This window comes from Moorella naiadis (nom. illeg.), assembly GCF_051020825.1.
Classification (GTDB): Bacteria; Bacillota; DSM-521; order Neomoorellales; family Neomoorellaceae; genus Neomoorella; species Neomoorella naiadis.
Genome location: NZ_JAXGFQ010000001.1, coordinates 113334 through 171004, shown reverse-complemented (window position 1 = coordinate 171004; position 57671 = coordinate 113334). Strand labels below are relative to the sequence as shown.

Annotated in this window: 49 protein-coding genes and 1 tRNA gene; 45 read left to right on the top strand and 5 right to left on the bottom strand. The window is 58.3% G+C overall.

Features of this window, described 5'->3' with window-relative positions:
* Positions 1 to 3: 3 nt before the first annotated feature.
* The 5 genes from SDD30_RS00845 to SDD30_RS00825 all read left to right on the top strand — a co-directional run bounded on the left by SDD30_RS00845 (position 4) and on the right by SDD30_RS00825 (position 5467).
* Positions 4 to 501 carry a DivIVA domain-containing protein gene (locus tag SDD30_RS00845; RefSeq protein ID WP_434073025.1) on the top strand — a complete coding sequence of 166 codons (498 nt, stop codon included), beginning with the start codon at positions 4 to 6 and terminating at the stop codon, positions 499 to 501.
* A gap of 72 nt (positions 502 to 573) precedes the next feature.
* Positions 574 to 3366, top strand: a complete 2793-nt coding sequence (ileS, locus tag SDD30_RS00840; RefSeq protein ID WP_434073024.1) for an isoleucine--tRNA ligase — start codon at positions 574 to 576, stop codon at positions 3364 to 3366.
* A gap of 273 nt (positions 3367 to 3639) precedes the next feature.
* The gene (gene pduL, locus SDD30_RS00835; RefSeq protein WP_434073023.1) at positions 3640 to 4242 is read left to right on the top strand and encodes a phosphate propanoyltransferase; all 603 of its coding nucleotides are present in this window, start codon (positions 3640 to 3642) and stop codon (positions 4240 to 4242) included.
* A 154-nt stretch (positions 4243 to 4396) separates the two neighbouring features.
* The gene (locus SDD30_RS00830; RefSeq protein ID WP_434073127.1) at positions 4397 to 4705 is read left to right on the top strand and encodes a DUF5665 domain-containing protein; all 309 of its coding nucleotides are present in this window, start codon (positions 4397 to 4399) and stop codon (positions 4703 to 4705) included.
* The gene (locus SDD30_RS00825; RefSeq protein WP_434073022.1) at positions 4706 to 5467 is read left to right on the top strand and encodes a TraR/DksA C4-type zinc finger protein; all 762 of its coding nucleotides are present in this window, start codon (positions 4706 to 4708) and stop codon (positions 5465 to 5467) included.
* Here SDD30_RS00825 and SDD30_RS00820 read toward each other — a convergent pair.
* Positions 5458 to 5661: a DUF1540 domain-containing protein gene (locus SDD30_RS00820; RefSeq protein ID WP_434073021.1), complete on the bottom strand. Its 204-nt coding sequence runs from the start codon at positions 5659 to 5661 to the stop codon at positions 5458 to 5460. The genes SDD30_RS00825 and SDD30_RS00820 overlap by 10 nt on opposite strands.
* 94 nt (positions 5662 to 5755) lie before the next feature.
* Between SDD30_RS00820 and thiD the strand changes: the two genes are divergently transcribed.
* The 18 genes from thiD to SDD30_RS00730 all read left to right on the top strand — a co-directional run bounded on the left by thiD (position 5756) and on the right by SDD30_RS00730 (position 24214).
* On the top strand, positions 5756 to 6550 hold the full coding sequence (gene thiD / locus SDD30_RS00815) for a bifunctional hydroxymethylpyrimidine kinase/phosphomethylpyrimidine kinase (RefSeq protein WP_434073020.1): 795 nt from the start codon (positions 5756 to 5758) through the stop codon (positions 6548 to 6550).
* A 1-nt stretch (position 6551) separates the two neighbouring features.
* Positions 6552 to 7004, top strand: coding sequence for a signal peptidase II (lspA, locus tag SDD30_RS00810; protein WP_434073019.1), 453 nt, complete (start codon positions 6552 to 6554; stop codon positions 7002 to 7004).
* Positions 7001 to 7936 (top strand): RluA family pseudouridine synthase, encoded by a 936-nt coding sequence (locus tag SDD30_RS00805; protein ID WP_434073126.1) that lies wholly within the window; start codon positions 7001 to 7003, stop codon positions 7934 to 7936. Before lspA ends, SDD30_RS00805 begins: the two co-directional genes overlap by 4 nt.
* Before the next feature lie 6 nt (positions 7937 to 7942).
* Positions 7943 to 8197, top strand: coding sequence for a hypothetical protein (locus SDD30_RS00800; RefSeq protein WP_434073018.1), 255 nt, complete (start codon positions 7943 to 7945; stop codon positions 8195 to 8197).
* Positions 8187 to 9158 (top strand): DNA methyltransferase, encoded by a 972-nt coding sequence (locus tag SDD30_RS00795; RefSeq protein WP_434073017.1) that lies wholly within the window; start codon positions 8187 to 8189, stop codon positions 9156 to 9158. The genes SDD30_RS00800 and SDD30_RS00795 overlap by 11 nt, the downstream gene beginning before the upstream one ends.
* 2 nt (positions 9159 to 9160) lie before the next feature.
* Positions 9161 to 10102 (top strand): AEC family transporter, encoded by a 942-nt coding sequence (locus SDD30_RS00790; protein ID WP_434073016.1) that lies wholly within the window; start codon positions 9161 to 9163, stop codon positions 10100 to 10102.
* A 94-nt stretch (positions 10103 to 10196) separates the two neighbouring features.
* A complete protein-coding gene (locus SDD30_RS00785) occupies positions 10197 to 11837 on the top strand; it encodes a hypothetical protein (RefSeq protein ID WP_434073015.1) in 1641 nt (546 codons plus the stop codon).
* Positions 11838 to 11988: 151 nt separating this feature from the next.
* Entirely contained in the window at positions 11989 to 12879 is an 891-nt protein-coding gene (locus SDD30_RS00780) for an ABC transporter ATP-binding protein (protein WP_434073125.1), read from the top strand.
* Positions 12880 to 13004: 125 nt separating this feature from the next.
* Positions 13005 to 13772: an ABC transporter permease gene (locus SDD30_RS00775; RefSeq protein ID WP_434073014.1), complete on the top strand. Its 768-nt coding sequence runs from the start codon at positions 13005 to 13007 to the stop codon at positions 13770 to 13772.
* A 193-nt stretch (positions 13773 to 13965) separates the two neighbouring features.
* The gene (locus SDD30_RS00770; protein ID WP_434073124.1) at positions 13966 to 14130 is read left to right on the top strand and encodes a twin-arginine translocase TatA/TatE family subunit; all 165 of its coding nucleotides are present in this window, start codon (positions 13966 to 13968) and stop codon (positions 14128 to 14130) included.
* Positions 14131 to 14390: 260 nt separating this feature from the next.
* Positions 14391 to 15434 carry a DUF1786 domain-containing protein gene (locus SDD30_RS00765; RefSeq protein ID WP_434073013.1) on the top strand — a complete coding sequence of 348 codons (1044 nt, stop codon included), beginning with the start codon at positions 14391 to 14393 and terminating at the stop codon, positions 15432 to 15434.
* A 154-nt stretch (positions 15435 to 15588) separates the two neighbouring features.
* A complete protein-coding gene (gene pyrR, locus SDD30_RS00760; protein WP_434073012.1) occupies positions 15589 to 16155 on the top strand; it encodes a bifunctional pyr operon transcriptional regulator/uracil phosphoribosyltransferase PyrR in 567 nt (188 codons plus the stop codon).
* A gap of 101 nt (positions 16156 to 16256) precedes the next feature.
* The gene (locus SDD30_RS00755; protein WP_434073011.1) at positions 16257 to 17180 is read left to right on the top strand and encodes an aspartate carbamoyltransferase catalytic subunit; all 924 of its coding nucleotides are present in this window, start codon (positions 16257 to 16259) and stop codon (positions 17178 to 17180) included.
* Entirely contained in the window at positions 17180 to 18472 is a 1293-nt protein-coding gene (locus SDD30_RS00750) for a dihydroorotase (protein WP_434073010.1), read from the top strand. Before SDD30_RS00755 ends, SDD30_RS00750 begins: the two co-directional genes overlap by 1 nt.
* A 10-nt stretch (positions 18473 to 18482) precedes the next feature.
* A complete protein-coding gene (carA, locus tag SDD30_RS00745) occupies positions 18483 to 19568 on the top strand; it encodes a glutamine-hydrolyzing carbamoyl-phosphate synthase small subunit (RefSeq protein WP_434073009.1) in 1086 nt (361 codons plus the stop codon).
* 64 nt (positions 19569 to 19632) lie between these two features.
* Entirely contained in the window at positions 19633 to 22854 is a 3222-nt protein-coding gene (gene carB, locus SDD30_RS00740; protein ID WP_434073008.1) for a carbamoyl-phosphate synthase large subunit, read from the top strand.
* A gap of 281 nt (positions 22855 to 23135) precedes the next feature.
* Positions 23136 to 23861, top strand: a complete 726-nt coding sequence (gene pyrF / locus SDD30_RS00735) for an orotidine-5'-phosphate decarboxylase (protein ID WP_434073007.1) — start codon at positions 23136 to 23138, stop codon at positions 23859 to 23861.
* Positions 23862 to 23983: 122 nt separating this feature from the next.
* On the top strand, positions 23984 to 24214 hold the full coding sequence (locus tag SDD30_RS00730; protein WP_434073006.1) for a hypothetical protein: 231 nt from the start codon (positions 23984 to 23986) through the stop codon (positions 24212 to 24214).
* Positions 24215 to 24264: 50 nt separating this feature from the next.
* On the opposite strand, the gene SDD30_RS00725 is transcribed toward SDD30_RS00730, so the two are convergent.
* On the bottom strand, positions 24265 to 26022 hold the full coding sequence (locus SDD30_RS00725) for an Rqc2 family fibronectin-binding protein (protein WP_434073005.1): 1758 nt from the start codon (positions 26020 to 26022) through the stop codon (positions 24265 to 24267).
* 251 nt (positions 26023 to 26273) lie between these two features.
* Between SDD30_RS00725 and SDD30_RS00720 the strand changes: the two genes are divergently transcribed.
* From SDD30_RS00720 to SDD30_RS00670, 11 genes are all read left to right on the top strand, one after another.
* Positions 26274 to 29072, top strand: a complete 2799-nt coding sequence (locus SDD30_RS00720; protein ID WP_434073004.1) for a cation-translocating P-type ATPase — start codon at positions 26274 to 26276, stop codon at positions 29070 to 29072.
* Positions 29073 to 29235: 163 nt separating this feature from the next.
* Entirely contained in the window at positions 29236 to 30081 is an 846-nt protein-coding gene (gene dapF, locus SDD30_RS00715; protein WP_434073003.1) for a diaminopimelate epimerase, read from the top strand.
* A 19-nt stretch (positions 30082 to 30100) separates the two neighbouring features.
* A complete protein-coding gene (locus tag SDD30_RS00710; protein ID WP_434073002.1) occupies positions 30101 to 31273 on the top strand; it encodes an LL-diaminopimelate aminotransferase in 1173 nt (390 codons plus the stop codon).
* A 98-nt stretch (positions 31274 to 31371) separates the two neighbouring features.
* Positions 31372 to 32250: a YicC/YloC family endoribonuclease gene (locus tag SDD30_RS00705; protein ID WP_434073001.1), complete on the top strand. Its 879-nt coding sequence runs from the start codon at positions 31372 to 31374 to the stop codon at positions 32248 to 32250.
* A gap of 15 nt (positions 32251 to 32265) precedes the next feature.
* Positions 32266 to 32541: an extracellular matrix/biofilm regulator RemA gene (remA, locus tag SDD30_RS00700; RefSeq protein ID WP_434073000.1), complete on the top strand. Its 276-nt coding sequence runs from the start codon at positions 32266 to 32268 to the stop codon at positions 32539 to 32541.
* A gap of 44 nt (positions 32542 to 32585) precedes the next feature.
* Positions 32586 to 32789 (top strand): DNA-directed RNA polymerase subunit omega, encoded by a 204-nt coding sequence (gene rpoZ / locus SDD30_RS00695; protein ID WP_434072999.1) that lies wholly within the window; start codon positions 32586 to 32588, stop codon positions 32787 to 32789.
* Positions 32768 to 34018, top strand: a complete 1251-nt coding sequence (coaBC, locus tag SDD30_RS00690) for a bifunctional phosphopantothenoylcysteine decarboxylase/phosphopantothenate--cysteine ligase CoaBC (RefSeq protein ID WP_434072998.1) — start codon at positions 32768 to 32770, stop codon at positions 34016 to 34018. Before rpoZ ends, coaBC begins: the two co-directional genes overlap by 22 nt.
* Positions 34019 to 34021: 3 nt before the next feature.
* A complete protein-coding gene (gene metK / locus SDD30_RS00685) occupies positions 34022 to 35209 on the top strand; it encodes a methionine adenosyltransferase (protein WP_434072997.1) in 1188 nt (395 codons plus the stop codon).
* A gap of 285 nt (positions 35210 to 35494) precedes the next feature.
* Entirely contained in the window at positions 35495 to 35977 is a 483-nt protein-coding gene (gene brxF / locus SDD30_RS00680; RefSeq protein WP_434072996.1) for a BREX-3 system P-loop-containing protein BrxF, read from the top strand.
* Positions 35978 to 36009: 32 nt separating this feature from the next.
* Positions 36010 to 39738 (top strand): DUF6079 family protein, encoded by a 3729-nt coding sequence (locus SDD30_RS00675; protein ID WP_434072995.1) that lies wholly within the window; start codon positions 36010 to 36012, stop codon positions 39736 to 39738.
* 92 nt (positions 39739 to 39830) lie between these two features.
* On the top strand, positions 39831 to 42758 hold the full coding sequence (locus SDD30_RS00670) for a DNA methyltransferase (protein ID WP_434073123.1): 2928 nt from the start codon (positions 39831 to 39833) through the stop codon (positions 42756 to 42758).
* Here SDD30_RS00670 and SDD30_RS00665 read toward each other — a convergent pair.
* On the bottom strand, positions 42755 to 42970 hold the full coding sequence (locus SDD30_RS00665) for a hypothetical protein (protein ID WP_434072994.1): 216 nt from the start codon (positions 42968 to 42970) through the stop codon (positions 42755 to 42757). The two genes, SDD30_RS00670 and SDD30_RS00665, sit on opposite strands and share 4 nt — an antisense overlap.
* Before the next feature lie 86 nt (positions 42971 to 43056).
* On the opposite strand from SDD30_RS00665, the gene pglZ reads away from it, so the two are divergent.
* The 3 genes from pglZ to SDD30_RS00650 all read left to right on the top strand — a co-directional run bounded on the left by pglZ (position 43057) and on the right by SDD30_RS00650 (position 47236).
* Entirely contained in the window at positions 43057 to 45087 is a 2031-nt protein-coding gene (pglZ, locus tag SDD30_RS00660; RefSeq protein WP_434072993.1) for a BREX-3 system phosphatase PglZ, read from the top strand.
* Positions 45084 to 45848, top strand: coding sequence for a hypothetical protein (locus SDD30_RS00655; RefSeq protein WP_434072992.1), 765 nt, complete (start codon positions 45084 to 45086; stop codon positions 45846 to 45848). The genes pglZ and SDD30_RS00655 overlap by 4 nt, the downstream gene beginning before the upstream one ends.
* A gap of 110 nt (positions 45849 to 45958) precedes the next feature.
* On the top strand, positions 45959 to 47236 hold the full coding sequence (locus SDD30_RS00650) for a purine/pyrimidine permease (RefSeq protein ID WP_434072991.1): 1278 nt from the start codon (positions 45959 to 45961) through the stop codon (positions 47234 to 47236).
* Between the two features lie 243 nt (positions 47237 to 47479).
* On the opposite strand, the gene SDD30_RS00645 is transcribed toward SDD30_RS00650, so the two are convergent.
* Both SDD30_RS00645 and SDD30_RS00640 read right to left on the bottom strand, forming a co-directional pair.
* Positions 47480 to 47554, bottom strand: a tRNA-Thr gene (locus SDD30_RS00645).
* 214 nt (positions 47555 to 47768) lie between these two features.
* Positions 47769 to 48443, bottom strand: coding sequence for a TerC family protein (locus SDD30_RS00640; protein WP_434072990.1), 675 nt, complete (start codon positions 48441 to 48443; stop codon positions 47769 to 47771).
* 674 nt (positions 48444 to 49117) lie between these two features.
* Between SDD30_RS00640 and priA the strand changes: the two genes are divergently transcribed.
* The 8 genes from priA (at position 49118) to SDD30_RS00600 (ending at position 57623) form a co-directional block, all read left to right on the top strand.
* Positions 49118 to 51571, top strand: a complete 2454-nt coding sequence (gene priA / locus SDD30_RS00635) for a replication restart helicase PriA (protein WP_434072989.1) — start codon at positions 49118 to 49120, stop codon at positions 51569 to 51571.
* Between the two features lie 20 nt (positions 51572 to 51591).
* A complete protein-coding gene (gene def / locus SDD30_RS00630; RefSeq protein WP_434072988.1) occupies positions 51592 to 52059 on the top strand; it encodes a peptide deformylase in 468 nt (155 codons plus the stop codon).
* Positions 52060 to 52061: 2 nt separating this feature from the next.
* Positions 52062 to 52997 (top strand): methionyl-tRNA formyltransferase, encoded by a 936-nt coding sequence (gene fmt, locus SDD30_RS00625; RefSeq protein ID WP_434073122.1) that lies wholly within the window; start codon positions 52062 to 52064, stop codon positions 52995 to 52997.
* Positions 52988 to 53797, top strand: a complete 810-nt coding sequence (locus tag SDD30_RS00620) for a DUF116 domain-containing protein (protein ID WP_434072987.1) — start codon at positions 52988 to 52990, stop codon at positions 53795 to 53797. Before fmt ends, SDD30_RS00620 begins: the two co-directional genes overlap by 10 nt.
* A 301-nt stretch (positions 53798 to 54098) precedes the next feature.
* Positions 54099 to 55472: a 16S rRNA (cytosine(967)-C(5))-methyltransferase RsmB gene (rsmB, locus tag SDD30_RS00615; RefSeq protein ID WP_434072986.1), complete on the top strand. Its 1374-nt coding sequence runs from the start codon at positions 54099 to 54101 to the stop codon at positions 55470 to 55472.
* 138 nt (positions 55473 to 55610) lie between these two features.
* Positions 55611 to 56045, top strand: a complete 435-nt coding sequence (locus SDD30_RS00610) for a hypothetical protein (RefSeq protein ID WP_434072985.1) — start codon at positions 55611 to 55613, stop codon at positions 56043 to 56045.
* Positions 56035 to 56898, top strand: a complete 864-nt coding sequence (locus SDD30_RS00605; RefSeq protein WP_434072984.1) for a sensor histidine kinase — start codon at positions 56035 to 56037, stop codon at positions 56896 to 56898. The genes SDD30_RS00610 and SDD30_RS00605 overlap by 11 nt, the downstream gene beginning before the upstream one ends.
* A gap of 80 nt (positions 56899 to 56978) precedes the next feature.
* The gene (locus tag SDD30_RS00600; protein WP_434072983.1) at positions 56979 to 57623 is read left to right on the top strand and encodes an accessory gene regulator ArgB-like protein; all 645 of its coding nucleotides are present in this window, start codon (positions 56979 to 56981) and stop codon (positions 57621 to 57623) included.
* Positions 57624 to 57671 lie beyond the last annotated feature (48 nt).

Below are 57671 nucleotides of genomic sequence, written 5' to 3'. Positions count from 1 at the left end.
GAGGTGCTGACTCCCCTGGATATTAACAAAAAAGAGTTCCACCGCAGTTTTCGTGGTTATAGCTGTGAAGAGGTAGACGAATTCCTGGAGCAGATCCTGCGTGATTACGGCCAGGTTTACCGGGAAAACCAGGAATTACGGGAAAAAAACCAGCGCCTGAGTGAAGAAATGGAGCGATATACCCGCCTGGAGCAGACCCTGAAGGATTCCCTGGTCATGGCCCAGCAGACGGCCGATGCAATGCGTCAAAATGCCCAACGGGAAGCAGAATTGAAGATCCAGGAGGCGGAGAACCAGGCCCGGGAGATTTTAAACCAGGCCCGGCTCCAGGCGGAAAAGACCGAGCGTTATCAACAGGACCTGGAGGCCGGCACCAGGGCCTTTAAAATGCGCCTGCGCTCCCTCCTGCAGGCCCAGCTGGAACTTCTGGACAGTGAAGACCGGGCGGACGCCCAGGCCGCAGCGACGGCGGAGGAACAAGGGCACCAGGTAACGGCTTAACTTGACCCCGGCCGGCAGGGAAAGGTATAATTTGTAGGATAATCAAGGCCTTTAGAGGAGTTGCGAGCGTAAGTGGATTATAGTAAAACCCTGAATTTACCCCGCACTGATTTTCCCATGCGGGCTAACCTGCCCCAGCGGGAGCCAGAGATCCTCAAGTTCTGGGAGAAAAATGACATCTACGGCCAGGTCCAGGAGGCCAACAAGGGTAAGCCCAAGTTTATCCTCCACGACGGGCCGCCCTACGCCAACGGTCACCTGCACCTGGGACATACCCTGAATAAAATTCTCAAGGACATAATTGTTAAGTACCATTCCATGAACGGCTACGATGCCCCTTACGTGCCCGGGTGGGATACTCATGGCCTCCCCATTGAGCAACAGGCCATCAAAAACCTGGGTCTTAACCGGCATGCCGTCGATGTGGTGGAATTCCGTAACCGCTGCCGGGATTACGCCTTGAAGCATGTCAACATCCAGCGGGAAGAGTTCAAACGCCTGGGGGTACGTGGCGACTGGGAGCACCCCTACCTTACCCTGGAGCCGGAGTATGAGGCCATCCAGATCGGCGTTTTTGGCGAGATGGCCAAGAAAGGCTATATCTACAAGGGATTAAAACCGGTTTACTGGTGTACTGACTGTGAGACAGCCCTGGCCGAGGCCGAGGTGGAGTACGGTGAAGAGCGTTCGCCCTCTATTTATGTCAAATTCCCGGTAGTGGACGCCCGCGGTCTTTTTGAGCCCCAAAGGAGTTCCATTGTTATCTGGACCACCACCCCGTGGACCCTACCGGCCAACGTGGCCACCGCCCTGCATCCGGAGTTTAAGTATGTTCTGGTCCAGGTAGGGGAGGAGCGGCTCCTCATGGCTGCCGAACTCCACCGCCAGGTCCTGGAGCTCCTTGGCCTAAAGGATTATCAGGTGGTAGCCACCTTTAGCGGGAGCGAGCTGGAAGGAGTCATCTGCCGCAACCCCCTCATGGACCGGGATTCGGTAGTTATCCTGGGTGAACATGTTACCCTGGAGCAGGGCACCGGCTGCGTCCATACTGCCCCGGGCCACGGCCTGGAGGACTATGAGGTAGGTATGCGCTACCACCTGCCGGTGTTATCACCCCTGGACGATCAGGGCCGCTTTACCAGGGAAGGGGGCCAGTTCGCCGGGCTTTTTGTCGATGACGCCAACAAGGCCGTGGTCAAAGAACTGGAAAAGCGGGGCGCCCTTCTCCATTTTGGCTTTATCAAGCACCAGTACCCCCACTGCTGGCGCTGCAAGCACCCCATTCTCTTCCGGGCTACGGAACAGTGGTTCGCTTCCATCGAGGGTTTCCGGCAGCAGGCCCTGGCGGCTATTAAGGGGGTTAAATGGATCCCGGCCTGGGGCGAAGACCGGATTTATAACATGGTGGCCGACCGCAGTGACTGGTGTATCTCGCGCCAGCGTACCTGGGGGGTACCCATCCCCATTTTTTATTGTGCCAGCTGCGGCCGGGAGATCATCAACGACGCTACCATCAGCCATTTGCAGGAACTCTTCCGGGAGTACGGCTCCAACGTTTGGTTCGCCTGGGAAGCAGGGAAACTGGTACCGCCGGGGTTAAAGTGCCCGGAGTGCGGCAGCAAGGAATTCCGCAAAGAAACGGATATCATGGATGTCTGGTTTGATTCCGGTTCCAGCCACGCCGCTGTATTGACCACCCGGCCGGAGCTCGCCTGGCCGGCTGACCTCTACTTGGAGGGGAGCGATCAACACCGGGGCTGGTTTAATTCCTCCCTGTCGACAGCGGTGGCCACCAGGGGCCGCGCCCCCTACCGTCAGGTCTTGACCCACGGTTTTCTGGTGGATGAAGAGGGTCGCAAGATGTCCAAGTCCCTGGGTAACGGCATTGATCCAGCAGATGTAATCCGCCAGAAGGGGGCCGATGTCCTCCGCCTCTGGGTGGCCTCGGCCGACTACCGGCGCGATGTGGCGGCCTCGGAGAATATCATGCGCCAGATTACCGAGGCCTACCGGAAGGTCCGCAATACCTGCCGGTTCCTCCTGGCCAACCTGGCCGATTTTGACCCAGGTAAGGACCAGGTAGCCAGGGAAGATATGCTGGAGATCGATCGCTGGGCCATGGACCGCCTGCAACGCCTGACAGCCAGGGTTACCCGGGCCTACGACGATTATGAATTCCATGTGGTTTATCATAGCATCCACAACTACTGTGCCGTCGATTTAAGCGCCGTCTATCTAGATATAATTAAAGATCGCCTGTATACCTGGCCGGCAGCTTCCCGGGGCCGGCGCTCGGCCCAGACAATGCTTTATGAGGCCATTAATGTCTTGGTGCGTCTCCTCACCCCCATCCTGGCCTTTACGACGGAAGAGATCTGGCGCTACCTGCCAGCAGCCGGCGACAAGCCCTTCAGCGTCCAGCTGGCCGGTTGGCCCCGGGTCAAACCCGAGTTCCTGGATGATGAGCTGGCGAAAAAATGGGAGCGGCTCCTCCAGGTGCGGGATGGCGTCGCCCGGGCTCTGGAACGCGCCCGCCAGGAGCAGGACCTGGGCAACTCCCTGAATGCCGCCGTTCATCTTTACCCTGATGCCGTCCTGTACCAGTTCCTGCAACCAATGGCGGCGGAACTGGCAACCATTTTTATTGTCTCCCAGGCCACCCTGCACCGGCCGGAGGAGGATGCCCCGGACGGCAGCCTGGAGATACCGGAGATCCCGGGCCTCCGGGTGGACATTACCCGGGCACCGGGGGAAAAGTGCGAACGCTGCTGGATGGTCAGCGAAACGGTGGGGCAGGATCATACTCATCCCACCCTCTGCCACCGCTGCGCCAGCGTTCTGGAGGAGGCACCCATGGGGAGCTGACGCCCCCGCCACGAAACCACGAAAATATCTGGCTGAAGGGCTGGCGGATACAGGCGGAACACGAGTATGTTCGTGACGCCAGATACTTCCACGAAGCCGCGGTGAGGCGACGGTGAACGGGATGGGGATGAACCATAGAGGCCTGTACCGCATCAGTCTGCGGGAAGCTTACCATCCGGGTAAAAACGCCGGGTAAAAACGGCCCGCGGGACTTATAATAAGACCAGGTAACGTTCATCAGATAACTTTCAGGCGAAAGGATGGTCCGGCCCAGTGCTAACTTTTCGCGAGACGGACTTTTTGCCTGTCGAAGTACCTGTGGGCATCTCCAATCGCCATCTTCACCTCTGCCGGGAGGACCTGGAGGTCCTTTTCGGGCCTGGCTATGAGCTGACCGTCTACCGGGAACTCAGCCAGCCGGGGGAGTATGCTGCCCGGGAAACGGTCACCATTGTCGGTCCCCGGGGCGTCATCGAAGGAGTGCGGGTCCTGGGACCGGTACGCTCCCATTCCCAGGTGGAGATATCCATGACCGACGGTTTCCACCTGGGACTCAAACCCCCTGTGCGGGAGTCCGGCGACCTGGAGGGCACCCCGGGCATAGCAGTCGTCGGCCCGGCCGGGGCTCTAAATATGCCCCGGGGAGTCATCCTGGCTGCCCGCCACATCCATATGGAGGCCGGGCGGGCTGCAGAACTGCACCTCCATGACGACCAACGGGTTCAGGTCTGGGTGCCGGGTATAAGGGAGTTGATTTTGAGCAATGTAATCATCCGGGTGGGGGATGATTCCCGCTTGGAACTCCATTTGGATACTGACGAGGCCAATGCCGCCCTGGTGGCCGGCGGCGCCAAAGTAAAAATCCTGCGTCCCTGACGCGGGATTTTTGATTTAAGGCCGGGGATAGAGGGCAAGATATATGTTAAAGACGCCTATAATTCTGGTGCCGCACCGGTAGAAGGACGGGATAGGGATCATGTTGAGCCGGCAATGGGACGGCAACGACGGCTCCCTTGAAACCTGGCTGACTATGGGGTGTAAACTATTGAACGAAGTTGAACGGGGCGCATCTTACCTCGGCGATAAGATCCAGCAACTAATAACAACCATGGAAAAGGCCAACGTGGCCGAGTGGGTTGAACTCTACCGCCGGCCGGGGCGGCTGATATACTTGAACTTTGCCGCCGGCATCGCCCGGGGATTGGGTATTGCTGTCGGTTTCGCTATTTTGGGGGCTATTGTCATCTATATCATCCGCGAACTGGCCTTGCTGAACCTGCCGGTAATCGGCAAACTTATCGCCGAGATCGTACGCATGGTCCAGAAGGAAGTATATTAAATGCGAGGAGCTACGATCACTATGGACCAACACTCCCTGGAGCATTTCCGCCAGAAGCTGCTGGCCGAAAAGGCGCACCTGGAAGAGCAGCTCGATTCCCTTAATAGCGGCGGCTTGCGGGAATCCCTATTTGACGCCACCCAGGAACTCTCCCGCTATGACAATCACCCCGGGGACCTGGGCACTGAGGTCTTTGAGCGCAGTAAAGACCGGGCCCTGCGGGATAACGTTCAGATCCAGCTACAGAAGATTGAGGACGCCCTCCGGAGTATGGAGGAAAGTACCTACGGCTACTGCCGCCGCTGCGGCCGGGAGATTCCCCGGGAACGTTTGGAGGCTATCCCGGAAACTACCCTCTGCCTGGCATGCCGCCAGGAGATGGAAGGGGAGGGGGATAAGGACTCCCGCCCGGTGGAGGAGGCTGTTATCCTGCCGCCCTTTGGCGGCCAGACTACAGATCCCCACCAGAAGCATCCCGATGAAGAGGAGGCAGTGGAGTATGATGGGGAAGACGTATGGCAGGAACTGGGCCGGACCATTGAACATGCCGCCGAAGCCCGGAGCGGTTCCTACTTTGGCCCCCTGGATCTGGATGAGGACCAGGACGCCGTCGAAGCAGTAGATAATATCCCCTATTTCCGGGGTGCCGACGGCGTGTTTTATGAAGATACCGGGGCCTACATCGATGACGAAGGCTCCCCGGAGGAAAAAGTCATTGGTGATGCTGGCTGGGACCGGGTAAGGCAGGAATCTCAATCATAGGGCAGGGTTTCCAGGGTGTCGTTGGCTTTGCCGTAGGAGAAAATGGTAGTAGTATCTTCCCCCGGCAACTGGCGCTCGAAGTCACCGCAATTAGTGTCCAGGCCGTTCCGGGTAACGTGGATGGTATCCAGCCGGCAGAAGCCGCTGCCGTCATGATGGATACAAAAATCGACTTCACAGGGTATCCGGGTCATCAACAATCGCCTCCCAGGTGCTAGTTGTTGCAAAATATAGTTTACCCCCACAGGTTATCATGGTATGATAAGAAAATGAATGGGGGTAAAGCCGATGGATAAAGCCCTGACCATTGCCGGTTCCGATTCCGGCGGCGGTGCCGGCATCGAGGCCGACCTGAAGACCTTTGCTGCCCTGCGGGTCTATGGCACCTGCGTCATCACCTCAGTAACGGCCCAGAACACCCTGGGGGTGCAAGGGGTCTTTGACCTGCCGCCGGAGTTTGTCGGCCGCCAGCTGGACTCCGTCTTAAGTGATATCGGCGCTGACGCTGTTAAAACCGGCATGCTGGCCAACAGCGGTATTATTGAAGTAGTGGCCGCTAAAGTCCGGGAGTATGGCCTGAAAAAGCTGGTCATTGACCCGGTTATGGTAGCGAAAAGCGGCGACCTCCTCCTGGCCCGGGAAGCACGCCAGGCCCTGAAGGAGAAGCTGCTGCCCCTGGCCCTGGTCATTACACCCAACTTGGACGAGGCCAGGGTATTAACCGGGAGGGAAATAAGTAATGAAGAAGAAATGGCTGCTGCCGCCAGGGAGCTCTATGACCTGGGTGTTCCCTATGTAGTGATTAAGGGCGGCCATCTGACTGGAGCGGCGACGGATATTCTCTTTGACGGCCAAGAAATTCGCACCTTTACTACCCCGCGGTTGGATAACCGTCATACCCATGGGACCGGCTGTACTTTCTCGGCAGCCCTGGCGGCGTTCCTGGCCCGGGAACTGCCGGTACCAGAGGCGGTAGCTGGAGCTAAGGATTATATTACCCGGGCGATCCGGCAGGCCCGGGCCATCGGCCAGGGTTACGGTCCGGTCCATCACCTGGTGGATTATTACTCCTGGGGGGATTAGCTTGCCCTTCTTACTGCTGGTAGTGCTGGTTCTGGCCGTCGATCAGGTGAGCAAGTACCTGATTCGCACTAATTTCCAGCCCAACCAGAGCCTGCCGGTGATCGGGTCTATTTTTCACCTGACCTATGTCCACAATCCCGGGGCGGCCTTTGGTCTGCTGGCCAACAAGACCCAGGTCTTTATCGGGGTCACTGTGCTGGTGGCGATCATCATCCTGGCTGCTTATCGTTACCTGCCGCCGGACAGGCCCTTGTTGCGCCTGGCCCTGGCTCTGATGCTCGGAGGCGCCCTGGGTAACCTGCTGGACCGCCTGCGTTTTGGTTATGTGGTTGATTTTCTGGACCTGCGCATCTGGCCGGTCTTTAACCTGGCCGATATGGCCATTGTCGCCGGGGTCATTATCCTTTGCTGGCAGCTCCTGCTGCCGGCCGGGGAGCAGGGAAGGGAACCGTGACCGGGGAACGGGAAGTAGTGGTGCCCCTGGAGGCCAAGGGCGAGCGCCTGGATGCCTGGTTGGCCGGGGTGATGCCGGAGGTATCTCGTTCCCGGGTGCAGCAGCTCCTGGAGGCCGGGGAGATAACCCTGGTCGAAGGGAGTCTCCTGAAGGCCAACTACCGCCTGCGGGGTGGCGAGAGGATTCAAGTGCGGCTGCCGGAACCGGCCCGGCTGGAGGTCAAGCCCGAAGCCATTCCTTTAGACGTCCTCTATGAAGACGAGGATATCATCGTCGTCAACAAACCCCAGGGGATGGTCGTCCACCCGGCGCCGGGGAGCGAGCAGGGTACCCTGGTGAACGCCCTTTTATATCACTGCCGGGACCTGTCGGGGATTAACGGCGTCCTGCGGCCGGGCATCGTCCACCGCTTGGATAAGGATACTTCCGGCATCCTGGTAGCGGCAAAAAATGATAACGCCCACCGCGGCCTGGCAGCCCAGATTAAAGACCACAGCGTGAAAAGAGTTTACCTGGCCCTGGTTTACGGGACGGTGGCGGAACCAGCAGGCCGGGTCGAGGCGCCCATCGGCCGTCACCCCGTCGACCGGCTGCGGATGGCTGTGACCCGGAAAAACTCCCGCCCGGCCGTTACCCATTACCGGGTAGTAGAGCATTTTCCCGAGCATACACTCCTGGAGGCGCGCCTGGAAACAGGACGTACCCACCAGATCCGCGTTCATATGGCCTTCATCGGCCACCCGGTAGTCGGCGATCCTAAATACGGCCCCCGGCGGTGCCCCTTTAATGTACCCGGGCAGCTCCTCCATGCCGGTTGTCTGGGTTTTGTTCACCCTGTACGTGGCGATTACCTGGAATTTACCACACCACCGCCGGCGATTTTTTTACAGGTCCTGAACCAGCTGCGCCGGGAGAAAACGGGAGAGGGATAGCTAGCAATGATAGGGGAATGGGTAACTATTGCCATCCGGGACGCCATCGAGGCCCAGTTGATTAAAGGCCTACTCGAATCTTCGGGCTTTCTGGTCCGCTTGCAGGCCGAACCCCTGGGCAAGGTTTATGGTTTAACTGTAAGTCCCATGGGTATGGTCCTGGTCCAGGTGCCGGCGCCGGTAGCCAAACAGGCCCGGTCCCTCCTGGCGGCTGAGAGCGGGGATTCTGCCGGCGAAAGCGAGACATCCCATGGCGGGTAAACTCCAGAACCGGCTGAACGATCTCGACGGCCGGGAGTGGCTCTACTGGACCGACACCCTCTATATCACCGCCTACCCTCCTGATGCCACCCATCCTTTGCGTAAAAAACACGGCGCCATGAAACCCCCGGAGGTCATGGCGGAGATTATCCGTTTTTTTACCAAGAAGGGGGAACTGGTGCTTGATCCCTTCGCCGGGGTCGGGGGAACCCTCTTGGGAGCGGCCCTGACTGGCCGGCCCAGCCTGGGCTTTGAACTTGACCCTCGCTGGGTGGATATCTACCGGACCATTCAGAGGGATTTTGTCGTCGCTGATGGTATGTTCCGCCGCCGGGATGAAGTAATAACCGGTGGGGAGACCATCACCAGCAGGTCTATCGACGGGGAGATGCGCCAGGGTGATTGCCTGGAGCTGCTGCGGCAGTTGGCGGCGGAATCGATAGCTGCAGTTATTACCGATCCACCTTATGGTATAAACCACGGGGCACGAGGGTTTCCCCACGAGACGAATTTTAATATGACTGCTGCTATCCCTGCCGTCAGGCCCTGCAGTCGGGCGCATACGGCTGCCTCTAATATAGAGACAACCGATCCCGGCACCAGGCGGCCAGACTTGCTGGCTCATTCGTTAACCTCTCATATAGCGACCGCCGACCTGGGCCAGGCCCCGGACCTGGTCTCTTTTCTCGAACGCCTGCAGGTGATAGGAGGCGAGATCCACCGTGTCCTCCAGCCCGGCCGCTACCTGGTGATACTGGTGGGGGATCGCTACCAGCGGGGGGAATACGTACCCCTGGGCTTCCTGGTAGCCCAGGCCCTGCGCCAGGTGGGGTTTAAATTTAAAGGGGTGAGGATCTGGTCCAACAAAGCCACCCGCCGGCCTTTAAAACCCTACGCCGTTAAATCCGTTTTTGTCCCCAACATCACCCACCAGAATATCCTCATCCTACGGAAGGAATGAACATGCAGGAGCTATTATCGGTCGGGGTGCAGGTAGGGGCCCTCTTTTTCTTTGTCGCCCTGGGCTTCCTGGGGCGGCGCCGGCAAATCCTTAATACCCAGGGCGATAAGGTGATCTCGGACATTATCTTTTACTTCACTATGCCGGCCCTGACTGTCACCTCCATGAACTTGAAGGTCTCAGCGGCGGAATTGACCAATGCCTGGCTCATTCTGGCGGCCTCCCTGATCCTGGTTTTACTTTCCTACGTTTTGACCATCCTGGTGGCGGCCGCCTTGCACCTGTCCCCCCGGACGGCTTTTGCCTTTCAATTCGCCACCGCCTTTGGCAATGTAGCCTACCTGGGTTTCCCGGTAGCCTACATCCTCTTTGGCCGGCTGGGGATTTTCTATGCCGCCATGTACGCCCTGGGCCATAACCTCCTTTTCTGGACCCTGGGGGTCTGGCTGATGCAGGATCACGGCCAGCAGAAGACCCTGGACTGGCGCCAGATTTTTAATATCAACGTTTTGGCCATTGTCCTGGGCTTCGCCCTGGCCCTCCTCCGCTGGCAGATTCCGGAGCTAATCTTCCATCCCCTGGACAGCCTGGGCCAGGCCACGGTGCCCCTGGCCCTCCTCCTGGTGGGCTCCATGCTGGCCGAGTCACCCTTGGGCACCCTGGCGGGCAATAAGATCGTCTACCTGATGACTATTATCAGGTTGCTAATTTTCCCGGCCCTGGCTCTTCTGGTAATGGTTCTGTTACCATCCTGGGATAAAATGGCACGCTCCCTGATTATCATCCAGATGGCCATGCCGGCGGCAGCCATCGCCCCGGCGGTAGCCCGGAAGTATGACGGCGACTACAATCTGGTTTCCGAAGGGGTCGTAGCCACTACTTTGCTTTCCCTGTTAACCATACCCCTGTGGGCTTGGTTAGTAAATTACCAAATAATGACATAAAAAGTCATTTTTCTAGCAGGAAAAAGCTGGATGGGTGTCAAATATTACCTGGTAATTAATGGTTAACCCTAAAAACCAGGAAGAGGTGACACTCGTGGCCAAAAAACCGAAAAATGTACCGGCACCCAAGATAACCAAAGTTAAGGTGATGGGGAGAATAGATTCCCTCACGGATCTGCTGAAACTGCGCTTGTTTGAGTACTCGCCCCAGGCTGTAGACGAACTGGTGGCTGAAGCCAGGCAGCGCCTGCTTCCCAACCAGCTGCCGGCCAAGGTGCAAAAAAACGTCAATCGCTGTTTGACCAAAAACCCCTGCTTTCGCAGTGAGGGCAAGGGCCTCTGGTGCCTGCGCCTGGACGGCCTGAAGGATAACGACGCCGGCCACCGGGTCCTCCAGGCCCACGGCGATGCCCTGCGCCTGCATGAGATCAACCAGGAATTAAAAGAAGCAGGGAAACCGGAGATACCGGGAGAGCAGAAGCTGGTAGCCGACGGGCGTTTTATCAGGCTTAAAGATGGCCGTTGGGGCTTGATTCACTGGTCTTATATCGAACCGGAATCGGCGGCAGAGGTGGAGAAGGGGCAGAAGGAAGTTGCAGCAGCGACAGCCGGGGCGGTTACCGGGAAGAATGCCCCCGGGAATAATCAGGTAACGGCGGCCGCACCGGCGGCCGCAACAAACGGTAAACCGGCTGCGGTAGCAGCAACAGCGGCGCCTGCCCCTAACGGTAAACTTTTAGCCGTATCCCCCCACAGCAATGAAGTTGATCTATCAGCATCGGGGGTGCCCTCTACCGGGGCTAAACCTTCTTTGACTATCCCGGCGGCAAACCCTGCCAATGACAAAAAGGCCATGGCGGCCGCGGCAACAAATTCTACCAGTAGTAAATCCGGTTTTATAGCTCCAGCGCCGGTTTCTCTGTCGGCCGAAAGATCCGGATCTAACCCGGCCATTACCGGAGCACCTATCCTGCCCCTGGCCAGACCCGTCCCGGCCGGTGAACAGGATATTAAAGATACCGATTTTTGGGACAAGCTCTTTCCCCTTAAACATACCGGCGAGAAAGCGACGCCGGCATCCCCGACGAGGTTAACACCGGCTACTGCCCGGGAAAACAGGGAAGGTCCGGTCTGGGAAGAGATAGCCGCCGGGGCCGAAGCGGCCAGCCTTTCCCTGGACACAGGCCGGTCGAGCTGGGCGCCCAAGGAGTTCAGTTTGATTAACGGTGGTAAGTCCGGTTCTAGCCGTTCGGGGGAAGCCAGGGACGCCGAAAGGGAGAAGCAGCAGCAGGAAATCGCGGACCTACGACAGGAAAATAAAAACCTCCTGGGGGATCTGGAGAAGCTTCACCGGCGCAAAGAGGAGCTGCGCCAGGAATTGACCCAATTGGAGGAACAGCTGGTCAACCTGCGGGTAGAACGGGATACCCTGAAGAAGCGGGTGAGCCACCTGGAGACGCGCCTGATGCAGCTCCAGGGTACTTTGAATAAAACCGTCAGCGACGCCCAGGCGGAGCAGTCGCGCCTGAAGCAGCAACTGCGGGAGCAGGAATACCGCCTCCAAACTACCCTTATCGCCAACGAGGACCTGGAAAGGACGGTGGCCGACCTGCAAAAAGAACGCCAGGATTTAAAGCGCCGGCTGTCCTTCTGGCCGGTTCGCCTGGCCCTGCGCCTGGCCACCCTCCTGGGCTTCAGCCTGCCCCGGGAAAAAGCCCGAGCTTATGGGCGCTAGGGTGTTTGGAAACCAGGAATGGGCCAGGCTGCCGGATCTTGCTAATAGAGGCAGGCATGGCTTATAATAGTGGTAAATTCTTACCCCGAAGCATCGGGGTATTTTTGTGGGGGGCGCACCAGTGACCGAGGTTGTCCGGGCACGAGGCCTGATGAAAAAGTATAATGGTTTTACGGCTGTTAAAGGGATAGACTTCGACGTCCGTCCGGGTGAATGCTTCGGTTTCCTGGGGCCCAACGGCGCCGGGAAGACCACGACCATCAAAATGCTCTGCTGTTTCACCCCGGTTACCAGGGGTACCCTGGAGGTCCTGGGGCACGATGCCCGCCGACAACCACGGGAGATTAAGGCCCGGCTGGGGGTGGTGCCCCAGGAGGATAATTTAGATCCAGAATTGACGGTGGCGGAGAACCTGCTCCTTTATGCCGGTTACTTTGACCTGCCCCGGGCGGTGGCCCAGGAGCGGGTAGAGGAACTACTGGCCTTTGCCGGCCTGGAGGAAAAGGCAGGGGTAGCAGTCGAGCACCTCTCTGGCGGGATGAAGCGGCGCCTGGCTATCGCCCGGGGGCTGATTAACAGGCCGCAACTCCTTATCCTGGACGAGCCCACCACCGGCCTGGACCCGGAGGCGCGGCACCTGGTGTGGGAAAAAATGCGCCAGCTGAAGGCCGGCGGCGTGACCCTGATTCTCACCACCCATTACCTGGAAGAGGCGGCCCAGCTCTGTGACCGCCTGGTGATCATGGACCAGGGCGTAATCCTGGATGAAGGGGCGCCGCGGGAGCTAGTGGAGCACCATGTCGGCCGGGAGGTCCTGGAACTGGCGCCGGTGAACGGCAGGGCCGGAGAGATTTTACCCCTGGTGGCCGGGGAGATCCTGGCCTACCACACCATTGGCCAAACCCTGTATTTATATACCAGCAACGGCCGCCGCCTCTGGCGGCAGGTACAGGGCCTCGACGGCAACTTTAGCCACCAGGCCCTGCGGCCGGCTACCCTGGAGGATGTCTTTTTGAAACTGACAGGAAGAAATCTTTCTTAAGAAGCCCCTCATGGGGGCTGTCGCCCCCGCCACAAAATTATGAAAATGCTGGCTGAAGGGCTGGCGAGTACAGGCGGAAGGCGACTTGGTCCGAGGCGTAGAACCATATTTTCGGAGGGGAACGTATGCAGATAGATATCTCCTATCGTGCCTGGAAGGTCTTCTGGCGCGACTTTGTCGTCTTTCGTAAGACCTGGCTGACCAACATCATGTTTAATTTCCTGGAGCCCCTCCTCTACCTGGCGGCCATGGGCTACGGCATGGGTTACTATATCCCGGCCATCCAGGGAATGACCTACCTCCAGTTCCTGGCCCCGGGCCTGATCGCCTCCTCGGCCATGTGGGCCACGGCCTCCGAATGTACCTACGACAGCTTTGTCCGGATGAAGTTTCAGAAGACCTACCACGCCATTGTCGCCACACCGGTGAACCTGGATGAAGTAGTGGTGGGTGAGATGCTCTTTGGAACCTTTAAAAGCGTCCTCTACGGTTCAATAATCCTGCTGGTTATTTTTCTCCTGGGCCTGGTGCCCTCGCCGGCAGCCCTGTTGGTATTGCCGGTTCTGGTCTTATGTGGCCTGGCTTTCGCCGAATTGGGGATGATATGGACTGGCCTGGTGCCGAAGATCGATACCTTTAGCTACTTTTTCACCCTGATCATCACGCCTATGTTCCTTTTTGCCGGGGTTTTCTTTCCCCTGGATGCCATGCCGGTGTTTGTCCAACGCCTGGCCTGGCTAATTCCCCTTTACCATGTAGTCGAACTGGTGCGGCCCCTGGTCCTGGGGCAGTTGAGCTGGTCCCTTCTGGGACACGTGGCTTGGTTGGTCGTCTTTATTGCTATTTGCTTTTACCCTCCCATTTACCTCCTGCGCCGGCGGTTGGATGGCTGAACTGGCGCCACCGCGGTTTTAACATGCCGGGAACCCTCGTCGCATCATTGCGGAGCAGTTTTCCGGTCCATCTCTGGACCAGTAATTTTCGCCTTGCCCGGGATAAATCGCTATCCGGCGCCAAAACTTGTCCCCGGTTGAAGGATGTGCTATCCTTAGTTAAAGGAAATTTAGACAGGGGGCAATCACCATTATTACCTTCGGTACACTCTTTAGTCCCTACGCCTGGGTGCTTGTTATCGGCGCTGCCCTAGTGATCTTTGGCCCGAAGAAACTGCCGGAAATCGGCCGGGGCCTGGGCCGGACGGTCAAAGAGTTTAAGAAAGGCCTGGATCAGGACGAAAGGGATAAGCAATAATAGGCGATACAAAAGGTGCTAGAAGGAACTACCCAGACCACCGCCGGTTTTAGCCGCTCGCGCGTTATACGCCATTAGTATGGCGTAACCTGGCCAGCTGTATTGGCCCGCCGGACTGCGCTATAAGGTTGACCGGCCAGGCAAGTTGATTAATTACCTGGAAGGTACGAGAAGCCAATCAAGGATATTAAATAAGCAGTATCACAGACCGACGATAATGAGAGATAGTAAGGAATAAGGGCTATGTGGGAGGTCTAATCGTGCTCAACCGACCCTTGCTGGCCATTGATATCGGCGGCGGTACCCAGGATATTCTCCTGTACCGCCCGGACCAGCCTCTGGAGAACTGCGTCCAGCTTACCCTGCCCTCACCGACGGTCATTTGCGGCCGCCGGGTGGAGGCGGCTACAGCCGCCCGCCGGGATGTTTTTCTCACCGGCCACCTCATGGGCGGCGGTTACCTGGTGGGCGCCCTGCGCCGGCACCTGGCCGCCGGCTGCCAAGCCTATGCTACCGCGACGGCAGCCCGGACGGTCTATGACGACCTGGAACGGGTGCGCCAGCTGGGGATAGTCATAACTGACCGGCCGCCGGAGGACGCCGAGCTGATCAAAACCGGCGATGTGGACCTGGCCACCCTGGCCGGGAGCCTGGCACCCTACGGGGTAAAACTGCCGGGAGAGGTGGCCATCGCCGTCCTGGATCATGGTGAGGCACCAAAGGGCAGCAGCGACCGCGTTTTCCGCTTTCAACACTGGCAGCGCTTTGTCACCGGGGGCGGGCGCCTGGCGGACCTCCTCTACCGGGAACCGCCGGCCTACCTCACCCGCATGCTGGCCGTCCGGGAGCAGGCCCCTGGTGCCTGGCTCATGGACACCGGGGCGGCTGCCCTGTGGGGTGCCCTGGAAGATGCCCGGGTGGCGGCCCGCCGGGAGGAAGGCCTAATTATCGTTAACTGCGGCAACCAGCACACCATCGGCGTTCTGGTCCAGGGACAGCGGGTGCTGGGGCTCTTCGAGCATCACACCAGCTGCCTCAGCGGCCACAAACTGGCCGCCTTTGTCGCGAAGCTGCGGTCCGGGGAGCTGACCAACGAAGAGATCTTGAACGACGGCGGCCACGGCTGCTATATTGCCCCCTCCTACCAGCCGGGGGATGGTTTCCGCTTTGTGGCCGTGACGGGACCCCAACGCCGCCTGACTATCCACGAGGATTACTACTGGGCCGCCCCCCATGGCAATATGATGCTCAGCGGCTGCTTCGGCCTGATAGCAGCCGTAGCGGGGGTGAAAATTAACCCTTGACAGGAGACAGGCTATGGTCTAATATATCCCAGAAGGTCCTTTTAAGTTAGTCCGGCGAGGCTAGCAAGGGAGTAGGGAACCGAAACTCGTGGTACGCTAAGCCTGCGCCAGCAAAGAGCGCAGGCTTTTTAGTGCCCGGAAGGAGTGGCTGAAAATGGATCTGGCAGTCAAAGCCAAGATCATGGATGCCGATAAGCTGCGCCGCACCCTAATCCGTATCGCCCATGAGATCCTGGAACGTAACCGGGGGACGGAGAACCTGGTACTTATCGGTATCCGGCGCCGGGGGGTACCCCTGGCGGAACGCCTGCAGCGCATGATCGAGGAAATAGAAGGGGTCAAGGTACCCCTGGGTATCCTGGATATTACCCTTTACCGCGACGACCTCACCACCCTGAGCGTCCAGCCCGTTATCCATCGCACGGAGATCCCCTTTAATATCAATGGCAAAAAAGTAGTTCTGGTAGACGATGTCCTCTTTACCGGCCGCACCCTCCGGGCAGCCCTGGATGCCCTCATTGACCTGGGCCGGCCTCAGAACATCCAGCTGGCAGTAGTCGTCGACCGGGGCCACCGGGAACTGCCCGTGCGGGCCGACTACGTTGGCAAAAACGTGCCGACCTCCCGGAAGGAGGAGATAGCCGTTCAACTGGCGGAAATCGACGGCGTCGATCAAGTTTTAATCCGAGAATTACCGGAAGAAGCCGATGTTAATCCTTGAAATTAGTCCGGCGAGGCTGATAAGGATGGCGGCGACGTTCTCCTTATTAGCCCGGCAAGCAATAAGGAGTTTTTTTATGCCTGGAAAAGGAGGGATTTGCTTTGCGCCTGCAGCGTAAAGACCTGCTGGGGTTAAAGGATCTGGCAGCAGACGAGATCGAACTTATCCTGGAGACGGCGGCTCCCATGAAGGAGATCCTGGGCCGCGATATTAAAAAGGTTCCCACCCTGCGGGGCAAGCTGGTGGTGACCATGTTCTATGAGCCGAGTACCCGTACCCGGACTTCTTTTGAACTGGCGGCCAAGTACATGGGGGCCGACACCGTAAGCATTGCCACGGCCACCAGCAGCGTCCAGAAGGGAGAATCCCTGCGGGATACGGCGCGTACCCTGGCAGCCATGGGAACCGACGCCGTCATTATCCGTCACAGCGCCGCCGGGAGTCCAGCCCTGCTCGCCCGGACCATCGAGGCTTCGGTCTTAAACGGTGGTGACGGCATGCACGAGCACCCTACCCAGGCCTTGCTGGATATGTTCACCATCAAGGAGAAGCTGGGCGGGTTTAAGGGTTTAAAAGTAGCTATCCTGGGAGATATCCTCCATAGCCGGGTAGCCCGTTCCAATATCTGGGGTTTGACGAAAATGGGGGCTGAGGTAAGGGTTATCGGCCCGGCCACCTTAATGCCCCCGGAGATTGAAAACCTGGGCGTTAAGGTTTACTACAACACCGAGGAGGCCCTGAAGGGCGTAGATGTAATCAACGTCCTGCGCATCCAGAAGGAGCGGCAAAAGAAGGGCCTCTTCCCCTCCCTGCGGGAGTACGCCCGCCTGTACGAACTCACCCCCCGGCGCTTGCAGCTCGCCCGGCCCGGCGCCCTGGTCCTGCACCCCGGCCCCATGAACCGGGGGATTGAAATTGCCCCAGCGGTGGCCGACGGCCTGCAAGCAGCCATTAACGAACAGGTCACCAACGGGGTGGCCGTGCGTATGGCCCTGCTCTACCTGCTGATTGGAGGTGCCAACTAATGGCCATTTTAATTAAAGGCGGGCGGGTCATTGACCCGGCCCGGAATCTGGACGAACAGCTGGATGTTTTAATCGAAGGAGAAAAGATTGCCGCCTTAGAGGCGGATATCGAGGCTCCGGCAGACGCCCAGGTAATTCCTGCTGGGGGCCGGATTGTGGCCCCCGGCCTGATTGATATGCATGTCCACCTGCGCGAGCCGGGCTACGAGCAGAAGGAAACCATCGCCACCGGCACCCGGGCGGCGGCAGCTGGCGGCTTCACGGCCGTGGCCTGCATGGCCAATACCAACCCGGTGGCCGACAGCGCCAGCGTCATCGCCTTTATTAAAGAAAAGGCCCGCCAGGAAGGGGTCGTCCGGGTTTACCCAATCGGCGCCCTTTCCAAGGGCCTGGAGGGTAAAGAAATAGCGGAGATCGGCGACCTGGCGGCGGCCGGAGTTGTGGCCCTTTCCGACGACGGCCACCCGGTGATGAACGCCCTGGTCATGCGGCACGCCCTGGAGTACGCCAAAATGTTCAACCTGCCGGTTATCAGCCACTGTGAAGACGCCGACCTGGCCAACGACGGCCTCATGCACGAGGGCCTCATGGCTACTATCCTGGGTCTCAGGGGCATCCCGGCGGCGGCCGAGGAGGTTATGGTAGCCCGGGACCTCCTCCTGGCGGCAATGACCGGGGGCCGGCTGCACCTGGCCCACGTCAGCACCGCCGGCTCGGTGCGTCTCCTCAAAGAGGCCCGGGCCCGGAAAGTCCAGGTTACGGCCGAGGCCACGCCCCACCACCTCTGCCTGACGGATGAGCTGGTCCAGAGCTACGATACCAGTACCAAGGTCAACCCACCCCTGCGCCCGGCAGCAGATGTAGCATCTGTGGCAGCAGCCCTGGCCGCCGGGGATATTGATACCATCGCCTCTGACCACGCCCCCCACGCCGACGAGGATAAGGACGTAGAATACGATTATGCCCCCTTCGGCATGGTCGGCCTGGAGACGGCCGTGCCCCTGGTGGTGACGGAGCTGATCCTGCCCGGTAAACTCACCTGGCAGCAGGCCATTAAGGCCTGGACGGCGAACCCGGCCCAGATTCTCAACGTCGCCGGCGGCACCCTGGCGCCGGGAGGCGTCGCCGACGTAACCATCATTGACCCGGAGCTGGAGAAGGAAGTCAACGTCAATGATTTCTACTCCCTGGGCCACAACTCGCCCTTGCACGGGCGCAAACTGAAGGGCTGGCCGGTGGCCACCATTGTCGGCGGCCGGTTAGTGATGGCGGATGGGAAGGTTATCGAGTAGAGAGGAGTGAATGCCGGTGCGCGGTTACCTGGTTCTGGCTGACGGGACGGTTTTTACCGGCCAGGCCTTCGGCTACCACGGCCGCTGTCACGGAGAGGTCGTTTTCAATACCAGTATGACCGGTTATCAAGAGATCCTGACCGACCCCTCCTACTGCGGCCAGATCGTCACCCTGACTTATCCTCTAATCGGCAATTACGGCGTCAATGCCGAGGACTTTGAGTCGGAACGACCCCGGGTAGTCGGTTTTATCGTCCATCAAGCCTGCTGCCGCCCTAGTAACTGGCGGGCAACAGGTAATATAGAGCACTACCTGCAGGAACACCATATCCCGGCCCTGGAGGGAGTGGACACCCGCGCCCTCACCCGGCACCTGCGCCGACAGGGTACCATGCGGGGCATCCTGGCCACTGGCGAGGTCGATATAGAAGAAATAAAGACCCTGGCAGCCACTGATCCGCCACTTAGCGGTGACGGGTTGGTACCGGCGGTGACCAATAAAGAGCCCTTCACCGTCGCTGGCGGTGAACGCCGCCTGGTCCTTTATAACTTCGGCGTCAAAGATAATATTATCCGCTGGCTGCACCGCGAAGGCTGCACGGTAACCGTCATGCCGGCCCGGAGTACCGCAGCCGCTATTTTAGCCTTACATCCTGACGGCGTAGTCGTCTCCAACGGCCCGGGTGACCCCAAGGACGTTCCTTACGGCGTGGCTACAGTAAGGGAACTGCTGGGCCAGGTGCCGTTAATGGGTATCTGCCTGGGCCACCAGCTCCTGGCCTTGGCCCTGGGGGGCGACACCTATAAACTCCCCTTCGGCCACCGAGGCGGCAACCATCCAGTGAAGGATTTAAACACCGGCCGGGTCTATATCACCTCCCAGAATCACGGTTACGCTGTAAAGGCTGACTCTTTACCGGAGACAGCCTTTGTCTCCCCCATCAATCTCAACGACGGCACGGTGGAGGGCCTGCGCCTGCGGGGGTTGCCGGTTTTCTCCGTCCAATATCACCCGGAATCCTCACCGGGACCAACGGATTCGGAGTACCTCTTTCATGAGTTTATCAGGCTGGTAGACGAACACCGGGGACAATAACATAACGACACCTGTTCGCATTAGCCGGGGCTTAAGGCCGTCGGACCTAAAAGGGGAGAAAGATATGCCGATCAAACCGGGGTTAAAAAAGATCATGGTCATCGGTTCCGGACCAATCATCATCGGCCAGGCGGCGGAGTTCGATTATGCCGGCACTCAGGCCTGCCGGGCTTTAAAGGAAGAGGGGATGGAGGTGGTCCTGGTCAATTCCAACCCGGCGACCATCATGACCGATAGCGATATGGCCGACCGGGTTTACCTGGAGCCCCTGACCCTAGACTTTGTCGCCCGGATTGTCCGCCAGGAACGGCCCGATGGCCTGATACCAACCCTGGGGGGCCAGATGGGGCTGAACCTGGCCCTGGAACTGGCTGAAGCCGGGGTGCTGGCCGAAACGGGGGTCGAGCTCCTGGGTACGCCCCTGGCGGCCATCCAGAAGGCCGAGGACCGGGAGCAGTTCAAGGAGATGATGCTGGCCATCGGCGAACCGGTGCCCGAGAGCCGGATTGTCAACCAGGTAGAGGAAGCCCTGGCGTTCGCCCGGGAAATCGGTTACCCGGTCATTATACGGCCAGCCTACACCCTGGGCGGTACCGGGGGTGGTGTGGCCCACAACGAGGCTGAACTCCGGTCTATCGCCCTGAAGGGGTTGAAATTGAGCCTCATCAAGCAAATCCTGGTGGAGCGTTCTGTAGCCGGCTGGAAGGAGATTGAGTACGAGGTCATTCGCGACGGCAACGATAACTGCATCACCGTCTGCAATATGGAGAATATCGACCCGGTGGGTATTCATACCGGCGACAGCATCGTCGTCGCCCCTTCCCAGACCCTATCCGACCGGGAGTACCACCTGCTGCGGCGTTCGGCCCTGAAAATTATTCGCGCCCTGGGCATCGAAGGGGGCTGCAACGTCCAGTTCGCCCTGGATCCCAGCAGCATGCAGTATTACGTCATTGAAGTCAACCCCCGGGTCAGCCGTTCCAGCGCCCTAGCCTCCAAGGCTACCGGTTACCCCATTGCCCGGGTGGCCACCAAGATTGCTTTAGGTCTGAACCTGGACGAGATCCCCAACGCCGTCACCCAGGAAACAAAGGCCTGCTTCGAACCGGCCCTAGACTACGTTGTCGTCAAGATCCCGCGCTTCCCCTTTGATAAATTCTCCCTGGCCGAGCGTCTCCTGGGCACCCAGATGAAGGCCACCGGGGAGGTCATGGCCATTGACCGCACCTTCAGCGGCGCCCTGTTAAAGGCAGTCCGCTCCCTGGAGTTGAAGCTGGATGGCCTGCGGGTCTCCGCTTTTCAACGTTTTAGCGATAGCGCCCTGCGGCGCAAGATGGCCGAGGCCGACGACGAAAGGCTCTTTGTCGTCGCCGAAGCCCTGCGCCGGGGCTGGACCATCGCTGCCATCCATGAAACTACCGGTATCGATCCCTATTTCCTGGGCGAAATCGAAGCTATCGTGGCCATGGAAGAGAAGCTCGTCGCCGCCGGTCCCACCCTGGACGCGACTACCCTGAAGACTGCTAAGACTATGGGCTTCAGCGACGGGGAGATTGCCAACTTTACCGGCCTGCCGCCGGCGGACATTACCCGGCAGCGGCAGGAAGCGGGGATTCAGCCCACCTTTAAGATGGTGGATACCTGTGCCGCTGAGTTTGAGGCTGTCACACCCTACTATTACTCCAGCTACGACGTGGAAGACGAGGTAAGGCCCCTGGAGGGCCGCAAGGTGGTGGTCCTGGGGGCGGGGCCCATCCGCATCGGTCAGGGCATCGAGTTCGATTACTGTTCGGTCCATGCCGCCTGGGCCCTGCGCCGGGCCGGGGTACACCCCATCATGATCAACAACAACCCGGAGACTGTCAGCACTGATTTCGATACCTCCGACCGCCTCTACTTTGAACCCCTGACGCCGGAGAATGTCTTAAATGTCCTGGAGAAGGAGCAGCCGGAGGGGGTCATCGTTCAGTTCGGCGGCCAGACGGCCATCAACCTGGCGCAGGTGGTGGCTGATGCCGGTTTTCCGGTTCTGGGTACAACAGTCGCCGCTATCGACCGGGCCGAGGACAGGGAGAAGTTCGACGCCCTGTTGAACGAGCTGGGTATACCCCGGCCCCGGGGCGGGACGGCGACTTCGGTAGCGGCTGTGACCAGGATCGCTAAAGAACTCAGTTTCCCGGTGCTGGTGCGGCCGTCCTACGTCCTGGGCGGCCGGGCCATGGAGATCGTCCACAGCGAAGGCGAGCTCCTGGAGTACGCCACCACCGCCGTCCGGGTGGCCCCGGAACACCCCATCCTGGTGGATAAATATTTGCCGGGGACGGAGGTGGAGGTCGACGCCGTCAGTGACGGCGAGACCGTCCTCATCCCCGGCATCATGGAACACGTGGAACGGGCCGGCGTCCACTCCGGCGACAGCATCGCCCTTTACCCGGCCCACAGCCTGCCGCCGGGGGTGGCGGAGAAGATTGTCGCCTACACTGAACAGCTGGCCCGGGCCCTCCGGGTACGCGGCCTCCTCAACATCCAGTTTGTCATCCACCAGGGGGAGGTCTACGTCCTGGAGGTCAATCCCCGCTCCAGCCGCACGGTGCCTTATCTTTCCAAGATTACCGGCGTGCCCCTGGTGGCCCTGGCCACCAATGTCATGCTGGGTCAAAGCCTGCCGGAACAGGGCTATCGTGGTGGTTTGATGCCGCCGCCGGACTTTACCGCCGTGAAGGTCCCCGTCTTTTCCTTCGGTAAATTACTGCAGGTGGATACCTCCCTGGGACCGGAGATGAAGTCCACCGGCGAGGTCATGGGGATTGATCCCGTCTTTGAACGCGCCCTCTATAAAGGGCTGGTGGCCGCCGGCTGCGCCATCCCCAGCCACGGCACCCTGCTGGCGACCATCGCCGATAAAGACAAGGCAGAAGCGGTGCCCATCATCAAGGGCTTTGCCGGGCTGGGCTTCCAGGTGGTGGCCACCGCCGGTACAGCCGGAGCTCTGGCCGCAGCCGGGCTCTTCGTGGAAAGGGTGGGGAAGATCCGCGAGGGTTCGCCCCATATTATCGACTATATCCGGGAAGGGAAGGTCCACTTTGTCCTCAACACCCTGACCAGAGGCAAGCTGCCCGGCCGGGACGGCTTTAAGATCCGCCGCGCCGCAGCCGAACTGGGCATCCCCTGCCTGACTTCCCTGGACACGGCCCGGGCCCTCCTCAAGGTGCTCCAGTCCCTAAAGTCCGGGGATGAGCTGACCTTAAAACCCCTGCAGGAGTATGTGCCCCTCTGTCGACCTTAACCCTGGGGGCCGCCAAATCGCCTCCAGCCCCACCCCGGCCGCCCTTCAAGCACCAGGCGAGATGGCCGGGCCGCGGCCATTTAGCATATTAAGACCGCCGGGAGGGAAGGGCTTTTCCGGTTTTTTCCTACCGGGGTTAAGTCTGACTTAAGGGCTGGCACCAGACCCTCCCCATATCCACTCCGCTTTCACTCCGTTTTTTGAACTATAAGATCATAAAGCGAGATTTAAGGGCACCTACTTGCTCGCCAACACTTATGTATCTACAGGAGATGATCCACATGCATGTCAAAGATAAAATAATCGTCGCCCTGGATGTTCCCGACCTGGCAGCCGGGGAAAGGCTGGTGGATCAGCTTTCCCCCTACGCCGGCATGTTTAAGGTCGGCCTGGAGTTATACACCGCTGCCGGGCCGGCTGCCGTTCGTATGATCAAGGAACACGGTGGCCGGGTCTTTGCCGACCTAAAGCTCCACGATATCCCCCATACTGTGGCCGGGGCGGTCCGGGCCCTGGTACGCCTGGGTGTGGATATGTTGAACGTCCATGCTGCGGGGGGTAAAGCCATGCTGCAGGCGGCGGCCGCCGCCGTCCGGGAGGAGGCCGCGGCCTTAAACCGCCCGGCACCGGTGTTTATCGCAGTCACTGTTCTGACCAGCCTGGATAGGGAAGCTCTACACTGCGAGGTAGGTATCGAGCGGGAGGTAGAAGAACAGGTCGTCCACTGGGCCCTCCTGGCCCGGGAGTCCGGCCTGGATGGGGTGGTGGCCTCGCCCCGGGAGATCCGGGCCATCCGGGAGGCCTGCGGCCCGGAATTCGGCATCGTGACCCCCGGGGTGCGTCCGGCCGGGTCCGACCGGGGCGACCAGCGCCGGGTCATGACCCCAGCCGCAGCCCTGCGCGAGGGCGCCTCCTACCTGGTTATCGGCCGGCCCATCATCGCAGCCCCCGACCCGGCTGCCGCCGCCCGGGCTATTATCACGGAAATAGCTGAGATGGGACAGTAACGTTAGTCGCGTTAGTCGGTTTAAGCTTGACAAATTTTGCTAGGCAGCTACAATGATAATAATAAGTTCTTCTGGTAGCTACTGGTAAAAGCTACCCTAAATAAAAAATGGGGTGAAAGAGTATGCGTGAGTGGAAGGCGGTAGACATTGAAAGGCAGATTGCTACCCAAATGCCGGAGATTAACCGTAGTATTATTCGCTCGCGCAGCGAACGCGTAATCAGAAGAAGGCCGCGGGACCCGGAAGAACAAGAAATACTGGACCGCCTTTGCCTTCATAAATGGCAAAGGTCCGTTGCGGATGGTAAGGTAAAAATTCTAAGCAAACGAGAGTGGTATTATGAATTCGATTGAAAAGGCCAGACAGGCCATAGCCCGGCTGGCCTTTAAAAAGCGATAGTATTCTACTCCGCCGGCGTAACGTAAACGGTGTGCTGGTGGTCATAGATAACCATGCCCGGTTTGGCGCCAGCGGGTTTGCGGACGTGTTTCACCAGGGTGTAGTCTACCGGCACCCGGCTGGAGTGGCCGGCGCGGCTGTAGCGCGCCGCCAGGCGGGCGGCCGTTTCCAGGGTGGCGGCGGGTACCTCTCGGCCGGCGGTGCGGATAATGACGTGGGAACCGGGAATATCCTTGGCGTGGAGCCATAAGTCGCCAGCCGCGGCCTGCTTCAAGGTCAGCCAGTCGTTCTGGCGGTTATTCTTGCCCACCAGGATCGGCAAGCCATCCGGGGAAGTGAACTCCAGGGGCCGCGAGGCATGAGGCGGCTCTTTTTTGACGCCTTTTTTACCGGGTTTACCTGGTTTAACTCTCTCTTCCGGCAGGTAACCGGCCTGGCGCAGTTCCCGGCGGATCTCTTCCAGATCGTCCCCGGTGGTGGCCATGCTGACGGCCTGGGCAATGCTTTCCAGATAGGCGATTTCGGCCCGGGTATGCTCCAGCTGAGTGGCGGCCAGGCGGGCGGCGTGTTTAGCCTTGTTGTAACGGTTGAAGTACTGCTGGGCGTTTTCCGCCGGGGTGCTGGTGGGGTCCAGGTCGATGGTTACCGGGGCACCGTTGGGGTCGTAGAAATTGGCCGCCGTCAGGCTGGCCTGGCCCCTGGCAATCCGATAGATATTGGCGGTGATGATTTCTCCAGCCAGGCGGAACTCTTCCGCTCCGGCGGCTGCGGTCACGGTGGCGGCCTGGAGGCCCTCCTTTTTACGGCAGCGCTTGAGTTCTTTATCCAGGACGTGCTCCAGGCTGCGTCGGGAACCCTCCAGGAGCTGGTGCTCCCGACGGCGGGAATAGAAATAGTCGCAGGCGGCGCTGGGAGTGGCCCGGTGTTCCCGGGGCAATTCCGGGTACTGGTGCAGCTCTAAGGAAGCAAAGGCCAGAGGCTCCCCGGCCGGCGTGAGGACGACCTCAGGCTGCCAGGCAGCGGGTCCGGCGGCCGCCAGTATATCTCTCAGGGCCTGGTAGAGGCGATTTACCTCATAGGCACCGCAGCCCTCCAGGGTCACCCCGGCCGGCAGGCCGGCGCGGTAGATAACCTCCCGGGCTGTTTCCGGTCCCAGGCCGGCCAGCCGGTTGACCAGCTGGCGTTCCAGGGGGTCACCCCAGTTACCCTCATAGAGGAGGCGGCTGAAAGCCTCATCGTCGAGCTGACGGGGGTCGGCTTTATCCTGGGCCGGGGGTGGGATGTAAGGCCGCCCGGGCAGGACCTCCCGGTGGCGGCTGACGGCATGGGTATAGCGCCTGGCGGCGTCGATAATGCTACCTTCCGGGTTGAGCAGGATGATGTTGGAGTGCTTACCCATAATCTCAATTAATAGCAGGCGGGAAGTATGCCGTCCCAGCTCGTCGGTGGTGCTAAAGTGGAGTTTCAGCACCCGTTCCAGGCCCGGCTGCTCGACGGCCGTCAAAATACCCCCTTCCAGGTGCTTGCGCAGGACCATGCAGAAAAGGGGCGGGGTGGGGGGATTGGTAAAACTGGCTGTTGTCAAGTGCACCCGGGCCTGGTCGGGCAGGCTGCAAAGAAGCAGTTTCCTGGTGTCGCGACCTTCACGCAGGTGGAGGATCACGGTCTCCTTTTCCGGTTGAAAAACGCGGTCCACCCGGCTGCCGGTAAGGGGGGCAAGTTCTTCTGTGATAGCTGCTAGAAAAAGGCCGTCAAAAGCCATTATTGTGGGGCTCCTTCGAAATGAAATGTGTGAAGTGGGAGGTTAGATGTGAGATGCTTGTAGAAACTGGCTGCGCCAGTTTCTGATGAAAGCCTGCCTGCCTTTATTTTCTCCCGTTGGTTGGTGGCGGTTTGTCACCATGATTGTATCACATCACCGGACGCGCTGGAAACTCCTCGCCTGGCTGTTCTTTTCTTCCAGGGACAGGCATAGACTGATGGTGATTCCGGAAGAAAAAAGGGGCGAAGAGAATGCAAGCACGACCTTGGTACCAGTTTAGTCCTGACGAGGCCCTGGAGGCGTTAAAATCTGATGCCGGGCAGGGCCTGGCGACGGCCGAGGCCCGGAGGCGCCTGGCCGAAAAGGGGTCCAACCAGCTCCAGGCCCGGCCGGGGATCCCACCGTACCGGTTATTTCTGGCCCAATTTCAGGATCTGATGGTTCTGGTCCTCCTGGCCGCTACCGTTATCTCGGCCTTCCTGGGGGAAGTGGCCGATGCCATTACGATCATAGCCATTGTCGTTATCAACGCCATCTTAGGCTTTATCCAGGAGTACCGGGCCGAGCGTTCCTTAGAGACCTTGAAGGAGATGGCTACACCCGAGGCCCGGGTGCGGCGGGATGGCGAAGTACTGCGGGTGCCAGCGCGAGAGATAGTGCCCGGGGATATCCTGCTCCTGGAGAGTGGCGATCGGGTAGCAGCCGATGCCCTGGTCCTTAGAGGCAGCGGGCTGCAGGCCGATGAAGCCGCCCTGACGGGGGAATCCACCCCTGTACCCAAAGAGCCCGGCCACCTGGCGGGGCAAGTTAGCCTAGGGGACCGACGCAACATGGTTCACCAGGGTACAGTCATTACCGGCGGCCGGGGGGTGGTCCTGGTGGTGGCTACCGGCATGGCGACTGAATTCGGCAAGATTGCCGGTATGCTTCAGGAAGTGGAGGCCGAGGAGACACCCCTGCAAAAACGTCTGGCCTCCCTGGGCCGCTGGCTGGTCCTGGCCTGCCTGGCCATCTGCGCAGCGGTGGTCGTCACCGGTACCCTGCGGGGCGAGGACCTCTACGGGATGTTCCTGGCCGGGGTCAGCCTGGCGGTGGCGGCCATACCCGAGGGCCTGCCGGCCATTGTCACCGTCTGCCTGGCTTTAGGAGTGCAAAAGATGGTCCAGCGCAACGCCATCATCCGCAAGTTACCGGCGGTAGAAACCCTGGGCTGCGCTACGGTGATCTGCTCCGATAAAACCGGTACCCTGACCCAAAACCAAATGACCGTCCGCCAGGTCTGGGCCGGGGGACGTAGTTTCTCCGTCAGCGGGACAGGCTACAAGCCCCAGGGGGAATATCAAGAAAAGGGCCAGAGGGTAAATATCAAGGGCGACCTGCAGATGCTCCTAACGATAGCCGCCCAGTGCAATAACGCCCAGCTGCAGAAAGCCGGGCTGGGCATCGGTGGCTGGCTGCGTGGTGGTAATGGCCGCTTCGCCGGTGGGGCCGGCCGGCATGGCAGTTTTTGGAGTAAGCTCTTTGGTAGTCGTGACGAAGACAGCTGGAGCATCAGCGGCGACCCAACGGAAGGCGCCTTGCTGGTGGCCGCCGCCAAGGGGGGCCTCTGGCGGGAGAGGCTGGAACGGGAGGAACCCCGGTTAGCCGAAATCCCCTTTGATTCTGAGCGTAAACGGATGAGCGTCATCTGCCGGTCAGGCCAGGGGTTAAGGTCCTACGTGAAAGGCGCCCCGGATGTGATCCTGGATCTTTGCGACGCCATTCTCCTGGACGGGCGGGTTGTACCCCTGGATACCGCCCGGCGCCGGGAAATCCTGGCGCAGAACGAGGTCATGGCCGGGAAGGCCCTACGGGTACTGGCCCTGGCTTACCGCGATCTGCCGGCAGGAACAGAGATTCAAGCGGCTAGGGTAGAAAAGGGCCTGGTCCTAGTAGGGTTAATGGGTATGCTGGACCCGCCCCGGCCGGAAGCGGCGGCGGCAATTCAGCTCTGCCGCCAGGCCGGGATCAAGGTAGTTATGATCACCGGCGATCACCAGATTACTGCCCGGGCTGTGGCCCGGGAACTGGGCCTGCCGGCTTCCGCCGGAGAGGTTTTAAACGGCCAGCAGCTGGATGCCATGGATGAGGCCGAACTCGCCCGGGTAGCTCCGGGAGTGAATGTCTATGCCCGGGTTTCGCCCCACCACAAACTGCGCCTGGTGCGGGCCCTCAAGGCCAACGGCCAGATCGTCGCCATGACCGGGGATGGGGTTAACGACGCGCCGGCTGTTAAGGAGGCCGACATCGGCATCGCCATGGGCAAAAGCGGCACCGACGTCACCCGGGAGGCCGCGGCCATGATCCTGGCTGACGACAACTTTGCCACCATTGTGGCTGCCATCGAGGAGGGGCGCGGTATCTACGACAACATCCGCAAATTTATCCGTTACCTGCTCTCCTGTAATATCGGTGAGGTCATGACCATGTTTGTTGCCGCCGTCAGCGGTTTGCCCCTGCCGCTGCTGCCCATCCAGATTCTCTGGATGAACCTAGTTACCGACGGCCTGCCGGCCATGGCCCTGGGGGTGGATAATAAGGAACCGGGCTTGATGCAGCGGCCCCCCCACCCGCCGGGAGAGAGCGTCTTTGCCCGGGGCCTGGGACGGAGCATGGCTATCCTGGGCTTCCAGATCGGCCTGGCTACCCTGGTTGTCTTTATCCTGGGCCTGTACCTAGGGGATGGGGATTTGCCGACCGCCCGGACCCTGGCTTTTACCACTCTTGTCGTGGCCCAGCTCTTTGCCGTCTTTGAGTGCCGCTCTGAGCATCTCTCGCCCTTTGCCGTGGGTTATTTCTCCAACCCTTACCTGGTTACGGCCGTAACCATTTCTTTGGCTATGCAGCTTTTAGTCCTCTACCTGCCGCCTTTGCAGGCCGTATTTAAGACCGTTCCTTTGAATTTATTTCACTGGGGGATTATCCTGTTGGCGGCCGGCTGGCGTACCCTTCTGGGGGGACTCAATTACTACCTGGTGGTCCCGGTCCGGCGCCTGGGCTGGGAAAAATAAAAAAACGGAACCGGGGTGCGCGATAGAGGCACCCGGGTTTGCTCATTTTAGATACTGGTGCAAACCGGAGGCTTCATGAAGACAGGCGAAAAAAGGTGGTAAAAGTTAAAGGCTAATGTTAAAATAAAACAAGATGCTTTACAGAAGTAAAGGGTGAGCTGGTTTGCATTTTGTCAAGATGCATGGCCTGGGCAATGACTTTGTCTTGGTCAACGCCCTGGCAGAAGAGGTGCCGGAGGATTTGCCGTCCCTGGCCCGGTGGGTCTGCCACCGCCGTTTTGGTATTGGCGCCGACGGGTTAATCTTGGTTTTGCCCTCCAAGCAGGCCCAACTACGAATGCGGATCTTCAACCCCGATGGCAGCGAAGCGGAGATGTGCGGTAACGGTATTCGCTGCTTTGCCCGCTACGCCTATGAATCCGGTCTGGTAAAGGGAGCAGAGCTCCAGGTGGAGACCCTGGCCGGGATTATAAAACCCCGGCTGATCCTGACAGGAAGCCGGGTGACCGGGGTGCGGGTGGATATGGGTGAACCACGCCTGGAACGGGCAGAGATCCCCATGGCTGGCACGGGTTCACCGGTGCTGGATGAACCACTAGAGATTAACGGAGAAACCTGGCGGGGCACCTGTGTCTCCATGGGCAATCCCCACTGTGTTTTCTTCGTTGCGGATGTAGATCGGGCGCCCGTAACGACCGTTGGCTCCCTGGTGGAGGGGCACAACCTTTTTCCCCGGCGGACCAATGTGGAGTTCATCCAGGTCCGGAACCGGGATGAACTGCAGATGCGCGTCTGGGAGCGGGGGGCCGGGGAGACCATGGCCTGCGGTACCGGCGCCTGCGCTGCCACCGTGGCCGGGGCCCTTACCGGCCGGAGCAACCGGAAGGTAACAGTACATCTTGCCGCCGGGGACCTGGAGATCGAATGGTCGCCGGCGGATAACCACGTCTACATGACCGGTCCGGCCGTGGAAGTATTTCGCGGCGATTTTCCCCGGGGAGAAGAATAAAGGAGGATCACTACCCACCATGCAGGAAGCCCGAAGGATACGCGAGCTACCACCATACTTATTCGCCCGCATCGAGAAAAAAATCGCTGCGGCCCGGGAACGGGGGGTCGATATCATCAGCCTGGGTATCGGCGATCCTGATATGCCCACCCCGGCCCACGTTATAGACAAGCTCGTCGCCGAGGCCCACAACCCGGAGAACCACCGCTACCCCACCTCCGAAGGCCTGCTGGCCTTCCGCCAGGCAGTGGCCGGCTGGTACCAGCGGCTCTATGGGGTCAACCTCGATCCCCGGCGGGAGGTAGTCACCCTCATTGGTTCTAAAGAGGGCATCGCCCACATCTCCCTCTGCTACGTCGATCCCGGGGACATCAACCTGGTGCCGGACCCCGGCTATCCCGTCTACAATATCGGCACCCTCCTGGCCGGCGGGGAATCCTACTTTATGCCCCTGACGGCGGCCAACGGCTTTTTACCCGACCTAGGTGCCATACCTGGCGACGTAGCCCGCCGAGCGAAGCTGATGTTCATTAACTATCCCAACAACCCCACCGGCGCTGTGGCTGACCTTAAATTCTTCCAGGAGGTCGTTGAGTTTGCCCGGTCCTACGACCTGATAGTCTGTCACGACGCCGCCTATAGCGAGATCACCTATGACGGCTACCGCGCCCCCTCCTTCCTCCAGACCCCGGGCGCCAAGGAAGTAGGCATCGAGTTTAACTCGGTTTCCAAGCCCTACAACATGACTGGCTGGCGCCTGGGTTGGGCCTGCGGCCGGGCCGACGTCATCGAAGCCCTGACCCGCATCAAGTCGAATGTCGATTCCGGCGCTTTCCAGGCGGTCCAATATGCCGGCATCGCCGCCCTCACTGGCCCCCAGGATGGCCTGGCTGAAGTCCGGCGGGTTTATCAGGAGCGCCGGGATATCATCGTCGACGGCTTCAACTCCCTGGGTTGGCACCTGGATAAACCTAGAGCTACCTTTTATGTCTGGGCTCCTGTACCTAAGGGTTATACTTCAGCCAGCTTCGCCGAGATGGTCCTGGAAAAGGCGGGAGTAATCATTACCCCGGGTAATGGCTACGGTAGCTATGGCGAGGGCTATTTCCGGATCGCCCTGACTATCAGTAAAGAACGGATGCGGGAAGCTATCGAGCGCCTGAGCCGGGTCCTGGGTAAAGTAGAATTCTAAAGCCCTGCCCGGCAGGGCCGGACCGAATTTTTACCGGGTGGATTTCCTTCTCAAGTACCCGACTTAGCATAACGGGCAAAATAGAGGGGTCAGGCAGGATGTTAAACAGCATGACCGGTTACGGCCGGGGTGAGGCCAGCGGCGCCGGCAAGACAGTAACAGTAGAACTCAAGGCGGTCAACCAGCGTTTCCTCGATCTGGTGCTGCGCCTGCCCCGGGCCTATGGGGCCCTGGAGGAGAGGATCCGCCAGGAGCTGAAAAAAAGCCTGAGCCGGGGCCGCGTTGAAGTATTTGTGACCATAAAGGAAGATAATCCGGAAAAACGGCCCGTCAGCGTTGACACGGGCCTGGCAATGGCGTATTATAATGCTCTGAAGGAATTGGCGCAAAATCTGTCTATTTCGGCGGAAATTACCGCTGCGGGGCTATTATCCCTGCCGGAGGTTATTGCAGTGGCCGAACCGGAATGGGATGAGGCTACCCTGTGGCCGGTGGTCAATGAGGCCCTGGCAACAGCCCTGGCGGGTCTCCTGAAGATGCGGCAGGTTGAGGGGCAACGCCTGCAGGTCGACCTGGAAGCCCGGGCCGAGTTGGTACGCAGCCATTTGGAAGCCATTCGCGAGCGGGCGCCGGAAATACCGCGGGAGTATGCTGCCCGCCTGCGGGAACGGGTAGCCCAGTTGACAGCCGGCCTGGCCCTGGATCCCGGCCGGCTGGAGATGGAAGTGGCCCTGCTGGCCGACCGTGCCGACATCACCGAGGAGATAGTCCGCCTGGCCAGCCACCTGGAAGGAATGACAGCAGCAATAGCCGGGTCGGAGCCGGCGGGGAGACGCCTGGACTTTATCCTGCAGGAGATGTGGCGGGAGATCAGCACCATTGGTTCCAAGGCCGGGGATCTGGCTATCAGCCACCTGGTAGTAGCAGTTAAGGGCGAACTGGAGAAGATGCGCGAGCAGGTTCAAAATATCGAGTAGGTAAGGAGGGGGATTATGGATATCAAACTGATCAACATTGGCTTTGGCAACATTGTTTCCGCCCGGCGCATAGTAGCCATTGTCAGCCCGGAGTCGGCACCCATCAAGCGAATCATCCAGGAAGCCCGCGACCGGGGCATGTTAATTGATGCTACTTACGGCCGCCGGACCCGGGCGGTCATTATTGCCGACAGCGATCATATTATTCTCTCGGCGGTCCAACCGGAGACAGTGGCCCACCGTCTCTCTTCCCGGGAACCCCTGGCGGCCGGGGATGAACCGGTAGATTAAACCCATATGAGCAACTGACTATTTAACCCTGGGGGGAGTGGCCTTTGCAACAGCTATCACTCGATGAACTGGAAAAACAGGTAGGGAGCAAATACGCCCTGGCAGTCCTGGCGGCCAAGAGGGCGCGCATGTTGACGGAGGCGCAGTTCGCCGCCCAGTATCCTAAAGGCACCAAGCCGGTAACCATCGCCCTGATGGAGATCGCCGCCGGCAAGATTAAATATGAATGGGGCAAGAAGAAGGCGTGAGAATCCTCAGGGACAAGACTATCGTTTTAGGCGTCAGCGGCGGCATTGCTGCCTATAAAAGCGCGGAACTCTGCCGGCTGCTGATCCAGGAAGGGGCTGCCGTACGGGTCGTAATGACCCGGGCCGCCCAGGAGTTTATCAGTCCTCTGACCTTCAGTACCCTGACCGGTCACCCGGTCCTGACGGAGATTTTCGGGGCCGGCAGCGGCGGGCCCTTGACCCATATTGACTTGGCCCGGGCCGCCGACCTTTTTTTGGTCGCACCGGCCACGGCTAATATCCTGGGTAAGCTGGCCGCCGGCCTGGCAGACGATCTCTTAACCACTACCGCCCTGGCCGTCGACTGTCCCACCCTAATAGCCCCGGCCATGAACGTCAATATGTTTGCCAAAGCGGCTGTCCAGGAAAATTTAAACCTTTTACGACGGCGGGGCTGGGGTATCATTGAACCCGATGAGGGTTTCCTCGCCTGCGGCACCACGGGTAAAGGCCGCCTGGCGTCCCTGGAACGGATTGTTGCTGCCTGTCGCCGGGCCCTGGCGCCCCAGGATTTCCGGGAGCGGAGGGTACTGGTAACGGCCGGTGGCACCCGGGAACCCCTGGATCCGGTAAGGTACATAGGTAATTACAGTTCCGGTAAAATGGGTTACGCCCTGGCCCGGGCGGCCTGGGAACGGGGTGCCCGGGTAACCCTAATTAGCGCCAGCCAGCTGCCACCTCCCCCGGAAGTGGACTTAGTACCGGTAGTAAAGGCAGCCGAGATGCTCGCCGGGCTGCAGGAGCGTTTTGCTGCTGCTGATGTTGTCATCATGGCCGCTGCCGTCGCTGATTTCCGGCCGGTGCAGGTGGCCGGGCGGAAGATAAAAAAAGAAGACCAGGGGGAATTAAACGTACACCTGGAACCAACGGAAGACATTCTAGCTACCCTGGCACAGGTACGCCAAAATCAGCTTTTAGTCGGTTTCGCCGCCGAAACGGAAGACCTCCTGGCCAATGCCGGACATAAACTGGCGGCCAAGGGTCTGGATTTGATCGTAGCGAATAATATTACCCGGCCCGGGGCCGGGTTCGGTAGCGAAACTAATATTGCTACTTTAATTTATCCCGGGGGTCAGTACCAGGAATTACCCCAATTACCCAAGTTAGAAGTAGCTTACCGCATCCTGGATGCGATTACCACCCTCCCGCGCTTCCAGAGGGGAGAGTCGGGGCCGGAAAGGAAGGAATAAAGAATGACGCGTAAGTTGTTTACCTCAGAATCGGTTACCGAGGGCCATCCTGATAAAATTGCCGATCGGATAGCCGACTCCATTCTGGACGCCATCTACCAGCATGACCCCCAGGCCAGGGTGGCTTGTGAATGCCTGGTCAGCACCGGCCTGGTGCTGGTCGCCGGCCAGATAACCACCGATTGTTATGTGGATATCCCCCGGGTGACCCGGGAGGCTATCCGGGAGATTGGCTATACCCGGGCCAAGTTCGGTTTTGATTGCGATACCTGCGCTGTCCTCACCTCCATTGATGAGCAGTCGCCCGATATCGCCCTGGGCGTCAACGAAGCCTGGGAAAAGAAGCAGGGTTTAGCCCGGGACGAGGTAGAAACCCTGGGGGCCGGTGACCAGGGGATGATGTTCGGCTATGCCACCCGGGAAACGCCGGAGTTTATGCCCATGCCCATTTCCCTGGCCCATGCCTTGACCCGCCGCCTGGCGGCAGTGCGCCAAGAGCGGGTGTTGCCCTATTTGCGGCCGGACGGCAAATCCCAGGTGACGGTGGAATATGCCGGCGACCGGCCCGTCCGCGTTGATACGGTGGTTATCTCCACCCAGCACCGGCCGGATATTGATATGGCTACCCTGCGCGACGAGATCCTGGAGACGGTCATTAAACCGGTAGTTCCCGCCGGGATGCTGGACAGCCGGACGCAATACTATATCAACCCCACCGGCCGTTTTGTCATCGGTGGCCCCCAAGGCGACACCGGCCTGACCGGTCGCAAACTGATTGTTGACACTTACGGCGGGATGGCCCGTCACGGCGGTGGTGCCTTGTCGGGTAAGGACCCCACCAAGGTTGACCGGTCGGCTGCCTATGCCGCCCGCTATGTGGCCAAAAATATAGTAGCCGCCGGCTTGGCCGACCGCTGTGAGGTCCAGGTGGCCTATGCCATCGGCGTGGCCCGGCCGGTATCCATTAGCGTGGAGACTTATGGCACGGGCAAAATCAGTGATGATCGGATAGTGGAATTAATTCAGGCCCACTTTGACCTGCGGCCGGGAGCGATTATCCGCGACCTGGACCTGCGGCGGCCGATTTATAAAGCTGTCTCCGTCTACGGCCATTTCGGCCGGCCGGACCTGGATCTCCCCTGGGAGCGCCTGGACAAGGTCGAAGCCCTGCGAGCCGACGTGGGGCTGTAAAATTATGTTGTAAAATTAGACGGAATGATTCGGAAAGGAGCTGCAAACCCTGCAGCTCCTTCTATTTTTGGCTGTTTGAGAAGGATTACGCTGCCGGGTGGCGAAATATACCTTTAGAGTAAGTTCTAGCTACGTCCAGAGGTTTGCAGCAACTAATGAGATTAAGAGGCGTCCAAAATTCCGGTAATACCCATAAAATACTTTAAGGCTGGCTGCAAGAAAGATCGCGGTTAATGCGAAAAGGGAAAAAGTTTTATTTAATAAGTTCCCCGGAGATGAATGGTAATGGTGGAATACCTGAGCGAACAGGTAATACCGCTAATCAATCAGGCTGCCCGGCTGTACCACCGGTTAATCATTATTGCAGGACCGGCCGGAGCAGGAAAGACAACCACGCTACAGGATATCCAGCAACGTACAGGTGCGCTCCTGATCAATGTTAATCTTGAGCTTTCCCGCCAGCTGCTTGAACTGAACGGGCGGCAGCGGACGTTGCAGCTGCCCCGCTTGCTTTCAGAGATCATAAATGCTGCCGGCGGGGAAGTAGTTTTGCTCGACAACATTGAGTTGCTTTTTGATCCGGCCCTCCAACAGGATCCACTGCGGCTCCTTCAGGGACTCTCACGTAACAAGACGCTGGTCGTGGCCTGGAACGGTGCTGTCCATAACGGCTATTTAACCTATGCCCAATCGGGCCACCCTGAGTACCGGCGGTATCCAAGCCGTGATTTACTGATCGTCAGTCCGGAGAAAGTAGAACTAAGGTAATCTGCAGGCAAAACCTCGGGAGGGGATACATAATGCAATACAGGGACCTCATCCAGTTTGAACCCATCGAGTCTGTAGTCCAACTGCGGGATGCCGACGAAACTGCTGCTGCCCGGCAGCTTATTCAGACCTATGTTATCTCTGTGGAAATGGCCGATAAACTGATCAATTTGGTCATCCCCCAGCTGCAGTTTGACCAGCCGGTTGATAATAAAGGGCTACTGGTTGTCGGTAACTACGGTACCGGTAAATCGCATCTAATGTCGGTGATCTCCGCCGTTGCGGAAAACGGGGAGCTGGCTACCGATCTTAACGATAGCAAGGTGGCCGCGGCCGCCAGGAAAATCGGCGGGCGTTTCAAAGTGGTGCGTACGGAAATCGGATCGACTACCATGTCCCTGCGGGATATTCTCCTGGGCGAGCTCGAAGAGCGCCTGGCAGCCCTGGGGGTGAATTACACCTTCCCTGCGGCAGATCAGGTAGTGAATAATAAGCGGGCCTTCGAGGAAATGATGGCGGCCTTCCACCAGGTTTACCCTGATCACGGCCTGCTCCTGGTGGTTGATGAATTGCTTGACTACCTGCGCACCCGTAAGGACCAGGAGCTAATCCTTGACTTAAATTTCCTCCGCGAGGTCGGTGAAGTCTGCAAGGATTTGCGCTTTCGCTTTATCGCCGGCGTGCAGGAAGCCATTTTTGACAGCCCCCGCTTTGCCTTTGTGGCCGACAGTATCCGCCGGGTGCAGGACCGCTTCGAGCAGATCCTTATTGCTCGCAGGGACGTCAAGTTCGTGGTATCCGAGCGCCTGCTTAAAAAAACCGGTGAACAACAGGCTAAAATTCGCGCCTACCTGACTCCCTTTACCAGGTTTTATGAGCGTATGAATGAGCGCCTGGACGAGTTTGTTCGTCTTTTTCCGGTGCATCCCGATTATATTGACACCTTTGAACGGGTTACGGCCATCGAGAAACGTCAAGTCCTCAAGACCATATCCTTGACTATGAAACGGCTACTTAATCAGGAGGTGCCGGAGGATTATCCGGGAATAATCGCTTACGACGACTACTGGACGAACCTCTGCGAAAATGCGTCCTTCCGTACCGTGCCGGACATTAAGGAAGTAATCGACCGCAGCCAGGTATTGGAGGCCAGAATCCAGCAGGCTTTCACCCGGCCAGTTTATAAACCCATGGCCTTGCGCCTGATCCATGCTTTATCCGTTCACCGGCTGACTACGGGGGATATCTACGCCCCCCTGGGGGCCACGGCGGCGGAACTGCGGGACAGCCTTTGCCTTTATCAGCCCGGTATCGAAGATATGGGCGGTGAGCCGGCTGACGATCTGCTTACCCTGGTGGAGACTGTCCTGCGGGAAATCCATAAGACGGTAAGTGGGCAGTTCATCTCCATAAATCCAGACAACCGCCAGTATTACCTTGACCTGAAGAAGGCTGACGATTTCGATGCGCTTATCGAAAAGCGCGCCGATAGCCTGGAGCCTTCCCAGCTGGACCGCTATTATTATGAAGCCCTAAAGCGGGTCATGGAGTGTACGGACCAAACCTACAAAACCGGCTATAAAATCTGGCAACACGAGGTGGTATGGCTGGAGCGGAAAGCCGCGCGCCAGGGATACCTCTTTTTCGGCGCACCTAACGAGCGGTCCACCGCCGTACCGCCACGCGATTTCTACCTCTATTTCCTCCAGCCTTATGAGGCGCCGCGCTTCAAAGATGAAAAGAAGCCCGATGAGGTATTCCTGCGCCTTATAAATAAAGATGAAACCTTTCATACCACCCTGCGGAACTACGCGGCAGCCCTGGATCTGGCTGCTACCGCTTCGGGCTATTACAAATCGACTTATGAATCTAAAGCCGCGACCTACCTGCAGCAACTGGTGCAGTGGCTGAAGGAAAACATGTATGAGGCCTTTGCAGTTACCTATCAAGGGCGTACCAAGTCCCTCGAGGATATGGCCAGGGACAAATCAATCCGCGAGTTATCCGGCATTGCCCCTAGCGAACGGATCAACTTTCGCGATCTCATTAACACTATCGCTGGTATCTGTCTGGAGACGTACTTCCGGGAGCAGGCGCCTGCTTATCCCCGCTTCGCAGTGCTCATTACCGGCGCCAACCGGGCCCAGGCCGCCCAGGATGCCCTGCGGGCCATCGCCGGGCAAAAGCCGACCAAGCAGGCTACCGCGGTACTGGATGCCCTGGAGCTTTTCGACGGCGACCGGCTCGATCCCTATCGGTCATCATACGCCCGGCATATCCTGGATATCTGCAAAAAGAAGGGTTCCGGCCAGGTGATCAATCGATCCGAGTTGATCCAGGATATCCGCGGGGTGGAGTACCTGGCCCCGCAGACCTTACGGCTGGAACCTGAATGGGCCGTGGTGGTGCTGGCGGCCCTGGTTTACGCCGGTGAGCTGGTATTGGCTATTCCCGGCAGGAAGTTCGACGCCACCGGCCTTCCCCAGTTGGCTGGTACCGACATGGAAGAACTGACCCAGTTTAAGCATATCGAGCGGCCCAAGGACTGGAACCTGCCGGCGCTTAAAGCCTTATTTGAACTCCTGGGGCTTACACCGGGCATGGCCCTGCTGGTGACCCAGGGGAAAGAAGAACCCGTGCAGGAACTGCAAAATGCGGTAACCAGCACGGTAAAAAGGCTAGTGCTGGCGCAGCAGAACCTGCAAAAAGGCCTGTACTTTTGGGGCCGGAGTTTACTGGGCGGGGAAGAAGCTCGGGAACTGCGCGACCGCCTCGAGACGACCAAGAATTTTCTCGAATCCCTCCAGCCCTATACCTCCCCCGGCAAGCTCAAGAACTTCCGTTATGAAGTCGAGGAGGTAAGCGGTTATCACGACGGGCTGCTGGCCCTGGAAGAAATCGAGTCTTTGCAAGAACTGATAACCGAGCTCGGGGGTATAGCGGGTTATCTGAACACGGCCGAGGCAGTCCTGCCCAGCGTGCATGAGTGGATCGCCAAGATGCAGACGGTGCGCGAGGAGGTTTTCAGCCGGCTCAACGGTCGTGCCAGGCTCGGGGCAGCAGCCTTTGGCCAGGAGATTCAGCGTCAACTTGCCGATTTGAAGAGGTCCTATCTACAAACATATCTGAGTCTGCATGCCAGGGCGCGGCTGGGCGTTAATGATGACCAGCGTAAGGATAGGCTGATGGCGGATGGACGTTTGCGGGTCTTGCAAAAAATCGCTACCATCGACCTTATGCCCCGGCAGCACCTGAGCGATTACCAGCACCGCCTGGCGTCCTTAAAGAGCTGTTTTACCCTTACTGAACGCGATTTGCAGGTATCACCCATTTGCCCGCACTGCAACTTTAAGCCAGCCGCAGAACCACCGGCGGCCCCGGCCGGTGCCGTCCTGGATGCTTTGGACGATGAGCTTGACCAGATGGTAGAGCAATGGACCAGGACACTGCTGACCAATCTGGAGGATCCGGCGACCCAGGCCACCCTGGAGCTTTTAAAACCCGGGCCGCGGCAGCTGGTGGACGGCTTCATCAAAAAGCGCTCCCTACCAGACGACCTGGATCAGGAGTTTATTCAGGCCCTGCAAGAGGTCCTCTCCGGGTTGCTTAAGGTGGTGGTAAAAACCGCCGACCTACGGGCGGCGCTCCTCGTCGGCGGCTCCCCGGTCACCCCGGCAGAGATCAAGAAGCGGTTTGAAGAGTATCTGGATGGATTGACTAAAGGTAAAGAACCAGGTAAAGTACGCATCGTACTCGAATAGGAGCGTTTAACGTGACTGAGGAGTATGCTGAACAAGACCTTTTTGCAAGGCAGCCAGCCGCTAACCCCCGGGGACCGGTGGATTGCCTGGGCATGACTTTTGCGAGCGACGCGGAGCGCCGGGAGTATTTCCTGGAGAAGTTACGCGCAAAGCTGAAGGACCCGGAGTTTCGTAAGATTGAGGGTTTCCCCATCGCTTCCGATGAGGATATCCTGGCTCTATCCGACCCGCCGTACTATACCGCCTGTCCGAACCCGTTTATCGAGGATTTCATCAGGCATTACGGCAAGCCGTACGACCCGGCGACGGATAATTACAGGCGTGAGCCCTTTGCGGCGGATGTGAGCGAAGGGAAGAACGACCCGATCTACAACGCCCATTCCTATCATACCAAGGTGCCACATAAAGCAATCATGCGCTATATCCTGCACTATACGGAGCCGGGGGATGTGGTTTTTGATGGTTTTTGTGGGACGGGGATGACGGGCGTGGCGGCGCAGCTGTGCGGCGATAAGTCCGTGGTGGAATCTTTGGGCTACAGGATTGATGCGGACGGTGTAATTTACCAACCGGAAACGCAGGAGGAAACCGGCGGCAAGGCCACGACTGTATGGAAGCCCTTTTCGAAGCTGGGCGCCCGCCGGGCCGTCTTGAATGACCTTTCCCCTGCCGCCACTTTTATTGCCTATAACTACAACACAACAGTAGATGTTGATGCCTTTCAGCGCGAAGCCGAACGTATCCTCAGGGAAGTCGAAGTTGAATGCGGCTGGATGTATGTTACGCCGGCGTACGGGGCGCCCGGCTCGACCCTGCCAGTTCAAGCCGAAGGAAAAATCAAGGAATTGGCCGGACAAATCCGCCAGGCCGGGACGGCCAATGAAGTGCGCGAGCTCATGCAACAACTCGAAAACGGCAGCCGGAAACCGGCAACTGCTGCCATTGCCACCGGCAGGATCAATTATACCGTCTGGTCGGATGTTTTCGTCTGCCCGGAGTGCACGGGAGAGGTTGTCTTCTGGGAAGCAGCTGTAGATCAAAAGGCCGGCAGAGTACGGGACGAATTCCCCTGCCCCCATTGCGGCGCCTCTCTCACCAAGCGTCATATGGACCGCGCCTGGGTGACGCGGTTTGATAAAGCCATCAACCAGACCGTGCGCCAGGCCAAACAGGTGCCGGTACTCATTAATTATACCTATGGCCGGAAGCGCTTTGAGAAAAAGCCCGACGCCTTCGACCTGGCCCTCATTGAGAAGATTGAAGAGAGCGACATTCCCTACTGGTTCCCCACTGACCGGATGCCGGAGGGGTACAATACCGAACAGCCGAAGGTTTCCCACGGCATAACTCACGTGCACCATTTTTATACGAAGCGGAACTTATGGGTGCTGGGGGCAATTTTTCAACGGGTCGCCACAAAACAAAGTAGGTTGGTTTTTCAATCTATATCGGTAACACTATGTTCACGACTGGTAAGATACAATATGGGTAATCGTGGTAATGGTCCACTCTCAGGAACATTGTATATATCATCAATGAACGCTGAAACGAACCCTCTTTGGGTTTTTGAAGGCAAGAGGACAGACTTTGCTAAAGCTTTTATCGTAGAAGATCTTAGCATGATTTCTACCCGATCAACATCAATCTTTACGTTTGATTATCACAGTTTTGATTACATCTTCACCGACCCGCCCTTTGGCAGCAACCTGATGTATTCCGAGCTGAACTTCCTTTGGGAGGCCTGGCTCAGGGTCTTTACCAACAACAAGCCGGAAGTTATTGAGAACAAGGTACAGGGCAAGGGCTTGCCTGAGTACCAGCAGCTGATGACCCGTTGTTTCCAGGAGTATTACCGGGTGCTTAAACCCGGCCGCTGGATGACTGTGGAATTTCATAACTCTAAAAATGCCGTTTGGAATGCTATCCAGCAAGCCCTACAGACAGCTGGCTTCGTGATTGCTGATATTCGGACACTTGATAAGCAGCAAGGGTCCTTCAAACAGGTCACTTCGGCCTCAGCGGTTAAGCAGGACCTGGTTATCTCCGCCTACAAACCCAACGGCGGTCTGGAGGAACGTTTTAAACTGGAGGCGGGCACCGAATCAGGCGTCTGGGACTTCATCCGCACCCACCTGAAGCAGCTCCCGGTTTTCGTTACCAAGGACGGCCAGGCCGAGGTTATTGCCGAGCGCCAGAACTACTTGCTTTACGACCGCATGGTAGCTTTCCACGTCCAGCGCGGGGTGACTGTGCCCCTGTCGGCCGCTGAGTTTTATGCTGGGCTGGAGCAGCGCTTCCCGGTGCGGGATGGCATGTATTTTCTCCCCGACCAGGTCGCTGAATATGATAAAAAACGCCTGAGCGTGAAAGAGGTACTGCAGCTCGCATTTCATGTCACCGATGAAGCTTCCGCTATCCAGTGGCTGAAGCAACAACTAACGAAAAAGCCACAGACCTTTCAGGAGCTTCAGCCCCAGTTTATGCGGGAAACCCAAGGCGGCTGGCTGAAGCACGAAAAGGTGCTGGAGCTTTCCGAACTGCTGGAGCAAAACTTCCTGCGTTACGACGGCCAGGGGCCGATACCAGCGCAGCTAGTCTCCTGGCTCAAGCAGAGCGAAGAAATGCGTAAGGTAATCCAGGGGGAACAGGTAACCGGTAAAATACGTGAAGAAAACGGCGCTTTATATTTTTCTGCGCCCAACTCCCAGGCTGTAACACTTATTACGCGCGCGAAGGACCGCTGGTACGTACCCGACCCCAACAGAGCCAGCGATCTGGAGAAGCTGCGCGAACGGGCCCTCCTCAGGGAGTTCGGGGAATACCGTTCCTCCAGCCAAAAACGGTTAAAGGTATTCCGCCTGGAGGCCGTCCGTGCCGGATTTAAAAAAGCCTGGCAAGAGCATGATTATGCCACCATCATCGCCGTAGCCCGCAAAATTCCCGAAAATATCTTGCAAGAAGACCCCAAACTTTTAATGTGGTATGACCAGGCAATAACTCGTTCGGGGATGGTAATCTAACGTTGGCTTAACCAATAACCGAAATGCATCCATTGGCAGCGCATGATATCAACGAAACGAAGCCGGGAGAACAGCTTCCCGCCGAAGTTAGCCATCGTCTCGACCGCATGGTGGCTCAGGCCCTGGCGGAGGGTGTGATCTCGGAAACGCGGGCTGCAGAACTCCTTGGTATACCTTACGGCAAACTGGGAGAGGAGATCGCGATAAAGCACTATGGACTGCCCCTCTATCTGCGTCACTGAAGAGGTCCCATGACTGGCAGTCGTCGAGTTTTGGTTGCAAAGGACGCGACGCTGGAATGAGTCTTAATATTTCGTTTCCTGCAGATTCCTGGCGCAATCAGATTCTGCAAGAGTTTACCCCAGGGATGGCCCGGCTCACCCTTGTCGCCGACCCGGACGCCTTGCTGCTGGAGGAACAACTTCTGGAGGGTATTCGGGAACGGGGCTTTGAGCTAATAACCTTTGAAGATCATGTCGCTTTCCGTTATGCCTATGAAGCAGAGTTCCGGTCCCGCTGGGATCGGGGTGAACAGACGGACCTGGTGGTTATAATGCGAGCCCAAGCCAATGATCTGGTCTCTTTGCCGTTTGATCTGCTGCAAGCGGGCCGCAGGCTTTCTTTTAGTCTGGGCGACATCTTCCCTGATCTCAGTTATCCGGTCGTAGCAGCCCTGGATCGGGGCGACCTCGACGCCCTTTATACTGCCTTGAAAAGGCATGCACCGGGACAACTTGGGGACAATGCCACCAAGGAGTTCATCCTTCGACACGTCTTTGAAATGGCAGCCGAGCTTATCGCACAGCCCGCCGACCTGCTGCGCATGCTGCTCCGTCGTCATTATCGTAGGCAGCATATACCGGATGTTCTCGAACAACGCTTTATCCAGATTTTACGCCAAAACAATACCTTTGACGAATGGCCGCTGGAAATTATTGTCCCGGATCGGGAGGCTTTCTTTACCTTCCTCCAGGAGCGCTGGCCCATCTTCCTCGACCGGGTAGCGGCTGAAGGGAATCCCGAAGTACGAGAGGATAAAAAGGCATACTACCTGGAAATTGACGGTCCTGCCGACCTACCCTTTGACCATCATGATATTCGGGTTTACATGGACAATCTGTTTCTGGAGGGACTATTGCATCCCGTACCACATACCTATGTAGATCAATCACCACAGTCCTGGGTGAGCACAGGTATCCAAAACTATGGTGCTGAAGACAAGCGCCAACGCCTAATCAGGCTCATGGACTACCTTCATTCCTCCGTTCCGACCGAAAAGGCCCGGTATGGGGAGTGGTTCCATTTTGCCCGGGGTTGGGCTAAACTTACTCTGCTGGCCTATGAACAGGAAAATACCATCGATAGGAAGGTGGTTACACGTTTTAATGGTCTACAAGACCGGGTAGATTTAGCATTTACCTCATGGCTTACCAGGCGCTACGCTGGGCTAATCAACCTCCCACCGGTCCCACCGGTCATGCTCCACCATTTACCGCGGTTTCTGGCGCGCTGGATGGGGGAGGACCCGGAAACGAAAACGGCATTGCTGCTGGTGGATGGGCTCTCCCTCGATCAGTGGTTGGTTGTACGCGAGACGATGGTATCACAGCGACCCCATTACCGGTTGCGGGAAAACAATATATTTGCCTGGATTCCAACCCTCACCTCAGTTTCGCGTCAGGCTGCTTTTGCTGGCAAGCCGCCTATCTTTTTCCCCAATAGCATTCAGACAACCGTTAAAGAACAGGACCTGTGGTCGCAGTTCTGGGTGGATCAAGGGTTTTCTTTTAATGAGATCGTTTACGCCCGCGGGTTGGGTGACGGCAGCCTGGAGCCCATCGGGGAACTGCTCTCTCATCCCAAGGTGAGGGTTGCCGGGCTGGTAATCGATAAGGTGGATAAAATTATGCACGGTATGGAATTGGGGACTGCCGGTATGTATAATCAAATACGCCAGTGGGTACAGCAATCCTATTTGACCGAGCTCCTGGATCTCCTGTTGTTTCGGGGTTTTAACGTATTTTTAACTTCGGACCACGGTAATATTGCAGCAGAGGGTTGTGGAAGTCCAGCCGAAGGGGCGGTGGCGGAGCTACGTGGTGAGCGGGTCCGGATTTATTCCAGTAGGCCGTTACGAGATAGGATAATGGAGCGTTTTCCGGATGCTTTAGAATGGCCGGCGGTAGGTCTGCCGGATACCTTTCTTCCTCTTATCGCCCCGGCGCGGCAGGCCTTTGTCTATACGGGAGAACGTATTGTCAGTCACGGCGGTATCGCCCTGGAGGAAGTTATCGTCCCCCTTATCCAGATTGAAAGGACAGACAGATGAATAGTCGCGCCAATCAAATCGGTTTCAGCCAGCGCGTGCGCCTGGAGTGGCTGGAGATGACTGCCAACCTCGTACTGGCCGGTAACGATAAGTTAACCATCAATGCAACCCTGCAGGAACACTTGCAGGATAAGGTATCCATCGATGGTGAGGCTGTGCGCGGTAACCGTGAGAAGATTATTACCATCTTAATGAAGGTTTGGTTCAATACGCCGCCAGAGCTTGAATCCTTGCGGGCTGACGGCCTGGATTTACTCCGGCAGCTACCGCGCCCGGACCACCTGGCGGTTCATTGGGGCATGGTTATGGCTGTTTACCCCTTCTGGGCAGCGGTGGCGGGCCATGCCGGGCGTTTTCTGAAACTGCAGGGTTCAGTAAGGGCCACCCACGTGCAACGTCGTCTACGGGAGCAGTACGGGGAACGGGAGACGGTCTCTCGGGCAGCCCGGCGCATACTGCGGTCTTTTATTGATTGGGGTGTGCTTTGTGAGACCAAAACCCAAGGAGTTTACACCCAGGGGCCAACCATGTCCATTGCCGATCCCCGCCTGGCCGCGTGGTTGATTGAAGCCTTTCTCCACACCCGTGCCAATGGATGTGCACCACTGCAGGATTTGGTCGCAAGTCCGGGCCTGTTTCCCTTTCACCTTGAGCATTTAGCCACAGCGAGTCTGCTGGCAGCCTCTCCCCGCCTGGACCTTTTACGCCACGGCCTGGATGACGAGCTAGTGATGCTACGTCTGGATATCCGCCACAGCTGAAGTTAGAGTTGTTCTGGGTTACCTTGTTGATTATAATAAATCCTACGGGGCCGGGTTACCCGGCCCTTTTTAGTCAAGCTATTTGGGGGTAGAAACAGGAGGACGATGGGGTGCCATTACTTTATGCCTTGCAGTGGGTTGCTTTTCACCTGGGGATGTTAATTACCATACCGGTAGTTGTGGGAAACGCCCTCCATTTAGATCCCGTCGGTGTTGCTACCCTTACCCAGCGAGTCTTTTTCTTTACGGGGCTGGCCAGCCTGCTGCAGGTATTTATTGGCCACCGCCTGCTGCTGATTGAAGGGCCGGCAGCGCCCTGGTGGGCGGCTTACGTTATCCTAGCCAGTATAACGGCGCAAATGGGCGTTAGCTTCGCCCTGTTGCGGACAGACCTGGAAGGTGCCATGCTTGTAGCCGGGGCTATGCTGATGGCTGCCGCCCTACTGGGATTGCTACGCCGTCTGTTACCTCTGTTTACACCGGCCATTAATGGCACGGTCCTATTGCTCTTATCTTTGCAGATCGGTGGCATTGGCGTTAAAGGGATCCTCAATAGCGGGTCCGGTAGGGCTCTTGACGGGCGCCTGGTAGTTATCGCCCTGGTAGTACTTCTGTTAATCGTTTTCCTTTCCCTGAGAGCCAGGGGAGTTTGGCGAACTGGAGCGGTAATTTTCGGGGTGGCCGGCGGTTGGTTGCTTTATCACCTGTGGGGGTTCCAGGCTAACGGCAATACCATGCGTCCTGGTACTTCATTATTATCACTACCTGGTGTTTTCCCCTGGGGCCTGCCGACCTTTAATCCGGGTATAATCTTTTCCCTGGTACTGCTGGGGATCGTATTAATTCCTAATGCTGTCATCAGTATTACGGCGATGGAGAGTTTAATAAATACCCAACTACCGCGGTTCTACTACGATCGTGGGCTTTTTGTCTCCGGCCTGAGCGATTTTCTGGCGGGACTTTTTGCCTCAGTGGGTTCCATACCCTTTACCAGCTCTGTGGGCCTGGTGGCCATTTCCGGGGTAAAGGAACGCTTGCCTTTTATATTGGCAACCCTGATCTTTATGCTGGCAGGGCTTTTGCCAGCCGTGGGCGCTCTGGTAGCCAGGATCCCCCCGCCGGTGGCCAACGCCGTACTGCTGGCGTCGGCCAGCCCCCTGGCAATTTATGCCTTGAAGGATTACGCTCGCTGTCCCCTGAACAACCGGGATGCCTTCGTAATCGGCCTGAGTTTACTGATCGGTACCGGGATTATGTTGCTACCGGGAGAAACATGGCAGCAACTCCCAGGTTGGGCTGCTAACATTCTGGGCAACGGTGTTATCGCTGGTTCATTAAGCTGTATCCTGATGGAACATTTAGTTTTACCCCGACCCCTCAGGAGATGAGAGCTCTATCGGTTGAAGGATCTCCGGTTGAAAATGGCAAGAGGGGGTAACTATAGGCGATCATTATTAATCGACCTCACCTGACCTTATCAATGACACAGACGGGATTAGACCCAAGCTCTGATAAAGTAAATATTAAATATAATGGTATCTATTTACTCCCAAATTATTCCCCAAACGGTCGTCCCGCAGAATCTTATTAAAAAGCTAAGCCCCGCAAGCGTTGCGGGGCTTAGCTTTCCCTGGAGCTGATGGAGGGATTCGAACCCTCGACCTGCGCATTACGAGTGCGCTGCTCTACCCCTGAGCCACATCAGCATTGGTCACAGTAGCTATTATATCACCCAGGGACACAAGGATCAACCGTTTACACGGCCTGATGCATCTAAAACCTGCTTAAGTCCAAGTTATCCCTGATTTCCCGTTGAATTATCGCAACAAAAAGCTTGGCTAATCTCCTATATGGCGGGAGCTTGCGTCAGGCTTGAAACTATGCCGTTGCGCGGGCACGTTGAAAATGGTTATAACTGGATCAAACTGTCTTTTCAGCGTGTCCAGAGCCCATTTTCCGGACCTGCAACCAGCCCCAGATGAAAACGGCTGCCGCCAGGGCCCAGGGGATCAGGGCAGCCGCCAGTTCACCGGTATAGTGGGGTAGTCCCAGGCCATGGTCCGCAAAGATCATAGCCAGGGAAGTATGGGCCAGGACGGCACCACCGATATAAATAATTATAGGATAACGGTTCATCATAGTCGCCAGCCAGCTGGCCCCCAGGACCAGGATGGGGATGCTGACGGCCAGGCCGAAGATCATTAAACCAACGTGCCCGTGGGCGGCACCGGCCACACCCATAATGTTATCAAAGGCCATAGAGAGGTCAGCGACGATAATGGTGCCGACGGCCGACCAGAACTTATTACTGGATTTTATTTTTTCTTCACCCGCATCACCATTGAGGAGTTTCCAGGTAATCCAGATGAGGATGACGCCACCGATGGCGTTTAAATAAGGGACGCGGAGCAGCAGGGTGGCCAGGGCCGTGAGGGTGACGCGGAGGACGATAGCCCCGCCGGCACCGATGAAGGCCGCTATTTTTCTTTGTTGCAGGGGTAGGTTTTTAATGGCCAACCCGATAACGGCGGCGTTATCCCCCGACAGGGCCAAGTCGATAATGGTAATTGATAGAATAGCCCATAAAAAACTCAACCCGGTAGACCCCCTTCTAATTTGCGAAACTATTCTCTTTGGGAACGATACTCATATGGGCGTTGAACGTTGCCAGGGCCGCGAATGTACCGGGGCTTGTCCATCTTTACTATTTCATCCTTCTGCATGGGCCGCGCCAGAGGTAGGGGTGTCAATATTGACGGTACTCATGCGGCACCACTGTTGCCTTCACCTAACCTGGCTAGGGCAGCACCGTCACTTCCACTAAACAAAAAGACCCTTGCACTCCATAACAAAAGAGTGCAAAGGTCTCGCCAACTTCATCAGAAGCCTGCAAAGCCGGGGTTGCCCCGTCTTGACGACTTTGCAGCCAGAGGTAGCTACTCCCCCTTACAGGGGACAAGTTTAGCATAATTGCTGAAAAAGTCAAGCCTTTTGGCAACCTTCTTCGAAGTTATCCTATTTCGGGAGGAAGGTTGACTATTCCAGGCATATCCGGTAAGAATTAGATAAAGTTACCCTGATTACGGGGGGCCGGCTTCGCCGGTGCAGGCCATCACTGGAAGCCGTTATTTTTCCCAAGACGGGACTGGCAGGAAACTTCCCTTGTGAATTTTGCCTGGGCTTTCAAGAATAATACAAGTTCACTACTGAAGCCATATCTGGTATAATATGAATGGATAAGTCAACCAGGAGGGGGTTGAGTTGGGGATTTGCTGGTAGAGGTGGCAGTCAACTCGGCCCCTGGCGCTATAGATAAGACGTTAACCTATCGGGTGCCGCCGGAGATGACCCGGGCCGTGCGGGTTGGGTCCCTGGTCCTGGTAACCCTGGGGAAAAGGCCGGTTACCGGGGTGGTGGTGGCGCTGCCGGGAGAGTCGAAGCAGGCCGGGCTGAAGGAGATCAGGGCCGTCCTGGAGGCCGATTTCCTGCCGCCCGGGCTGGTTGACCTGGGCCGTTACCTGGCCGAGCGTTACTTCTGTCCCCTGGCGGTGGCCCTCAAGGTGATGCTGCCGCCGGTAACAGGCCGGCGCCTGGAACGGCGCTGGCGTTGGTTGCCCCCGTCAGGAGAGGAAACGGCGGCAGCCCTCAACCTGGCTGGTTGCCTGCCACCGCCGGCGAGGGAGGTCGCCGCCTACCTGTCAGAAGCAGCTGCAGCCGGGGTGAGCCGGCTGCACAAGTTCGGCCGGGGACAGGGGCTAGAGGAAGCCCTGGCGGTTTTAAAAAGCCATGGTCTCATCAAAGAGGAGTGGTGCTGGCGCGGTGTGCCCGGCGACAGTCACTCCTTTTGGGTGGTAGCCTGTACCGGGGCAGCATCCCTGCCTGCTATCAGCAGGAGAGCGCCCCGCCAGGCGGCGATGCTTAAAACCCTGTTAACAGCAGGACCGCAGCCGGCGGCTTTCCTAGCGGCTGGCGGTAGCTATGCTTCCCTGCGCCGGTTAAAGCAGCTGGGGTTAGTTGAATTTACTACGGAACCGCCGTTCGGGACCGGGGAGACGGACTTTCAGTACCCCGGTGGGGAGACCAACGCGGCCGGGAACCGGGAAGGGGACGGCCGGGGGAGTGCATCCCTGCAGCTTAATAGGGACCAGGAGCAGGCTTTACAAGCGATTAAGGCCGCCCTGGGTCGAGGGGGGACCTTTCTACTTCACGGGGTAACCGGCAGCGGTAAAACCGAGGTTTACCTGCAGGCAACAGAGGCAGCCCTGAGTCGGGGCTACCGGGCCCTCTTCCTGGTACCTGAACACGCCCTGATACCCCAGGTGGTGACCAGGCTGCGGCAGAAACTGGGGGACAAGGTGGCTGTCATCCACGGGAACCTGGCCCCGGGAGAAAGGGCCGCTACTTGGGAGCGAGTGCGCCGGGGGGGAATCCAGGTAGTTGCGGGCAGCCGGGCGGCCCTTTTTGCCCCCCTGCCCGAACTGGGGTTAATAATTATCGACGAAGAACATGCCGGCAGCTATAAACAGGAGGCAGCCCCGCGCTACGACGCCCGGGAGGTGGCCATTAAACGGGGCCACCTGGAGGGGGCGGTGGTCATCCTGGGGAGCGCCACTCCCAGCACCGAGACCTTTTACCTGACCCGGCAGGGGAAGATTAACCTGTTGCCCTTACCCCGCCGGGTGGCCGGTTTAAACCTCCCGACCGTGGAGATTATCGACCTGCGGGAAGAATACCGAGCCGGTCACCAGGGCTATTTGAGCCGCCGCCTGCGGCAGGAGATAGATGCGGTCTTGGCGGCAGGGAAGCAGGCTATCCTTTTCTTAAACCGCCGTGGTTATGCCCCCCATATCCTCTGCCGCGACTGCGGCTATGTACCTGTATGTCGCCACTGCGATGTGGCACTGACCTATCACCATGAGGGAACCCTGCGCTGTCATTATTGTGGTTATGCGGAACCGGCAGGGAGTGCCTGCCCGGTATGCGGCGGGCCCCTGGTCCGCCTGGGAGCGGGTACCCAGAGGGTGGAAACCGAGGCCCGGGCCCTATGGCCGGAGGCAAGAATTATCCGGGCCGATGGAGATACTACTGCCAGGAAGGGTCGCTGGGAGGAAATCTACCGGACCTTTGCCGGGGGAAGTGCCGATATCCTCATTGGTACCCAGACCATTACCCGGGGCCTAGATTTCCCCGGGGTTACCCTGGTGGGGGTCGTTAATGCCGATCTGTCCCTGTACCAGCCGGATTTCCGGGCCCGGGAGCGGACTTTCCAGCTTTTAACCCAGGTAGCCGGGCGGGCCGGTCGTAAAACGCCCGGTAAGGTAATCATTCAGACCTATAACCCTGGCGACCCGGCTATTACCCTGGCGGCGGCCCAGGACTACCGGCGCTTCTACGAGCAGGAGATCGCCAACCGCCGGGCCGGGGGTTATCCCCCCTTTATCAAGCTGGTACGGATCGGCTTCAGCGGCCGGGACGAGGCCGGGGTTATTGCCGCCGCCCATGAGCTGGCGGGTTTAATCCAGCGTGACGCCGGAGGCATGACCATCCTGGGGCCTGCTCCGGGTTTTCCCGTCCGGGTGCAGGATAATTATCGCTGGCAGCTAATGTTGAAGGTTCCATACTGGTCCCGGAATAAGGAACGGCTGACCCGGTGCCTGGCCGCCTATCGTCCCCGGCAGGGCCTGCGTTTGGTGGTGGATGTCGGGCCGATTAATTCCTGGTAGCACTTTAGGAGGCAGATTTCGTGGCCATTCATAAGATCTTAACCCTGGGGGACCCTATCCTGCGGGAAAAGTCCCAGCCGGTAAAAAAGATAACTCCCCATGTATGGAAACTTTTGGACAACCTGGCGGATACCATGTATGATGCACCCGGGGTCGGGCTGGCAGCACCCCAGATCGGAGTTTTAAAACGGGTAATCGTCGTGGACGTCGGCGAGGGACTGACCGAACTCATTAACCCGGAGATTATAGCCGCCACCGGGCAGGAGGTGGGTCCGGAGGGTTGCTTGAGTATCCCTGGTATCCAGGGGGACGTGTCCCGGGCGTCCCAAGTTACCGTCAGGGGGCTGGACCGCCACGGTAAGCTGCGGGAGATTGCGGCCGAGGGCCTGTACGCCAGGGCCCTGCAGCATGAAATTGACCACCTGGATGGGATTCTCTTTATCGACAAGGTTGTGCGCTGGCTGGAGAATAAGCCCGAGGTGCGGTAGTGATGCGGCTAGTATTTATGGGAACCCCGGATTTTGCCGTCCCTTCCCTGCAGGCCCTGGTAGCCGCCGGCCACAAAATTGGCGCCGTCATCACCCAGCCTGATCGCCCCCGGGGACGGGGGAAGAAGTTCCTGCCGCCACCGGTCAAGGAAACAGCCCTGGCGGCAGGATTACCAGTTTGGCAGCCAGCCCGGATGCAGGACGAGATACTAATGCGTGATCTACGGCAGCTGGAGCCGGAGCTCATCGTCGTCGTGGCCTTCGGTCGCATCCTCCCCCGGGCGATCCTGGACCTGCCGGGTCTGGGATGTGTTAATCTCCATGCCTCTCTGCTGCCGCACTACCGGGGTGCGGCGCCCATCCACCGGGCCGTGATGAACGGTGAGACGGAAACCGGCGTGACCACCATGTGGATGGCTCCCCAGCTGGATGCCGGCGATATCATCCTTCAGGAGAAATTACCTATACCGCCAGCGGCCACTACGGGAGAAATCCACGACCGCCTGGCCGAGAAGGGGGCTGGCCTCCTGGTACATACCCTGGAATTAATAGCCGCCGGCCGGGCACCGCGCCATCCCCAGGATGAGGCCCTGGTAACCTATGCACCACCCTTGCGGCCCGAGGAGGAAGAGATCGACTGGCAGCAACCGGTAGAGGTTATTTATAACCAGATCCGGGGCTTAAACCCCTGGCCGGGGGCCTATACCCGGCGATCCGGGGAACGGCTGAAGGTCTACAGCGCCCAGATAGCAGAGCCGGCGGCGGCCGGACGGCCCGGAGAGGTTATCCAAATTACGAAAGACGGTTTTGCGGTCCAGACAGGGAGGGGGCAGATCTTGATTACCAACGTGCAACCGGCAGGTAAAAGGGCGATGCCGGCCAGCGCCTACCTGCAGGGTTATCCTCTGGCCCCCGGGGAGATGCTGGGATGCGGATAAAAAAGCGCCTCTTCATCGGCCTGCTGGTCCTGAGCTTGATGTTTATAACGGCGGTCCTGGCCGGCAGCTGGTACCTGCTGATGAACCATAACAGCCTCTTTAACCAAGTACTACTGGCCCTTGGGTTCTTAACCCTGGCGGTACTCTTCCTACTAATCGCCCTGGGGATATTCAGCCTGGTGGTCATGCTCTGGCAGGGACACAGTCGCCCCTTCCTGCAGCACCTGGGGCTAATGGCGGTAAACCTCCTCTTCCCGGTGGCCCTGGCCCTGGGCCGGCGCCTAGGGGTGGAGGCGGCCACCATCAAAGCCTCCTTTATTGAAATGAATAACCAGCTGGTGCGCCTGCAGCACCTGCATATTACCCCGGCGCAGATCCTGATCCTGGCTCCTCACTGCTTACAATGGAGCGGCTGTCCCCATAAAATTACCATTGATGTTAACAACTGCCGCCGTTGCGGGCGCTGCTCCATTGATGCCCTCCACGCCCTGGCGGCGAAGTATGGTGTACGTCTGGCCGTGGCCACCGGGGGTACCCTGGCCCGCCACTTTGTCAAGCAATACCGCCCCCGGGCGGTGGTGGCCATAGCCTGCGAACGCGACCTGACCAGCGGGATCCAGGACACCCAACCCCTACCTGTCCTGGGGGTTTTAAACCTGAGGCCCCACGGGCCCTGCCTCAACACCCAGGTTAATTTGAGCCAGGTCGAACAGGCCATCCAGTTCTTCCTAGCGGGTAAGGCGGCAACCCGGTCCCCGGTATGTAGTGACGGCCTGGTTGAGGTAACCCATGGTAATTAAACGCGGCGGGTAACACCCAGAATGCCCTTGCGAAAATGGGGTCTGTTGGTCTGGGGTGAGCAGGTTCCCTGCGGGCGCTGGTTGCGCCATTGTACTTGTGTCGAACTCGGCCGGCTTCGGGCGCGGCCTTAACTCGACCCTTCGGGTGGCAAACAGGCGGCCGCGCTCATCCGAAAGCATCCTCGTTCTTCTTACTGCGGCTTCGCGGAAAGTTTACGTCTCGAATCAAGCGCCTTGCCTGTACCCGCAAGTCTTCAATATTAAAGAAATGACTAAAGAAATGCTAACATGGAGGCCACAGATGGCTAAACTTAAAACCCCCGCTTCCGCCCGGGAGGCGGCCCTGCAGGTCATTTATCGGGTAACCGAGGAAGGGGCCTTCGCCGGCCTGGCCCTGGACGAGGTTTTACAGGCAGCCAGCCTGGAAGGCCGTGACAGGGCCCTGGCTACAGAATTGGCTTACAGCGCCATTAAGGCCTGGGAGACCTTGGATTGGGCCCTGGGCCTTTTTTTACGGCAACCCCTGGCAAAACTCCCGCCCTGGATTCGTTCCCTCCTTCGCCTGGGAGCGGCCCAATTGCTCTATTTACCCCGGATACCGCCCCGGGCAGCCCTTTACGAAACCGTGGAACTGGCCAAGAGATACGGCCACCGGGGGACGGTAGGCCTGGTTAACGGCGTCTTGCGCCAGCTTGACCGGCGCAAGGACAGCCTGCCTTACCCCAACGCCCGAGAGGATCCGGCCGGTTACCTGGCGCGGCGTTACTACCACCCCCGCTGGCTGGTAGAGCGCTGGCTGGGTGAACTCGGTTACCAGGAGACGGAGGCTCTCTGCCGGGCGGATAACGAACCCGCCCCTACAGTGATCAGGGTGAATACCTTGAAGATCAGCAGGGCTGCCCTGGCCGGACGTCTGCAGAATGAAGGGGCAACCACCAGGCCGGCCCGTTATGCCCCGGAGGGACTGGTGGTTGAGGGCCTGGGGGCGGTGGAGAACAGCCCTTCCTTCCAGGAAGGGCTGTTCTACATTCAGGATGAGGGCTCCCAGCTGGTCAGCCATGCCCTGCACCCGGACCCGGGGGCCCGGGTAATTGATGCCAGTGCCGCCCCTGGTGGCAAGACGACCCACCTGGCCCAGTTAATGGGAAACCAGGGCGTTATCTTGGCCGGCGATGTCCACCCGCACCGCCTGGATTTAATCACTGCCAATTGCCGCCGCTTGGGGGTCACCTGCGTCCATACCATCCTAGCGGATGCCCGGGAGCTGGGGGAGGAATACCCGGAAACAGCCGATTACATACTCATCGATGCCCCTTGCTCCGGGTCAGGCGTCCTGCGCCGGCGGCCGGACGCCCGCTGGCGTAAGGAACTCCCCCGCACCCGGGAACTGACCCGGCTGCAGCTGGCCATCCTCAAGGGGGCCTGCCGGGCCTTAAAGCCGGGAGGGGTCCTGGTCTATAGCACCTGCTCCCTGCTGCCGGAAGAAAACCAGGAAGTAGTACGGGAGTTTTTACAGCAGGCAGGGGAGTTTCAGGCGGATTCCCTGGAGCCATGGCTGCCGGGGCTGCCCCCGGATCTCCAGATCTCAGCTCGCCAGGGCCTGGTTCAATTTTTACCCCAGCGCCACGGGACAGACGGTTTCTTCATGGCCAGGCTAAAAAAACGAGCAAAATAAAGGATTTTGTCCTTGCATGCAGAATATGGTTGGAGGGATGTTCGGTAAACTGGGGGGAAGGTAGATATGGATATCATGCCCTGGACGGCCCTGGTTTTTCAGTCCATACCGGAAAGTATTATTCTGGTGGCTCTGGGATTGGGCCTTATTGGCGAGTATCCGCATGTTAAAAACGTTATAGTGGTAGGGGTAATGGGAGCAATGTTTTCCTATTTTATCCGGCGCTTGCCATTAGAGTTCGGAGTTAATACTTTATTATCCATAGTTGTTTTGGCCTTAATGATGCGCTTTATATTAAAAATTACTATCACCAGGGGAATAATGGCTGCTTTCTTTGGTGTCATAGCTGTAGGCATTATTGAAAGCATGTCTATACCAATAGTTTCATATTTTACCGGTATTAGTTTTGAAACAGCCCTACATGATCCCTGGCTCAGGGTTCTCTTTCCCCTTCCGGATGAAATAATCCTGGGCGTTATGGCCTATGCCTGCCGGCGGTGGCGTTTCTCCCTCATACCTGGCTATGGCTTTCCGACGAACGTAGACCGAAAGGAAAAGGAAGATGAAAAATAAAAGCTTCACCCAGGCCATCCTCATCCTGATCCTGCTCCAGACCTTTCTGATCTGCCTGCTGAATCTCAGCTATTATGCCCAAGAGGCCTTCCCTATCTTTCCCATCGAGCGTACGCCGGCAGCTATCTTAATCCTCTCCTCCCTGTTACTTTTGACTTCTTTGAGTATGATCTACGTATTATTTACGGCCAGCAGCCGGGAGATGCAACTCGTACGCCAGGAGATCTACATAACCAACCTGAAGGAGAGTATGAAGAGCCTGCGCGCCCAGCGTCATGACTTTATCAGCCACCTGCAGACGGTCTACGGCATGTTGCAACTGGGCATGCACGAGGCCGGCCTGGAGTATATCGCCTCGGTATGTAAAGAAGTCCGCCAGCCTACCCGGGTCATCGAGGTCAGCCAGCCGGCCCTCGCGGGCCTCTTCCAGGCCAAGGCGGCGGCCATCGAGGCCCAGGGCGTCAGCTTCCAATACGAGATCAACAGCGACCTCAAGGGGCTACTGCTACCGCCAACGGACGCCACCAGCATCTTCGGCAACCTCCTGGATAACGCCATGGAAGCCACCCTAGCCGGTGCTCCAGGCGGGGAAAAGCGCATTTGGCTGCGGATTTTTAATGAGGCTGACTACCACTGCTTCGAGGTGGGCAATACCGGACCCATCATTCCTCTGGAATTACAAAAAAAGATCTTCGCCAGGGGTTTTACCACGAAAAAGGTCGACCGGGAGAGCCACGGCCAGGGCCTCTACATAGTCCAGAGGCTGGTAACGGCCAATAACGGCCGGATTGAGGTTCATAGCAGCGACCAGGGCACCGTGTTTACCGTAAAATTTCCCATTTCTACAACTTAATTGGCGATCCAAGCAGGAATTTCGGGATCCGTGTAGAATAATATGGTAGAGTTAACAAAGTCTTATGGAGCAGGTAAGCCTTGCTAAGCATCCACCGCCTCGCCCGAGACAGTGCCGGTTACTTGGTAGCTAGGTCACCGGCTGGTCGTGATAAGCATCCGGAAATAGAGGTTGTGGCCTTCGGCCTGGAGGTGGCCCTGGGGGGCCTTCTGCAACTGGTCATTTTACTGATTGTCGCCTGGTGCCTGGGCCTGGTGCCGGAAATGCTGGCCGCCCTGGCGACCATGGCCGGCTATCGTCTCCCGTCCGGGGGCGTCCACTGTAGCGCCTATTACCGCTGCTTGCTTTTATCGCTGCTGACGCTGACCCTGCTGGCCCTGCTGGGCCGGGAGCTAGCCCTGGCGGCAGGAAAATATCTGCCGGTCCTGGCGATGGTTGTGTTTGTCGTCAATTTGCTGATCGCCCGTAAGTGGGCCCCGGCGACTGTCCCGGCAGCGCCCATCATCAATCCCCGGCGCCGGTCCCGGTTAAAGCGGGTCTCTTATTTATGGTTAGCCGGGTGGTTGCTGGTCATGCTGGCCGGTTTCTACCTGCAATGGTCCCCGAGCATTCTGGCCAGCAGCCTCCTGGCCCTGGTGGTCCAGGGTGTAGCCCTGACCCCAGCCGGTTTTGCCGTCATCGGGCGGGCGGACTCCTTATTAAAGCGGCTCCTACCTTTAGGATAAAAAGAGAGGAGGAGTCGCCTAGGATGGCGGGCCGCAACCAGCGAACGG

Bases quoted from the DNA above. Each gene is read 5' to 3' on its own strand.
- SDD30_RS00830 (WP_434073127.1), top strand. From the start codon at position 4,397: ATGGGGTGTAAACTATTGAACGAAGTTGAACGGGGCGCATCTTACCTC.
- SDD30_RS00825 (WP_434073022.1), top strand. From the start codon at position 4,706: ATGCGAGGAGCTACGATCACTATGGACCAACACTCCCTGGAGCATTTC.
- SDD30_RS00820 (WP_434073021.1), bottom strand. From the start codon at position 5,661: ATGACCCGGATACCCTGTGAAGTCGATTTTTGTATCCATCATGACGGC.
- thiD (WP_434073020.1), top strand. From the start codon at position 5,756: ATGGATAAAGCCCTGACCATTGCCGGTTCCGATTCCGGCGGCGGTGCC.
- SDD30_RS00800 (WP_434073018.1), top strand. From the start codon at position 7,943: ATGATAGGGGAATGGGTAACTATTGCCATCCGGGACGCCATCGAGGCC.
- SDD30_RS00795 (WP_434073017.1), top strand. From the start codon at position 8,187: ATGGCGGGTAAACTCCAGAACCGGCTGAACGATCTCGACGGCCGGGAG.
- SDD30_RS00790 (WP_434073016.1), top strand. From the start codon at position 9,161: ATGCAGGAGCTATTATCGGTCGGGGTGCAGGTAGGGGCCCTCTTTTTC.
- SDD30_RS00780 (WP_434073125.1), top strand. From the start codon at position 11,989: ATGAAAAAGTATAATGGTTTTACGGCTGTTAAAGGGATAGACTTCGAC.
- SDD30_RS00775 (WP_434073014.1), top strand. From the start codon at position 13,005: ATGCAGATAGATATCTCCTATCGTGCCTGGAAGGTCTTCTGGCGCGAC.
- pyrR (WP_434073012.1), top strand. From the start codon at position 15,589: ATGGATCTGGCAGTCAAAGCCAAGATCATGGATGCCGATAAGCTGCGC.
- SDD30_RS00750 (WP_434073010.1), top strand. From the start codon at position 17,180: ATGGCCATTTTAATTAAAGGCGGGCGGGTCATTGACCCGGCCCGGAAT.
- carA (WP_434073009.1), top strand. From the start codon at position 18,483: ATGCCGGTGCGCGGTTACCTGGTTCTGGCTGACGGGACGGTTTTTACC.
- carB (WP_434073008.1), top strand. From the start codon at position 19,633: ATGCCGATCAAACCGGGGTTAAAAAAGATCATGGTCATCGGTTCCGGA.
- pyrF (WP_434073007.1), top strand. From the start codon at position 23,136: ATGCATGTCAAAGATAAAATAATCGTCGCCCTGGATGTTCCCGACCTG.
- SDD30_RS00730 (WP_434073006.1), top strand. From the start codon at position 23,984: ATGCGTGAGTGGAAGGCGGTAGACATTGAAAGGCAGATTGCTACCCAA.
- SDD30_RS00725 (WP_434073005.1), bottom strand. From the start codon at position 26,022: ATGGCTTTTGACGGCCTTTTTCTAGCAGCTATCACAGAAGAACTTGCC.
- SDD30_RS00720 (WP_434073004.1), top strand. From the start codon at position 26,274: ATGCAAGCACGACCTTGGTACCAGTTTAGTCCTGACGAGGCCCTGGAG.
- SDD30_RS00710 (WP_434073002.1), top strand. From the start codon at position 30,101: ATGCAGGAAGCCCGAAGGATACGCGAGCTACCACCATACTTATTCGCC.
- SDD30_RS00705 (WP_434073001.1), top strand. From the start codon at position 31,372: ATGTTAAACAGCATGACCGGTTACGGCCGGGGTGAGGCCAGCGGCGCC.
- remA (WP_434073000.1), top strand. From the start codon at position 32,266: ATGGATATCAAACTGATCAACATTGGCTTTGGCAACATTGTTTCCGCC.
- coaBC (WP_434072998.1), top strand. From the start codon at position 32,768: ATGGGGCAAGAAGAAGGCGTGAGAATCCTCAGGGACAAGACTATCGTT.
- metK (WP_434072997.1), top strand. From the start codon at position 34,022: ATGACGCGTAAGTTGTTTACCTCAGAATCGGTTACCGAGGGCCATCCT.
- brxF (WP_434072996.1), top strand. From the start codon at position 35,495: ATGGTGGAATACCTGAGCGAACAGGTAATACCGCTAATCAATCAGGCT.
- SDD30_RS00675 (WP_434072995.1), top strand. From the start codon at position 36,010: ATGCAATACAGGGACCTCATCCAGTTTGAACCCATCGAGTCTGTAGTC.
- SDD30_RS00670 (WP_434073123.1), top strand. From the start codon at position 39,831: ATGACTTTTGCGAGCGACGCGGAGCGCCGGGAGTATTTCCTGGAGAAG.
- pglZ (WP_434072993.1), top strand. From the start codon at position 43,057: ATGAGTCTTAATATTTCGTTTCCTGCAGATTCCTGGCGCAATCAGATT.
- SDD30_RS00655 (WP_434072992.1), top strand. From the start codon at position 45,084: ATGAATAGTCGCGCCAATCAAATCGGTTTCAGCCAGCGCGTGCGCCTG.
- fmt (WP_434073122.1), top strand. From the start codon at position 52,062: ATGCGGCTAGTATTTATGGGAACCCCGGATTTTGCCGTCCCTTCCCTG.
- SDD30_RS00620 (WP_434072987.1), top strand. From the start codon at position 52,988: ATGCGGATAAAAAAGCGCCTCTTCATCGGCCTGCTGGTCCTGAGCTTG.
- rsmB (WP_434072986.1), top strand. From the start codon at position 54,099: ATGGCTAAACTTAAAACCCCCGCTTCCGCCCGGGAGGCGGCCCTGCAG.
- SDD30_RS00605 (WP_434072984.1), top strand. From the start codon at position 56,035: ATGAAAAATAAAAGCTTCACCCAGGCCATCCTCATCCTGATCCTGCTC.